This is a genomic window from Citrobacter sp. Cpo074, assembly GCF_030332745.1.
GTDB lineage: Bacteria > Pseudomonadota > Gammaproteobacteria > Enterobacterales > Enterobacteriaceae > Citrobacter > Citrobacter portucalensis.
The window spans coordinates 1-48,407 of the sequence record NZ_JAOWHG010000024.1 but is presented as its reverse complement, the minus strand read 5'-3'; the positions used below and the strand labels follow the sequence as shown (position 1 = coordinate 48,407).

Below are 48,407 nucleotides of genomic sequence, written 5' to 3'. Positions count from 1 at the left end.
GCCGGGCCGGTGACAATGGCACTCTGTGGGCCGTCAACGGCGGGTTTGGGCAGGGGGGAAGCTCGCCAAGTCCGGTCAGCCGGGATGACGTCCAGGCTGTTACTGAGCTTGGTGCCTTCACCCTGGTGGCCATGCTGCGCCTGTGGCTGCTTTCCTTTCAGCACACTGCCGGTGACCTGCCACTCCCGGTTCAGCGTTAATGAAGGGTGGCCGGTGAGGGTGAAACGTTTTCCGGGCCACAGTTTCGGGGAGTTACTCTCGCAGGCAGCGGTTTCAGCATCCTGCCGGTGGCCTTCTGCCTGGTAGCGGGCAAAGTCCTGACCGTGCTGCTCGTCCTTGAAGCGTCCCGGCCAGTCGAAGATTTCATACTGGGTGCGCTGACCGTTCAGGTTCGGGGCGTGATGGCTGAAGTAAGCCGGCCAGCCAGGAGCTTTGAAGGTGTAATCCTGGTTTTCCACCGAGGAAGGGCGTACCTGCGCCCGGTAACGAAACTCGCTGATGCATTCCGTGGCGACTTCGCGGGTATTCGGGTTAAAGGACATCTCACCCAGCGTGGAGACCCCGGCCACGTCATCACAGAGCACCAGTTTCTGGTCGGGGCTGGTCGGGTGGAACCAGTCAAAGAAGAAAATGCCCTCTTCAGCCCACAGTCGGATGAGAAAGCCGAGGTCGGTTTCACCGTACTGAACGCAGAACTCCCGCGCCGGGTGGGATTCATAAAAGGAGGGCACCCAGTCGGTGACGCCGTTTTCAGTCAGCAGGGTGGTGGAAATGGCCAGGATATCCTGCTGCTGAAAGATACGGAAGTTCTGTCGCAGGCCACAGCGCCAGAGCGGAGGCGAAATAGTCAGGCTGTAGTTCATCTGCCAGCCGTTGTTTTCCCCGGTTTCCATCCCGGTGATGATGCCATGGAGATAGCGCTGTGGGGTGTTACCCTGCCAGATGGTCAGCGTGGCGTTTTTCTCGAGGAAACTGACGGCGGTGAGGCCGGACCAGTCGCTGGCAATATCGACAGTGAGCAAAAAGGGCGTGGAGATATTCTGGTAGAGGGTAAAGCTGACGACAGCGGTTGCCGTCGGCGTTAATCCGTCAACATCCAGCGTAAAACGCAGGCCCTGCTGTGACATGATTTTCTCCGTGACGTATTGATACGTTTGCAGAAAACCATACGTCCCGAATAATGCAGGGAAAAGCATTTTGGATAAAATAAGCACAAATTCAGAAAACGTTCAGATTACATGCTATTGCAGAGTAAAAAAATTATCAAATTATATACATATGCCAAATTATTACAGATGTAAAAAGCCACCTAAAAGGGGGCTTAAATACTACCCTTCCAGCCCCAGCTGTATTTGTCTTTCTTCTTCCTCTTTAGCTACCTTGTCCTGGTACCGCACATATCGTCGGATTATTTCTTCGTTTGCCCCTACTGAATCCACAAAATATCCTCTTTGTCAAAAGTGATTACCCCAAAGCTTGTGCTTCCTGAGATAAGGAAACTTCGCGAACAGCCTGATGGCCGTTCGCCCCTTCACAAATCCCATTAACTCGGAAACACTTAAACTCGGTGGGGTTCTGACAACCAGATGTATATGATCTATTTGCACGTTTAGTTCTACTACCGTGCATTTCTTCATACTGCAGTAGATGTAAATACTACGGTAAAGCTCTTTACCAAGGTTGCCCTTGAGGATTTTGTATCTGTACTTCGGGGTCCATACGAGATGATACTGACAGCGATAGAAGACGTGGGAAGCGGATTCATATCTGCTCATGCTATTTACTCCTTGATTTGCTGGTAACAAACCGGGGCAGTATTTAGCATGGGCATTCTACGGGCAAAGCCCCAGATGAACGATCACCACCTCCATAGGAGGTGGTTTAGAATTGATAAAAAAAGGTGCGCCAGGAGACGCACCAGTTGTTGCAAAATCAACAATGTGGGGAGATGTTTACCCCTTGCCTTTTACACTGCTGATAAAGGTGGATCGGGCAGATTTGGATCCCAGACGTTCCGCTTCATCAAGCAGCTTCAGCGCTTTATCAACATCGCCTTTCGCCACGGCATCCTTAATCGCCTGATTAAAATAGCTTTCCGTGTCGTTCAGCATTGGCTCGCTTTTCTTCACGGGTTGTGGTGCCGGAGCAGCAACGGCTGCCGCCGGAGCAGCAACGGCCACTGCAGGCGCGGCGGTATTACCAACCGTAACAGGGCCAGGACCGGAAGAACCAAACAGCGGCCCGACCAGTACGCTGGATGTACTGTTGGTTTTCACTTGCAGTTTCACCAGGCCATCGGTGGTATGGCGGGCAATCGGGTCAGGAATATCCGGCACGGAATTACCCACCCCCTTGGCATAGGCTTTTGCCGGGTCGAGCAGGGTCGTGGTCTGCTGGAGATCTTTATCTGTGGTAAAGACCAGAACATACAGTTTTTGCTGGCCCAGCGCTGGCGTCAGACGCATTACGCCTTCCAGACGATCGGCACTCATCACGCCGGGCTCCTGGTAGGTGAAATAGCTGCTGGGGAAGAACGCAGATGGCGTCATGTTTTGGTCAAGAATTAAGACGTTTGGCGCAAATACGCTGGTTTGTTTGTTGACTTCACTGGACAGCGTCAGGGTCAGTTCGCCAATATTCGCCGGTACGCTATAGGCTGCGACCGGGCCAGTAATACCAGCAACATCTAAACGCTGACCTGCATTGGCAAGCTGTGTGGACTGAGTTTTAGATTGATCAACCGGCGTCCAGGTTAACTGTTGCAGCGCAGCAGTGGGGATTGTTGGGGCCGCGGTGGTGTTCTGCGGAACAATATTTACATCGGCCAGGCTGATGCCAGGCGCGCTGGCAAATAACCCTGCAGATAAACAAAGGGCAACGAGACTTTTCTTCATTTTCATTGTTATCACCTCAGATAGCATGGGTTCAGCGGTGGCCAGGCAATAGCGCGCTAAACCGTAATCAAGAGGGGCTTGCGCCCCTCTTTCGGTCTTTACGTCAGGTTAGTGCTGGATTACCACCAGATTTCCATCTGGGCACCGAAGGTCCATTCATCGCTGTCGCCACGGCCAAAGGAGCCGCCGTTAAAGCCGTCTTTAACTGCTTTACCGAAGTTCGCGTTATTAGATGGGTTACCGTTGTAGTCGTAGCCCCACTTCTCATCCCACTTAGCATAGGTTGCGAAGACGCGGATAGCCGGACGAGACCAGATGCTGTCGCCAGCCTGCCACTGTTGTGCCAGAGTAATTTTATACTGGTTGTTGGTATCGCCAGTTTCCTGGGATTTGACGTTGTCGTAGCCCACTTCCAACAAGGTGCTCATGATTGGCGTCCATTTGAACATTGGACGAACGCCCACGGTCCACCACTTAGTGCCGTTGTTGTTATCCCAGTCGATATCCTGGTACATACCGACGTACATCAGGTCCCAACGATCGCCCAGAGAGATCGCGCCGTGGTCGAGGATACGCAGCAGGCTGCCGTTGTTGTTAATGTCGTAAGCAAAGTTGGAGTTGCTATCAATGCCCACGCCAGAGCCCTGGGACAAACCTTTACCCTGAGAGGTCATGGAGTCGGTAGCGTACTGAACCACAAACTTGTTGTAGCCTTTCAGCATGCTTTGGGTGTGTTCAGCGGTGAACATCCAGCCATCTTTAGATGCGCCGTCAACCAGGCGATAATCATCGCGCGGGTTTGCACGACCGTAGTCAACGCCCAGTTCCAGCGTACCGCCTGGGTTAATTTCCATCTGCGCTAAACGAACGTCAAACACGTCGTTCGCGGTACGGGTGGTGTAATCATAAATGCTGTTGCTGGCGAAGGAGGAAGAACCGCCCGCTTCAGAAGAACGGGTTGCAGCCAGAGACAGTTTACCGAAGCCTACATCGATGTTTTCCAGACCCGCACCAGGACCTGAAATATCCCAGTAGTAGAAGTCGATCATGTGGACGTCATGACGCTGATAGAAACGTTTACCGGCCCAGATAGTGGAGCCTGGCAGCCATTCAATCAGGTTTTTACCCTGCACGTTGGCTTCACGGAAGGCCGGGTCAGTCCCTTCCCAGTCATTTTGCTGTGCAACGGAGTAGGCGACGTTGGTGTCGAAGTAGAAGCTCTTATCACCTTCTTTCCACACTTCCTGGCCTAATTTAATTTCAGCGTAGGTTTCACATTCGTTACCGAGACGGTATTTACTTTGTGCACCTGTTGCCTGGAAACATTGTTGTTCGCCGCCGCTACCTGTCCAGCCAATGCCGGAACGAGCATAACCATGGAAATCCACAGCCATTGCCTGAACAGACATAATGCCTGCTGCTACAGCAACCGCCAGAGGGAGTTTGCGCAGAGTAATCATCGTTCTATCTCCTGAGATCATTGCTTTTCTTTAAACGCTGCCACCTTCTAAAACTGCGAATGGTTTTGCGTTTCGTTTTTTTATGGGGACCTTAAACGCCCGGCTCTTGGTGCAACCGACGACATGCAGTGCCATCCTCACGGAACAGATGGCAACGCTCTGGCGGCAGGCCGATAGCGAATGTGGCACCCTCTTCTACCAACACCACGTCGTTCTGGCGGTAAACCAGGTTTTGACGGATGGCGGGGATCTGGATATGAATTTGTGTTTCGTGACCAAGCTGCTCGACCACCTGCACTTCACCTTCGAGGGTGACATCGGCGATATCGCTGGGCAGCAGATGTTCCGGGCGGATACCTAAAGACATGTTGGCGCCAACCTGTACCGCATGGCTGTCTACCGGGAGCCAGACTTGCTGGCGGTTTGGTAATTCAACCTGCACCTGATCAATCGCCGTTGCGGTAACTTTCACCGGCAGGAAGTTCATTTTTGGCGAACCAATGAAGCCCGCCACAAAGCGGTCAGCCGGGTAGTGATACAGTTCCAGAGGCTTACCAACCTGCGCTACGCGACCGGCATCCAGCACCACAATTTTGTCGGCCAGCGTCATCGCTTCGACCTGATCGTGGGTGACGTAAATCATCGTGCGGCCAAGACGTTTATGCAGGCGGGAGATTTCAATACGCATCTGCACGCGCAGAGCGGCATCGAGGTTCGACAGTGGTTCGTCCAGCAGGAATACGCGCGGTTCGGCGACCAGCGTACGGCCAATCGCCACACGCTGACGTTGTCCACCGGAAAGCGCTTTCGGTTTACGCTCCAGCAGGTGTGCCAGTTGCAGAACTTCCGCAACCTGATTCACACGCTGGTTCATCACCTCTTTTTTCGCTCCGGCCAGTTTGAGGCCGAACGACATGTTCTCCGCGACAGACAAATGGGGATACAACGCGTAGGACTGAAAGACCATGCCCACTCCGCGTTCGGCGGGCGGAATGTCGTTCATCCGGGTCTCCCCGATAAACAGGTCACCACTGGTGATGGTTTCAAGTCCGGCGATCATACGCAGCAAGGTCGACTTACCGCAGCCTGACGGTCCGACAAACACCACGAATTCCCCTTCGTGAATGTCGAGATTGATATCTTTCGATACCACCACGTCACCCCAGGCTTTCGTTACATTTCGTAGCTGTACGCTCGCCATGCCCTTCTCCCTTCGTTACAACCTGTCATCGACAGCAACATTCATGATGGGCTGACTATGCGCGATCCCTTGACTGCGTGAATCCTCCACCCCCCGGCTTTTTTATGGGGGAGGAGGCGGGAGGATGAGAGAGCAGCGTCTGAGACCCGAGCCACCAGCCTCAGAGGAATTTCGTGATGCAGCCTGCAAAAATCGGTGGGTTTTTATGTGCGCCAGTACGCAATACTCACATTTATGTAACACAGATCACATAAAGAGCGGGTGGGGCGTAGGGGTAAGGAGGATGGAAAGAGGTTGTCGTATAAAGAAACTAGTAACCGTTAAGCCACCTCTGCAAAATCACCAAACAGGATGGGAACTATGAAAATCAAAACTGGCGCACGCATCCTCGCATTGTCTGCATTAACGACGATGATGTTTTCCGCCTCGGCTCTCGCCAAGATTGAAGAAGGTAAGCTGGTTATCTGGATTAACGGCGACAAAGGCTATAACGGCCTCGCTGAAGTGGGCAAAAAATTCGAGAAAGACACCGGGATCAAAGTCACTATTGAGCACCCTGACAAACTGGAAGAGAAATTCCCGCAGGTTGCCGCGACCGGCGACGGCCCGGACATCATCTTCTGGGCACATGACCGTTTTGGCGGCTACGCTCAGTCTGGCCTGCTGGCTGAAATCACGCCTGACAAAGCGTTCCAGGACAAGCTCTATCCGTTCACCTGGGATGCCGTACGCTATAACGGCAAACTGATTGCCTACCCGATCGCGGTTGAAGCGCTGTCGCTGATTTACAACAAAGACCTCGTTCCAAATCCACCGAAAACCTGGGAAGAAATTCCTGCACTGGATAAAGAGCTGAAGGCGAAAGGTAAATCCGCGCTGATGTTCAACCTGCAAGAACCGTACTTCACCTGGCCGCTGATTGCCGCCGACGGCGGTTACGCGTTCAAGTTTGAGAACGGTAAGTACGATGTGAAAGATGTTGGCGTGGATAACGCTGGCGCGAAAGCGGGTCTGACCTTCCTGGTTGATCTGATCAAGAACAAACACATGAACGCGGATACCGATTACTCCATCGCCGAAGCGGCCTTTAACAAAGGCGATACCGCGATGACCATCAACGGTCCGTGGGCGTGGTCCAACATCGATAAGAGCAAAATCAACTACGGCGTCACGCTGCTGCCAACCTTCAAAGGCAAAGCGTCTAAACCGTTTGTTGGCGTTCTGAGCGCCGGTATCAACGCCGCAAGCCCGAACAAAGAACTGGCGAAAGAGTTCCTCGAAAACTACCTGCTGACCGATCAGGGTCTGGATGAAGTGAACAAGGACAAACCGCTGGGTGCCGTTGCGCTGAAATCCTTCCAGGATCAGTTAGCGAAAGACCCACGTATCGCCGCCACCATGGATAACGCCCAGAAAGGCGAAATCATGCCGAACATCCCACAGATGTCCGCATTCTGGTATGCCGTTCGTACCGCAGTGATCAACGCAGCCAGCGGCCGTCAGACCGTCGATGCCGCACTGAAAGACGCGCAGGGTCGTATCACCAAGTAATGCAGTTGTGAACGTGCCGGATGGCGGCATAAATGCCTTATCCGACCTACATACCCTGTAGGCCTGATAAGCGCAGCGCCATCAGGCACGCTGACCAACAGGTTTTCATTGTTGTTGAGGATTGAACCCCATGGATGTCATTAAAAAGAAACACTGGTGGCAAAGCGACACGCTGAAATGGTCAGTGATGGGTCTGCTTGGGCTGCTGGTCGGTTACCTTGTTGTTTTGATGTACGCTCAGGGGGAGTACCTGTTTGCCATCATGACGCTGATTTTAAGCTCTGCTGGCCTGTATATTTTCGCTAACCGTAAAGCCTATGCCTGGCGCTATGTTTACCCGGGCGTTGCCGGTATGGGGCTGTTTGTCCTGTTTCCACTGATTTGTACGATCGCCATTGCCTTTACCAACTACAGCAGTACCAACCAGCTGACATTTGAACGTGCTCAGGAAGTCCTGATGGATCGTTCTTATCAGGCGGGTAAAACCTACAATTTTGGCCTGTATCCGGCGGGTGATGAGTGGCAACTGGCCCTCACCGACGGTGAAACCGGCAAGAATTACCTTTCTGACGCCTTTAAATTTGGCGGCGAGCAGAAACTGCAACTGAAAGAAGCCGAGGCGCTGCCGGCAGGCGAACGTGCAACGCTGCGTATCATCACGCAGAATCGCCAGGCGCTTACCCAATTGACCGCCATCCTGCCGGATGAAAGCAAAGTTACCATGAGTTCGCTGCGCCAGTTTTCCGGCACGCAGCCACTCTATACGCTCGCTGAAGACGGTACGCTCACCAACAGCCAGAGCGGCGTAAAATACCGCGCCAACAACGATATTGGTTATTATCAGGCGATTAACGCTGACGGTAGCTGGGGTAGCGAAAAACTCAGCCCGGGCTACACCGTTGCCATCGGCTGGGATAACTTCACCCGCGTATTTACCGACGAGGGCATCCAGAAACCGTTCTTCGCCATCTTCGTCTGGACGGTGGTCTTCTCGGTACTGACCGTTATTTTGACCGTTGCCGTGGGCATGGTGCTGGCCTGTCTCGTACAGTGGGAGTCTCTCAAAGGCAAAGCGATTTACCGCGTCCTGCTGATTCTTCCGTATGCCGTACCGTCGTTTATCTCGATTCTGATTTTCAAGGGCTTATTCAACCAGAGCTTTGGTGAAATCAACATGATGCTGAGCGCGCTGTTTGGCATCAAACCGGCCTGGTTCAGCGACCCAACCACCGCGCGTTCGATGATTATTATCGTCAACACCTGGCTCGGTTATCCATACATGATGATCCTGTGCATGGGTCTGCTGAAAGCGATTCCTGACGACCTGTATGAAGCCTCGGCGATGGATGGCGCAGGTCCGTTCCAGAACTTCTTTAAGATAACGCTACCGCTGTTGATTAAGCCGCTGACGCCGCTGATGATCGCCAGCTTCGCCTTTAACTTTAACAACTTCGTGCTGATTCAGCTGTTGACCAACGGTGGTCCGGACCGTCTTGGTACCACCACACCAGCCGGTTATACCGACCTGCTCGTAAGCTACACCTACCGTATCGCCTTTGAAGGCGGCGGTGGTCAGGACTTCGGTCTGGCGGCGGCGATTGCCACGCTGATCTTCCTGCTGGTTGGTGCGCTGGCGATTGTGAACCTGAAAGCCACACGTATGAAGTTTGATTAAGGGAGATAACGACAATGGCTATGGTCCAACCGAAATCACAAAAGTTACGTTTATTCGCAACGCACTTAGGGCTGCTGATTTTTATCGCGGCGATCATGTTCCCGCTGCTGATGGTTATCGCTATCTCGCTGCGCGAAGGTAACTTTGCCACCGGCAGCCTGATCCCGGAAAACATCTCCTGGGAACACTGGAAACTGGCGCTGGGCTTTAGCGTTGAACACGCGGATGGCCGCGTGACGCCACCGCCGTTCCCGGTACTGTTATGGCTGTGGAACTCGGTGAAAGTGGCCAGCATTACCGCGATCGGTATCGTGACGCTTTCCACTACCTGTGCTTACGCCTTTGCTCGTATGCGTTTCCCGGGCAAAGCAACCCTGCTGAAAGGGATGCTGATTTTCCAGATGTTCCCGGCGGTGCTGTCTCTGGTCGCGTTGTATGCTTTGTTTGATCGCCTGGGCCAGTACATTCCGTTTATCGGCCTGAACACGCACGGCGGCGTGATCTTCGCCTATCTTGGCGGTATCGCGCTGCACGTGTGGACGATTAAGGGCTATTTCGAAACTATCGACGGCTCACTGGAAGAAGCGGCCGCGCTGGATGGCGCTACACCGTGGCAGGCATTCCGCCTGGTGCTACTGCCGCTTTCCGTTCCGATTCTGGCGGTCGTGTTTATTCTGTCTTTCATTGCCGCTATAACCGAAGTACCGGTCGCGTCACTGCTGCTGCGTGATGTGAACAGCTATACCCTTGCGGTAGGTATGCAGCAGTACCTCAACCCACAGAACTATTTGTGGGGCGACTTTGCCGCCGCGGCTGTACTTTCAGCCATTCCGATCACTCTGGTGTTCTTGCTGGCACAGCGCTGGCTAGTCAACGGTCTGACCGCGGGTGGTGTGAAAGGTTAAGTTTTACCGAAGTACCTGCCCGGCAACGGGCAATGCCACTGCAACCCTCAACTTATGTTATCCCAACCTGTGACTGTTATTCGGCGCTCTACGGAGCGCCCTTTTTTTATGTTATTTTGCATCACTGTTACGATTATTTCCTTTCGTGCTCTCCATCACTGCAATTCTATTTCCTGTCTGAATATAGATAAATCAAACAGAATTAAGATCACAGAAAAGACAAAACGTAATTGCAATGTAAAAAATGATAATTGTCTTCCCTGCCTGTTAAATTCAACATCACGGCACTGATCAAAAGAGCTGTATCCTCTAAGGCAGGTCTGAATGAACTCTCAATATAATTCCAGTTATATTTTTTCGATTACATTAGTGGCAACGTTAGGAGGGCTATTATTCGGCTACGACACTGCGGTCATATCCGGAACGGTAGAATCCCTGAATACCGTGTTTGTCGCACCACAACATTTAAGTGAATCCGCCGCCAACTCGCTGTTGGGCTTTTGCGTCGCCAGTGCGTTGATAGGCTGCATCATCGGCGGTGCACTGGGCGGCTATTGCAGTAACCGGTTTGGCCGCCGGGACTCGCTGAAAATAGCGGCTCTGCTGTTCTTTATTTCCGGTATTGGTTCTGCCTGGCCGGAATTAGGCTTTACGACGATTAATCCTGATAATTCCGTACCTGTTTATTTGGCCGGATACGTTCCCGAATTTGTTATTTATCGTATCATTGGTGGTATTGGCGTAGGTTTAGCCTCAATGCTCTCACCAATGTATATTGCTGAACTGGCACCCGCACATATTCGTGGAAAACTGGTGTCATTTAACCAATTCGCCATTATTTTTGGTCAACTATTGGTGTATTGCGTTAACTATTTTATCGCCCGTTCTGGCGACGCTAACTGGTTGAATACCGATGGCTGGCGCTATATGTTTGCGTCCGAAAGTATTCCCGCACTACTGTTTTTACTGCTGCTGTACACCGTACCAGAAAGCCCGCGCTGGCTGATGGCGCGTGGCAGACACGAGCAGGCGGAAAGTATTCTGCGCAAAATTATGGGCAGCACCCTCGCTACCCAGGCCATGCAGGAGATCAATCAGTCTCTGGAACATGGTCGTAAAACCGGTGGTCGCCTGCTGATGTTTGGCGCAGGCGTTATCGTCATCGGCGTAATGCTGTCTATCTTCCAGCAATTCGTCGGTATTAACGTCGTGCTCTACTACGCCCCAGAGGTGTTTAAAACGCTGGGAGCCAGCACAGATGTGGCGCTGTTACAGACCATCATTGTTGGCGTGATCAACCTGAGCTTTACCGTGCTGGCGATCATGACGGTGGATAAATTTGGTCGCAAACCGCTGCAGATTATTGGCGCTCTGGGCATGGCCATTGGTATGTTCAGCCTCGGTACCGCGTTTTATACCCAGGCTTCCGGGCTGGTTGCACTGCTGTCGATGCTGTTTTACGTCGCCGCATTCGCCATGTCCTGGGGACCGGTTTGCTGGGTGCTGCTGGCAGAAATCTTCCCCAATGCGATTCGCGGCAAAGCGCTCGCCATTGCGGTGGCCGCACAATGGCTGGCGAACTATTTCGTCTCCTGGACCTTCCCGATGATGGACAAAAATTCGTGGCTGGTTTCCCATTTCCACAACGGTTTCTCCTACTGGATTTACGGTTGTATGGGTATTCTGGCGGCGCTGTTTATGTGGAAGTTTGTACCGGAAACCAAAGGCAAAACGCTGGAAGAACTTGAAGAACTGTGGGAACCCGCCGCAGAGAAAACCCAGCCTGCCTCTGCGCAGTAATCCTGACCTGCAACACGCCGCAGCCCGATTGCGGCGTGTTGTCTTTTACTCTCGCTTCAGCCGTTTTGAATTACACAGCCACAAGGTGATCACCAGCAGCAGGATCGCCGCAGAATAGATCAGCACATCCATCGGTGCTTTATGATCGACAATGATCAACCGCACAATCGCGGTGATCCCGATATAAACAAAATAGCGCAACGGAAAGTGAAACCCCGACTGAAAGTACTTCACAATCAGCGCGATAAATTCAAAATAGAGGAAGTAAACCACCAGCCCTTCCACCAGCTCATACTTGCTGGTTTGTTCCGGCGCGAACAGCACATCCGCCAGATGCAGCGTTTCTTTCCCGAGGAATACAACCAGGATCAGGCCCAGACTCAGCAGTCCCAGATTCAACACGGTCTGTAAGATGGTGGAGATAAACTCCACTCGCGGACGAGATAGCGACGTCATAACAGCACCTCTTACTCAGTGGCGAGGTTCATGTATAACGCAAAAATGTGACAGAGATCTACATTTTTTGTTTATGTTTTGTGCAAGAAAGGTCAGCGGGGAATGATGAATGTCACGACACATTTCACAGGATGAAGTATGCAGCTAAGACAATCCGCTGTCCGCAACGTTACCTGCGGTGAGAACGTGGTAATTTATGAACCCGCAAATCTCTATAATTGCACATTGGGTGACAACGTTTTTGTCGGGCCATTTGTTGAAATCCAGGGTAATACGCAAATTGGCGCAGACAGCAAAATTCAGTCGCACACCTTCATCTGCGAATATGTCACCCTGGGCGCCCGCTGTTTTATCGGTCATGGCGTGATGTTCGCCAACGATATGTTTCGCGAAGGAAAACCCAACGCCGACCGCAACAGTTGGGGAAGAATTTCGATTGGCAACGATGTCTCAATCGGCAGTGGAGCGACCATTCTGGCGGTCACCATCTGCGATGGCGCGGTCATCGGTGCGGGGAGCGTGGTGACCAAATCGATCACCGAGAAAGGCGTGTATGCAGGAAACCCGGCAAAATTATTGCGTCGCCTGTAACTTGCCTGCTGACGGCGCAAATGCCTTATCCGGCCTGCAGTACAGGCAGTTTGTAGGCCGGATAAGCGTAGCGCCATCCGGCTGGCAAACGGCTCGATTACCGGAAGTTCTCACTTCTGTCGCTGGTCATGTCGTACAGACCAAACTTACGTCCAAGCTGCTGGCCGCCATCACGCGTTAACGGCGTCCAGCCAATCGCCGCACGGCTGCGGGTCGGGCCTGACGAGAACAGATCCAGCGGCACGGATACGTACACCCCTTTGGTAAAATCACCCTCTCCGTACTCATCCGGCGAGGCGTCGGTGATGGTCGCATAGCCGCCTACCACAACGCCACTGTCAAAGCGCTTCGCCACTTCCAGCGTTCCGCCCTTATCTCCCGCCAGATACTGACCCACGCTGGCTTTCACCAGTACATCCTGAGCGAATGACGGATTCCAGTACGCCGTCAAATGCCCGGTCTTCACGCTGTAGTCGGTGAATTTCATCATGTCCTGCGCGCTACGCCAGTCACGCTGTTTCACGTAGTTGGCATCAACACCAAACGCCCAGTTGCTGTCCAGCGGACGATACAGCACTTCTGCCCCCGCTCCGCCGTACATGGTTTCCAGATAGCCACCGTAAACCTGTCCGTAGAACCCGTTTCCGAGTGACTGGAAGTAGTTGGCCTGCAGGTTATTCACGTAGACATCGTTTTGCACATACTCGCGCACATGGGTACGCACTCGTGGCAAATGCGAATCCTGCGGCGGGTTGGTGTAGTTAAATTTGTCATAGTTATTGGCGAGGTTGGCGAACAAACTCCCGGTGGTCAGCAGGTGATCGGTAATCCACCAATCTGCCGTTCCCATCACGCCCAACTGATACATATAGAAGTTTTCCGGGCCGCCCACCGACTGGTTAAGCACCGGATCGATGTGGAAATCGAAGCGTGACTTATCGATATACCAGCCCTGCTCGGTCGTTTTCGGCACCACGGGCTCAACGCGTTTTTGCGCCAGCTGGGTTTCATGGCCCAACGGTTCGCCTTCCAGATGACGCTTGAGGCTGGAAATCTCCGTTTCGGTCGTCACCTGCGGCAAGTTAAGACGATTTTCCGTAATACGGATCGTGCGGATCCCATCGGGAAGATCGTTCATCACGATCCGGTTGGCACGTTCGATCCCTTCGCGCGAATCACGGTATTTCACCTGTTCACCGGTCACATACAGCGTATCGCCCTGCACCTGAATTTTAGGATCGGCCAGTCCGGCGTTATATTTCAGCAGCGTTAGCTGATTCGCCACCACCGAATGTTGCAGGATGGCATCCTGCGGCTGTGGCTGATATTTCGGGCGGGCATTGTCGTTATAGTTTGGCCGCAGATCGTTGAAGTTAGTCCGCAGCGTGACCCCAAACATAAAGGTGTTCCCGCGCTCATAGCTGAGGTTAACGTCGGCCCAATCGGTGACGCGATAAATAGCGCCGACGTTAAACTTGCTCTTCTGATCCAGCTTGCCCGCAAAATCCTGCTGGTAATTGTTTCCCTCATACTCCAGTTTCAGACGCAACGGCTGCCAGGGTGTCTGATACTCGACGCCGCCAAACAGCGATGCCGGGCCGTGGAACATCTGGCTGCCGTCAATAGAACCGGCCTGCTTGTAGCTGTTATCGCGATAGCAGAATTTATCGCTGTATGAGCAAAACGGATTGCTGACGTTACCGCTGGTCCCGAGATATCCCCAGCCCAGGCCAAGCGAGAAATCAAACGGCCCCCAGGCTTTATTCGCCACAATATACTCCGCATCGAACAAGCCAGTTCCGCCAATATCTCGCGCGCCAACCGCCACCTGCGGCATCCAGTAGCTCTCTTCCCATAGCCGTAGTTTGAGATCAAAAGCTTTATCCTTGTAAGTCTGATCGCCAGAAAACGACTCCACGCTACTGTATTTTTTGGTACGCACATCGGTATAACGCAGCGTGGTTTCCAGCCACGGGAAGAGCTGCACCGACGCAGAGTAGTAGCGGTACTGATCGTTATCGCGGTAATTGAGGCTCATTTCGCCCTCGCGCGCCATGCGTGCGGTTGGGGTTTGCAGCAGCCCCACGCCGCCAAAATCGGACTGCGAAGGTCCAATGGGCGCGGGCCAGGTTTCACCGTGGCAGGCAACGCTTACGCCCAGCGCCAGTAAGCTGAGCAGGTAAGTTTTTCTCATTATTCGGGTATCCGCTGGGTCAGGGTGCGAAGAATGTCGGCATTAATTTCATCCGGGGTGCTGCTCCAGACAGCATCAGAGAGTCCGACATAAATGATGCTGCCGGGCATCGGCTCAACGTGACGTTTGTTCCAGTAAGCGACCGGTACTTTTTGCGTGCGCCCGTCAGGATAGATAACCCAGGCGAAGCTACGATCCGCGCCGCTGAGCCGACTTTGCCCATCGAGATAACTGGCAACATCGCGCCCGGGCATAAACGGTTGTTTACCCGGATGGCTTAGCAGGCCAAACAGCGTGATATGCGTTGGCTGCGCTCCGACCCACAGCGTGTAATTGCCCTGCAACGGCGGGTTCCCTCGCTCGCTGACGCGCACCACATCCGGGTCAAGATTAATCATCTGCCTGCCAGTCACCTTCAGCGCCTGAATCTGCTGGCGTAATGTGTTGATAGCGGCAGCATCGTCACCGCTTTCTTCTGCGCCCAGCGTCGCCAGGCGAGCCAGTAATGCCTGCTGCTGACGTTCCGCCTCCGTCGTTGCCCGCTCTTCGCTGATAACCGCGCCTGGCCACCAGCTATTGCTCAACCGCGGCTGTCCAACCAGGTCGAGCAGATGTTCGGCCCCGGTCAGCGTTTTTGGCTCTTCGCTGGCGGAGGTAAAGACCTTAACGCTGCCCGCAGCAAAAACAGACGCTGCGCTCAGGTTCAACAGCAGCGCCATAACGACTCGTTTGATCATGATTTTGCCGCCTTAATCAGCGTGGTTTTCACCGGGAAGTAATGCGCGCCAAGATACTGTTCCGACTGGCGAATCTGCCCTTCACTGTCGATCCAGTAGCGGTTATGCCAGCGCGTTTGATCGGTAGTTATCTCTTCATCGAGGATCCGTACCGGGGTGTCATCGCTGCCGACCTTGATGGTGTCTGCGCCATCCCATTTGAAAACCGATCGCGCGGTGGCATAGCGTACCTGCTGATGTTCAGTCCAGCCCATTGTGCGGGTCCACGTTGCGCCATCGACTATCTGATTGGGTTTGATGAGTGGGTCTTCCGCCAGATTATTCACCTCAATTAGGTTGTCCCCGCCGAGATGCGTTTTCACAATGCGCCCATGCTGCGTGACGAGAATAGCCCGATCCTGAGTCACCCATTTCTGCTGTCCGTTTTCCGCAAATGCGAGTACCACAAACAATTGGGGACCGCCGTTTAGCTGCATATACTGGCTGGCGTAGGGCATATTTTGGATTTCATCGTCCGTCATCTGTACGCCGGGAGTACCAAACACGCTATCCCACAGCGAATGCCCCAACCCTTCGGTGGTGGCTGAGCACGCCTGCAGTAACAGGCAAACCATTATGAGCGCTGGTCGCTTCACGACGTTTCTCCGCATTATTGCCGGGTGGCGCAACGCTTATCCGGCCTACAAATCCCACATACTTTTGGCAATTCAAAATAACCACACCGAAGTGTGGTTAGAATTAAACGTACCTTTATTACTGGGTACTGGTGGTTGTGGTGGTTGTGGTTCCGGTATTAGAACCATCGCCGCCACCGGTCGCCGCCAGGGCGACCCCCACTGCAGAACTTACGGTGCTCACGCTGGTTGCGGAGGAACTTCCTGCCGAAACCGACGCGGCAGCCGACCCTGCTGCCTCACCCACCTGAACGGGGGCGGCATAGACAGAAGTCGCCGCAAGCGCAGATATAGCCCACAGGCCATACAGAACTTTTTTCATCACAAATTCCCTTCATTGTATGAATGGAGATTTACCCAAAAGAATTTCGGGCGAGATCGAGTATACACAAGCCAAAGTGTGCAAATTACGCCAAGCGGGAATTTAGGATAATTAGATAACGAAATGTAAAATGATTGGAAAATATAACAAAGACAAATAAATCAATAAATTAAAATATAAAAATTAAAATGCAATATCCGGTAAATCCGAAAACATCAGAAATTGAATAACATTAATAAAATTATTTTAGGATTAAGCTCAATTAAGGTATGAAGTTAAAACGTAGATATCCTGGAGCATTCTTATAAAAAAGCCGATATTAATATCGGCTTTTTATTTCATTAATGCCGGATGCGGCTAAACGCCTTATCCGGCCTACAAGTGTGTGCTATCAGGCACGCCAGGACTTATAACGGTTAATCAAACCGTTGGTAGAACTGTCGTGGCTGCTCACTTCGGAACCATCTTTCAGCTCTGGCAGAATGCGGTTCGCCAGCTGTTTGCCCAGCTCAACGCCCCACTGGTCAAAGGTGAAGATGTTCAGGATAGCGCCCTGAGTGAAGATTTTGTGTTCGTACAGTGCAATCAGCGCACCCAGGCTGAACGGCGTGATTTCGCGCAGCAGGATGGAGTTCGTTGGGCGGTTACCTTCGAACACTTTGAACGGCACAACGTGGTCTAGCGTTGCCGGATCTTTACCCTGGTCGCGGTATTCCTGCTCAACCACTTCACGAGATTTACCGAATGCCAGCGCTTCGGTTTGCGCGAAGAAGTTAGACAGCAGTTTCGGATGGTGATCCGACAGCGGGTTGTGGGTGATGGCCGGCGCGATGAAATCGCATGGAACCATTTTGGTGCCCTGGTGGATCAGCTGGTAGAACGCATGCTGGCCGTTAGTACCCGGCTCACCCCAGATGATTGGGCCAGTCTGGTAATCCACCGCATTGCCGTTACGGTCAACGTATTTACCGTTGGATTCCATGTTGCCCTGCTGGAAGTAAGCCGCGAAACGGTGCATATACTGGTCATACGGCAGAATCGCTTCGGTTTCGGCACCGAAGAAGTTGTTGTACCAGATACCGATCAGCGCCAGCAGCACCGGCAGGTTTTTCTCAGCCGGAGTGGTGGAGAAGTGTTTGTCCATCGCATGCGCGCCGGAGAGCAGCTCAACAAAGTTGTCGAAGCCTACGGACAGGATGATGGACAGACCGATTGCAGACCACAGGGAGTAACGACCGCCAACCCAGTCCCAGAACTCGAACATATTGGCAGTATCAATACCAAACTCGCCAACCGCTTTACCGTTAGTGGAGAGCGCTGCGAAGTGTTTGGCAACGTGCTTGTTGTCGCCTGCGGTCGCCAGGAACCAGTCTCGCGCGCTGTGGGCGTTGGTCATGGTTTCCTGGGTGGTGAAGGTTTTGGAAGCGACCAGGAACAGCGTGGTTTCCGGGTTCACTTTCTTCAGCACTTCAGCAATGTGCGTACCATCGACGTTAGACACAAAGTGCATGTTCAGGTGATTTTTGTAAGGACGCAGCGCTTCAGTCACCATGAACGGGCCGAGGTCAGAACCGCCGATACCGATGTTTACTACATCAGTGATGGCTTTACCGGTATAGCCTTTCCAGCTTCCGGAGATGATCGCTTCAGAGAAGGATTTCATCTTCTCCAGCACAGCATTCACTTCCGGCATGACATCTTTGCCGTCAACGATGATAGGCGTATTGCTACGGTTGCGTAGCGCCACGTGCAGCACGGCACGGTCTTCAGTGCGGTTGATTTTCTCACCGGAGAACATGGACTTGATGGCACCCGCCAAATCGGTTTCTTTCGCCAGATCCTGCAGTTTAGCCAGCGTCTCTTCAGTGATGCGGTTTTTGGAGAAATCCACCAGCATCAAATCGTCAAACGTCGCGGAAAACTTAGTGAAACGATCGCTATCTTTCGCGAAAAGATCCGCGATAGTAACGTCTTTCATTTCTTCAAAGTGTTTTTGTAGTGCCTGCCAGGCTGAGGTCTGCGTTGGATTGATGTTTTTCATTAGCAATACTCTTCTGATTTTGAGAATTGTGACTGAGATCGATTGTAACGCCAGTCACAGAAAAGTGTGATTGTTTTAATGCCATTGCCAGGGCATCCGCCAAACGTGGCTAAAAAGTATAGCGGTTATCAGCGTTGTTATTAGTACCGTTACTCAACGCAGTTGCAGCATGAAAAATCCGCATAATCCCAGCGTTGACAGTGCAAGCTACACATTTTATTTATAAATACGGTATTTGCATTTGCGCCTGCACCGGTTTCTGTTCTGCCTTATGTGCCATGGTCGCTCTATTCATTCCCTGACACGAGGTAGTTATGACTGATGTAGTTGTCTCCAAATTTGGCGGTACCAGCGTGGCGGATTTTGATGCCATGAATCGCAGCGCTGATGTAGTACTTTCTGATGCTAACGTCCGTGTAGTGGTACTTTCCGCTTCTGCGGGAATCACCAACCTGCTGGTCGCACTGGCTGAAGGGCTGGAGCCAACCGCGCGCTTCGAAAAACTCGATGCCATTCGTCAAATTCAGTTCAATATTCTGGAACGCCTGCGTTATCCAAACGTGATCCGTGAAGAGATCGACCGTCTGCTGGAAAACATCACCACGCTGGCTGAAGCGGCGTCACTGGCGACTTCAACCGCGCTGACCGACGAACTGGTCAGCCACGGCGAACTGATGTCTACCCTGCTGTTCGTCGAGATCCTGCGTGAACGCAACGTGCAGGCGCAGTGGTTTGACGTACGTAAAGTGATGCGCACCAACGATCGTTTTGGCCGCGCAGAACCTGACGTCGCGGCGCTGGCCGAACTGGCAACGCTCCAGTTGGCCCCGCGTCTGAGCGAAGGTCTGGTGATTACTCAGGGCTTTATCGGCAGTGAAGGTAAAGGCCGCACCACCACGTTGGGGCGCGGCGGGAGCGATTATACGGCTGCCCTGCTGGCCGAAGCGCTGCACGCCACGCGCGTCGATATCTGGACCGATGTTCCTGGCATTTACACGACAGACCCGCGCGTTGTTCCGGCGGCGCAGCGTATTGATGAAATCGCCTTTGAAGAGGCCGCAGAAATGGCGACCTTTGGCGCGAAAGTGCTACACCCGGCAACGTTGTTACCTGCCGTACGTAGCGATATCCCGGTGTTTGTTGGCTCCAGTAAGGATCCAAAAGCAGGCGGTACGCTGGTATGCAATAAAACAGCGAATCCACCGCTGTTCCGGGCGCTGGCACTGCGTCGTAAGCAAACGCTGCTGACGCTGCATAGCCTGAATATGCTGCACTCTCGCGGCTTTTTGGCGGAAGTGTTCGGCATCCTCGCACGCCATAACATTTCGGTCGATTTAATTACCACATCCGAAGTCAGCGTGGCGCTGACGCTGGATACCACCGGTTCGACCTCCACCGGCGATACACTGTTAACACAGTCTCTGCTGATGGAACTGTCTGCCCTGTGTCGGGTTGAAGTGGAAGAAGGCCTGGCGCTGGTGGCACTGATTGGCAACGACCTGTCCAAAGCCTGTGGCGTGGGTAAAGAGGTGTTCGGCGTACTGGAGCCATTCAACATCCGCATGATTTGCTACGGCGCGTCCAGCCATAACCTGTGCTTCCTGGTGCCCGGTACTGAAGCCGAACAGGTGGTACAGAAGCTGCACCATAATTTGTTTGAATAAAATTTCATCACGCAATAAACAATAACTATAGCCGGGCTCGAACCCGGCTTTTTTATAACAACACATTTCAATCGCAAGGAATATAACATGCTCGCTACTCTCACGCGGCTGTTCCCGTTATGGGCACTGCTGCTCTCTGTTGTTGCGTATTACACGCCCACCACCTTTACGCCTGTCGGGCCATTCGTGCCGTCGTTACTGATGCTGATCATGTTCGGTATGGGCGTTCACCTGAAGGTAGACGACTTTAAACGCGTACTCTCACGTCCTGCACCAGTCGCGGCGGGTATTTTCCTGCACTATCTGGTGATGCCGCTCGCCGCATGGATTTTAGCGCTGGCATTTAATATGCCGCCGGAATTGTCCGCAGGGATGGTGCTGGTCGGTAGCGTCGCCAGCGGAACAGCATCAAACGTAATGATCTATCTGGCAAAAGGCGATGTGGCGCTCTCTGTGACTATTTCATCGGTTTCAACGTTGGTCGGCGTTGTCGCCACACCGCTGCTGACACGGCTGTATGTCGACGCGCATATCCAGGTGGATGTGATGGGTATGCTGCTGAGTATCCTGCAGATCGTGGTCATTCCAATTGCGTTGGGGTTGGTCATTCACCACCTGTTCCCACGCGTCGTAAAAGTCGTGGAACCGTATCTGCCCGCATTTTCAATGGTGTGCATTCTGGCAATCATCAGCGCCGTCGTGGCGGGTTCTGCCTCGCACATTGCATCCGTCGGCTTTGTGGTGATTATCGCCGTAATCCTACATAACACCATTGGCCTGCTCAGCGGCTACTGGGGCGGAAAATTGTTTGGTTTCGACGAGTCAACCTGCCGTACGTTGGCAATCGAAGTGGGCATGCAGAATTCAGGACTTGCCGCTGCGCTGGGCAAGATCTACTTTGGCCCGCTTGCCGCCCTGCCTGGCGCGTTATTCTCCGTCTGGCACAACCTTTCCGGTTCGCTGTTGGCAGGCTACTGGTCCGGTAAGTCGATTGAAGAGAAACCACACTCAGTAAAACAACACTAATCTTCATAAATGGAGGAGGCATCCTCCATTTCTCCCTACCCGCATTTGAACCCCATCACAAAACAACAAACATCAACATAAAACAAAATAATTATTTAATTGTTATTTTTCAATAAAATACACAAACAAACCTGTTTTTAATTCAAATTTAATCATTTTTCTAATGTTGATTTAGTTTGTTTTAATTGGGAATATGATTTCACTACAACACAGATAAACCCTTACCCTATCTTCGAGGCCGCTATGAAAAAAATTGCGATTATTGGAAGCAGTGGAGGCAACCTCTACAACCTGGGTGGTGCTGAACCAGAAAAGCTACTCCAGGAAATTTACCAGCAGTGCGAAGCCGCAGGAGTGGAAGTTGCCGCTGTGCAGTTCATTGCGGCAGAAGCCTCAATGGACGTTGCCAAAGCTCACACGCCAGCGTCGGTATTTGCACTAACCACAGAAAACCAACAAAAACCACAAAGGATATTTCAGGGCAAACTTTCAGATGTGAACGACTCGGTAGTTGAGAGCGATTGCAGGATTGCTGAAATGATCCGTAACGGTGAGATCGACGGGATCATCGTGATGAGCGCCGATCCGGTGAAGGCCAACCAGGCTGTCTTTGCCGCAGCTGTTGAAATGAAAACACCGATTGTTGGCACCGGCGGAACCTCAATGGCGCTAGTGGCGGCAAAAGGGGCAAATGTCGTCGCAACCTCGGGCACGACGGGTACCACCAGCCGAACCCGCGCAGTCTCCTTCATCGCATCACTGTGTAAGCACTGGGGCGTTAAATACAAACCACAGTTGGGCAGTGCCTCTCCTTCACAGGGCGGTTCTGGAAAAAGTCTGCTTAAGCGCTTCAATATTCGCAGCATAATGATCCCTGCGCTGCCGGGCTTTATTGCCATGGCAATCGTGCTCGCACTCAGTCACATTCCGGGCCTGGAAAAACTCAACGATATCTTTGAAATTCTACTGAAGGGCCTACCGGTTTTAGTGGCGGTTCTCGCAGCAAAACAGATTTCGGAACTGGATGAAGTCTCAATTGTTGCCGGGGTGGTCGCCGGAGTACTTTCCGTCGAAGGCGGTCTGATTGGAGGGATCATCGGTGGTTTGATGGCCGGGATTTTCGTTCGTTGGCTGTTCGAATTATGCCTGAATTGGCGCTTTCCGATGACCACCGTCAACATTGTAGCGGGTGGGATCTCAGGCCTGGCCGCTGGGTTAATCATGCACTATCTGCTGAGTCCGCTGGCGCTGTCAGCAGGTAATTACATCAAACTGGCTATCGAAAGCACGCTGGCCTTCAGCCCTATTCTTGCCGGCCTGCTGGCTGGGTTGGTTATCTGGCCAGCTATTCTGGGGGGAGTCTATCACGCAGTCATTCTGCCGCTGGTGCTCCTGGAAATGGAAAAATCCGGAGTCAGCTTCCTCGGCGCTGTCGATATGGTAGGCCTGGTGATGGTTGCTGCAGGAATCAACCTGGCTAACGTCATCGCACCACGAGAAAAAAGCGAAGCAGCCGTCGCGACGCCCGGCCTGCTTATCAACCTCGGCTTTGGGACCTTCGTTGAATCGGCCTATCCGTTCATGTTTGCCAACAAAATTGTCTTTGGTTCAGCGATCGTTTGGGCCGGTCTGGGCGGCATGATGCTGGGTTTCTTTAACGTCAAAGGCGTGGCTTATGTCCCTGCATTTGCCTCTCCGTTCTTATCCAGCAATGCGCTGCAAATGGCGATTGTGATGGTTACCGTCATGGGCCTGACCTGTATTTCCACCATTATTGCCAACCGTTTTAAGGCTGTCGCGCAGAAAGAATCTACCGCGTCAGCCCATTAATTAATGCACCAACACCAGAGGTACACCATGTTTAAAGGCGATATGAATAAAAAACGCGCTAAAGCGTTACAGAAAGTGAAAGATGCCATCACGCTGCACGGCGGGCAAACCATCCTCAGCACAGGGATAACCGGCGACGATGCGCGTCTGGCAAAAGCAGTATGTGAGGCGGGCGTTAAGCTGCTCGAACCGAACCATCCCGCACTGGCGCTGGCGCGTGGGCATAAGGGGGTAAGCAACATGCACGCGGCAGAACAAATCCGCCACGAAATCACCAACAGCCAGATGGCCGAAGCAGTACATGGCGTACGTAATGTGGTTCCTGACGATATCTTCATTACCGTCGGTATCGCAGGTGGCTTTACCGAAACGTTACCGGTCCCGCTCACGGAAACAGAGATACTGGAGATTGCTCGTGCTGGTGCCGATGGCTTACACACTCATAAATCCGACTGGGACGATCTACAGGACATCGTTAATCTCGCCCATCAGTATGGCCTGACCGTTGATGCTTATATTGGTCACCCGGATGACCTGCATACCTTCGGTATTCCTGCACGCACTCCGGAAGAGGTCGCCAGCGTAGCAAAACGGATGCAGGAAATTGGCGTCGACATGATTGGTTTAATGACCGGTATGAGCTACGAAGGCGTAGCCGCAGGTGATATTCCGCAAGCCATTAAAGATCGCCTGTGGGCACTGGTCGGCGCGGTAAGCGTGCCGACGCTGGCGGAAGGCGGAATTAACCTCGCCAATGCCAAAGCGTTTAAGGATACCGGGGTCAATATTCTGGTCGTCGGTACGGCAATCGACAATATGGTCTGCAACGCCGCCAAAGAGGCTGTCACACCGTTTATTGCGCATTGATATTAAGGGAAAAGAAGCATGTTACTGGTCACCGATCTGGATGGAACACTACTGACTTCGCAAAAGACAATCAGTCCACGCACGCGTCAGGCACTCGTAGAATTCCACCAGCGCGGTGGCCTGTTGGCCGCCTGTTCCGCCAGACCGGTCTCCTCTATGATGCGCCTGCTACAGCAGCAGCAGGTCAATGCGCTGTTTGGCTGGTGCGCAGGCTTTAACGGAGGTCAGATCCTCGAGATGGCGCAGCAGCGCAATATTCATACTGCAGCGCTCTCCTGTATGAATCTTCGGGATATTGACCGACATATTGCACTTTCCCTCTGCCCTCATCACTTTTTTAGCGCCGATGCTATTTATCATCGTTGCGACCTACAGGTAGCGCCATGGACAACTTATGAAGCCCGTTTATTTGAATTACCACTTATTCCTGCAGCACCCGGTAATATTTTAAACCGACAAGATATTTATAAAATCACACTCGTTACTGAGCAGTTAAAAATAAATGCGTTGTGTGCAGACGTGAATAATAAATTGCCTTATGGTTATACAGCGACTATCACTGGGGAGAATTACATTGATATCCAACGTAGCGAAATAAATAAAGGTTATGCTATTAGCATGTTAATGCACCAGCTAAATATAACAGCCGATAAAGTTGCGGCGATTGGCGACCAGCAAAACGATATCAGTATGTTTTCCGCCGCCGGCATTGGTATTGCAATGGGGAATGCGCCTGAGGTAGTAAAACGACAAGCCAGCTATGTGACGGCCTCTAATGATGATGAGGGTATTGTCTGTGCGCTGGAGTGGTTGCGTTGCTCTGCACATCCAGTTACCATGCGCCAAAGCACGACGTTGGCGGAAAATAATGAACCCGATTAAAAGAAGAAAACATATCCTCGATGAATTAAATAAATTCGGTGAAGTGACGGTTATCAAATTATCGGAAACGCTAAAAGTCACATCAGAGACCATTCGCCGCGATCTCTCCATCCTGGAGTCTGAAGGGCAAATTACCAAGATTCACGGCGGAGCCGTCAAAAAGCAGGTTGTTCAGGAAGATGAATTTGGCGCGCGGATTGATATACACCGCGAAGAAAAAATGGCAATTGGTAAACTTGCCGCCGGGATGGTCAGCGAGCACGACACTCTATTCATTGACTCCTGTACAACAAATCTTATTCTGGCCGAACAATTACCTCCTCTGGCCTACTCCGTTATTACTAACTCAGCCTTAATTGCCGATAAAATAAAAGAACATAATCTTAAAGCGCGCGTTTATGTATTAGGTGGTGAATATGACTACCATTTCCGTGCCAATCTCGGCGTCTCCGTTTGTCAGCAAATAAACACTATTCACGCAGATATCTGCTTCATCGGCGCGGGTGGTATTTCACCTCAACATGGTGTGCTGGTGAAAAGCTTCGATGAAGCCTATGTTGCCAAATCAATGATTGCTATGAGTAAAAAGTCGGTAATTCTTGCCGACCATACAAAATTTGGCCAGGACGGAGTGATGTGTATCGCCACATTAAAAGAGATCGATAACATCATCACAGACAAACGATTCGGAACAACGGGCTATACACAGCAGGACTTCGCCGGAAAATTACGTATTGCTGAATAATACAATACATGACGCTATCAGCAGGTTCTGGATTACCGTACACTGAGGATATCGGCTAACAGAGGGCACCCTTATGGCACTCCCCCGCATTACCCAAAAAGAGATGACCGAGCGCGAACAGCGTGAACTGAAAACGCTGCTCGACCGCGCGCGCATTGCACATGGTCGTCTGCTGACCAACGCAGAGACCAACAGCATCAAGAAAGAGTACATCGATAAACTGATGGCCTTGCGCGAAGCAGAAGCTAAAAAAGCCCGCCAGTTGAAGAAAAAGCAGGCCTATAAACCGGATGCGGAAGCATCGTTTTCCTGGTCAGCAAATACGCCGACGCGCGGCAGACGTTAACGTCCCTTCTTCTTACGTCCCGGCGAAGTAAAACGCTTACCGTTTGCCGCCGGGCGCGATTTCTCTTTCTCCGCTGATTTTTCGATTTTCACCACCGGACGCTTAATGCCTGCGGTTTTTGGCTTCGCTTTCGCCTTCGGTTTGGCTTCTGAGGACGAGTTCTCAATCAGCTTGAACAGATCGATCAGTTCGTCATCTGTCAGGTCGCGCCATTCACCAAGCGGCAGGCCAGACAAACCAACGTTCATGATACGCGTACGCTCAAGCTTGGTAACTTCATAGCCAAAGTGTTCGCACATACGACGGATCTGACGGTTAAGCCCCTGAATCAGCGTAATACGAAACACAAACGGCGCTTCTTTCTTCACCTTACATTTTTTGGTGACGGTACCGAGAATGGGCACACCGGCCCCCATCCCACGGATAAAGTCATCAGTGACCGGCTTATCGACCGTCACCAGATACTCTTTTTCGTGATCGTTACCGGCACGCAGGATTTTATTCACCAGGTCGCCGTGGTTGGTCAGAAAGATAAGTCCCTGGGAATCTTTGTCCAGACGACCAATTGGAAACACGCGCTTGCTGTGATTCACGAAATCAACAATGTTGTCGCGCTCGCTGTCTTCGGTGGTGCTGACAATCCCTACCGGCTTGTTCAGCGCGATAAAGACCAGATCTTCCGCTTCACGCGGCTCAATCAACCGACCATTCACTTTTACGACGTCGCCAGGCATCACCTGATCGCCGATGGTGGCGCGTTTACCATTCAGGAAGACATTCCCTTGTTCGATAAAGCGATCCGCCTCGCGACGCGAGCAGATTCCGCTTTCACTGATGTATTTATTTAATCGGATGGATGAGTCGGGCAGCATAGTTTCTCCTTTGACAGCGAAATATACCCTACCTTGCGGACGATAAAAAATAATCGTGTTCGACTACCCACGCGCTATTTGTGATCCGTCACACCTTTTGACACAAAAGTGTCAGCGATCCATCCCTGCAATTTTGTTGAGTGAAAACAAGCAGAATCAATATATTAGAGAGGTATGCACATCTGTGCCGACAACGCGCCATCACCACATCAAATGTGCAACACAATCGGTCATTTCAGGGCGCTGAAATAAGTGAAAATAGCTTTGAGATGGAGAACAGATGGGGTTATATCAGATCAAGAAGGCAATTTCGTGATTTGCACAAATGTGCAGGAGTCCAAAAATGGCGACGGAAAACAGCGATGATATCCGCCTGATCGTGAAAATAGCGCAGTTGTATTACGAACAGGATATGACACAAGCGCAAATCGCCCGCGAGCTGGGTATTTATCGCACCACGATCAGCCGGTTACTAAAACGTGGACGCGAGCAGGGTATCGTCACCATCGCCATTAATTACGACTACAACGAAAATCTGTGGCTGGAACAGCAGCTAAAACAGAAATTTGGCCTGAAAGAGGCGGTCGTAGTCTCCTGCGATAGCGAGCAGGAAGATGAACAACTTAATATGATGGGCGTACATGGCGCACAGTTGCTGGAACGCTTACTGGAACCTGGGGACATTATCGGGTTCTCATGGGGCCGCGCGGTACGGGGACTGGTGGAAGGATTATCTCCTGCCAGCCAGTCGCGCCAGCTGATCTGTGTGCCGATTATCGGCGGACCATCCGGCAAGCTTGAAAGCCGCTACCACGTCAATACGCTGACCTACGGCGCTGCGGCAAAGCTCAAAGGGGAATCACACCTGGCAGATTTCCCGGCACTGCTGGAAAACCCGCTGATCCGTAACGGGATCATGCAGTCACGACATTTTAAATCGATTTCTGCGTACTGGGATAATCTGGACATCGCGCTGGTCGGGATTGGATCTCCGGCGATACGTGATGGCGCCAACTGGCACGCCTTTTACGGCAGTGAAGAGAGTGATGACCTGCATGCCCGCCAGGTCGCCGGAGACATTTGCTCGCGCTTTTACGATATCAACGGTGTAACCGTAGAGACCAATATGAGTGAAAAGACGCTCTCCATCGAAACCAATAAATTAAAACAGGCGCGTTACTCCATTGGCATTGCAATGGGTGAAGAAAAATACAGTGGGATATTAGGCGCATTACGTGGGAATTATATTAACTGTTTAGTCACCAACAGTCATACCGCTGAATTATTGTTGAAGTAAATAAATTCTAATTGGTCCTGCCATAATTAATTTTATGTGGGATCCCCTTATCTGAATCGGGAGTTTATTATGCAAACGTGGTTAAACTTGCAGGGCAAAGTCATTATTGTTACCGGTGGTGCATCCGGAATTGGTCTGGCGATTGTCGAAGAGTTATTAGCGCAAGGCGCTAATGTACAAATGGCAGATATTCATGGTGGAGAAGGTAAATACGATAGCCATGACGGGTATCATTTCTGGCCAACGGATATTTCCAGTGCCAAAGAGGTTAATCATACTGTCGCTGAAATTATCCAACGCTACGGACGTATTGATGGGCTGGTAAATAATGCTGGCGTTAATTTTCCGCGTCTGCTGGTCGATGAAAAAGCACCCGCCGGGCAATACGAACTCAACGAAGCTGCTTTCGAAAAAATGGTTAATATCAACCAGAAAGGTGTGTTCTTAATGTCGCAGGCAGCGGCACGCCAAATGGTAAAACAGCGTAACGGCGTGATTGTGAATGTCTCTTCCGAAAGCGGACTGGAAGGCTCAGAAGGTCAAAGCTGTTACGCCGCGACCAAAGCCGCATTGAATAGTTTTACCCGTTCCTGGTCGAAAGAGTTGGGCAAACACGGCATCCGCGTGGTTGGTATTGCACCTGGCATTCTGGAAAAAACCGGACTGCGGACCCCCGAGTATGAAGAAGCGCTGGCCTGGACCCGCAACATCACCGTCGAACAGCTGCGCGAGGGCTACACCAAGAACGCGATCCCGATTGGTCGATCAGGGCGCTTAAGCGAAGTCGCTGATTTTGTTTGTTATCTTTTATCTGAGCGCGCCAGTTACATCACCGGAGTAACCACTAACATTGCGGGCGGAAAAACGCGCGGCTAAGGAGGTTTTATGGTCAATGCAATCTTCTGTGCTCACGGCAAACTGGCCTGCGCCATGCTGGAATCGGTACAGATGGTCTACGGTGATGCCAACGTTGAAGCCGTGGCATTTGTCCCCGGAGAGAACGCCAGCGACATTGTGGAAAAGCTAAAAAAGTTAGTAAGTATTCACACTGGCGATGAATGGCTGATTGCCGTCGATTTACAGTGTGGCAGTCCCTGGAATGCTGCCGCGACGCTGGCGATGCACAATCCGGCGATACGGGTCATTAGCGGGTTATCACTGCCGTTGGCGCTGGAGCTGGTAGACAACCAAAGCAATATGAATGTGGATGAACTGTGCGAACACCTGACGACCATTGCTCAACAAACCTGTGTCGTCTGGAAGCATCTGGAAACGGCCGAAGAGGATTTCTGATGAACATTACCCTTGCTCGTATTGATGACCGTCTGATCCACGGTCAGGTCACCACCGTCTGGTCGAAGGTGGCGAATGCTCAACGGATTATTATCTGTAATGACGACGTTTATAACGATGAAGTACGTCGCACATTATTACGTCAGGCCGCCCCACCGGGAATGAAAGTGAACGTCGTTAATATCGAAAAGGCGGTCGCGGTGTACCATAATCCGCAATACCAGAACGAAACCGTTTTTTATCTATTTACCCGCCCACAGGATGCCTTAGCAATGGTCAAGCAAGGCGTGAAAATCGCTACGTTAAATATTGGTGGCATGGCCTGGCGGCCTGGTAAAAAACAATTAACCAAAGCCGTTTCTTTAGATAACGACGATATTCATGCGTTTCGTGAGTTAGATAAACTGGGTGTTACGTTGGATTTACGCGTTGTCGCATCCGATCCATCTATTAATATTCTCGAAAAAATAGAAGAACAATCGTTCGCTGAATAAATAAAAATGCCTGTGTACTTATGCTTTAACAGGCAGGGATGATCACATTCACAAGGTGACATATTATGGAAATAAGTACCCTACAAATTATCGCCATATTCCTATTTTCCTGTATTGCCGGAATAGGCAGCGTGCTGGATGAGTTCCAGACCCACCGTCCGCTAATTGCTTGTACCGTTATCGGCCTGATCCTCGGTGATTTAAAAACCGGGATTATGCTCGGCGGCACGCTGGAGTTAATCGCCCTTGGCTGGATGAACGTCGGCGCAGCGCAGTCTCCCGATTCGGCGCTCGCCAGTATTATCTCCGCCATTCTGGTTATCGTCGGTCAGCAAAGCATTGCTACCGGTATCGCCATCGCCCTGCCGGTGGCGGCGGCAGGTCAGGTGCTGACGGTATTCGCCCGTACCATCACCGTGGTGTTCCAGCACGCGGCGGATAAAGCAGCCGAAGACGCCCGCTTTCGCACCATCGACATGCTGCACGTTTCCGCTCTCGGCGTACAGGCGCTGCGCGTTGCCATCCCTGCATTAATCGTCTCGCTGTTTGTCAGCGCCGATATGGTCAGCAATATGCTCAACGCCATTCCGGAATTCGTCACCCGCGGATTGCAGATTGCCGGTGGCTTTATCGTGGTGGTCGGCTACGCCATGGTGCTGCGCATGATGGGCGTGAAGTACCTGATGCCCTTCTTCTTCCTCGGGTTTATCGCTGGGGGTTATCTCGATTTGAGCCTGCTGGCTTTCGGTGGGGTTGGTGTGATTATCGCGCTGGTCTACATCCAGTTGAACCCACAGTGGCGTAAAGCCGAACCGCAGGTGCAACCCGCCTCTTCTCAAGCTCTCGATCAGCTTGATGACTAATGGAGCCAGCCATGGAACAGAAAAAACTGACCAAATCCGACCTGTTTAGCATGTTTGTTCGCTCCAACCTGCAACAGGCGTCATTTAACTTTGAACGCATTCATGGGCTGGGCTTTTGCTACGACATGATCCCTGCCATCAAGCGCCTGTATCCGCTGAAAGAGGACCAGGTTGCGGCACTCAAACGCCACCTGGTGTTTTTCAACACCACGCCTGCCGTTTGCGGCCCGGTGATTGGCGTGACCGCCGCGATGGAAGAAGCTCGTGCCAATGGTGCGGAAATTGACGACGGTGCCATCAACGGCATCAAAGTTGGGCTGATGGGCCCGCTGGCCGGTGTTGGCGACCCGTTGGTCTGGGGAACATTGCGCCCGATTACCGCCGCGCTCGGCGCATCGCTGGCGCTGTCCGGAAACATTCTCGGCCCACTATTGTTCTTCTTTATTTTCAATGCAGTACGTCTTGCCATGAAGTGGTACGGCTTACAGCTTGGCTTTCGTAAAGGGGTCAATATCGTCAGCGACATGGGCGGCAACCTGCTGCAGAAACTGACCGAAGGCGCATCGATTCTCGGCCTGTTTGTCATGGGGGTGTTGGTCACTAAATGGACCAGCATCAACGTGCCGCTGGTGGTATCGCAAACGCCTGGCGCAGACGGCACCACCGTCACCATGACCGTGCAGAACATTCTCGACCAACTCTGCCCCGGCCTGCTGGCGCTGGGTCTGACGCTGCTGATGGTGCGTCTGCTCAACAAGAAAATTAACCCGGTATGGCTGATCTTCGCCCTGTTTGCGCTGGGAATTATCGGTAACGCGCTGGGCTTCCTGTCCTGATTTTTTCGCCCCGGCGATGCCGGGGCTACTTCAACAAATAGTCCTCGAAAGAGGAAGAGGTGGTAACAATGCAAACAACAACAGCTTTACGCCTTTATGGTAAACGCGATCTGCGCCTGGAAACCTTCGATCTTCCTGAAATGCAGGACGATGAAATTCTGGCCTCAGTCGTAACCGACAGCCTGTGCCTTTCTTCCTGGAAAGAGGCTAACCAGGGCGAGAACCACAAAAAGGTGCCGGACGATGTGGCTACCAACCCGATCATCATCGGTCACGAGTTTTGCGGCGATATCATTGCCGTAGGCAAAAAATGGCAGCATAAGTTTCAGCCCGGCCAGCGCTATGTCATTCAGGCTAACCTGCAACTGCCGGATCGCCCGGACTGCCCCGGCTACTCCTTCCCGTGGGTAGGTGGTGAAGCCACGCACGTCATCATTCCTGATGAAGTCATGGAGCAGGACTGCCTGTTAGCCTACGAAGGTGAAACCTATTTTGAAGGCTCGTTGGTTGAGCCGCTGTCCTGCGTGATTGGCGCATTCAACGCCAACTATCACCTACAGGAAGGCACTTATAACCACAATATGGGCATTCGTCCGCAGGGGCGTACACTGATACTCGGTGGCACCGGGCCGATGGGACTACTGGCGATCGACTACGCGCTGCATGGTCCGGTTAACCCGGCGCTGCTGGTGGTAACCGACACCAATCACGACAAGTTGAACTACGCCCGCAAGCACTATCCATCAGAACCACAAACGTTGATCCATTATCTCCACGCCCAGGATGCAGGTTATGACACCTTGATGGCGCTGAGCGGCGGGCACGGGTTTGATGACATCTTTGTGTTTGTGCCCAACGAACAGTTGGTTACGCTGGCCTCTTCTTTGCTGGCTGCCGATGGTTGCATGAACTTCTTTGCCGGTCCGCAGGATAAGCAGTTTAGCGCGCCGATTAACTTCTACGACGTGCACTATGCCTTCACCCATTATGTTGGGACATCTGGCGGCAATACCGACGACATGCGCACGGCGGTAAAACTGATCGAAGAGAAGAAAGTTCAGGCGGCAAAAGTGGTGACGCACATTCTGGGATTGAATGCGGCAGGTGAAACAACGCTGGAACTGCCGCAGGTCGGTGGAGGTAAAAAACTGGTTTACACCGGAAAAGCATTGCCGTTAACTGCGCTCACCCAGATTGACGATCCGGCCTTGCACGCTATCCTGGAGCGTCATCAGGGGATCTGGTCGCAGGAAGCCGAACAGTACATATTGTCTCACGCCGAGGAAATTTAACATGATTAACCGCGACACCCAGTTGTGCATGTCGCTTGCCGGTCGCCCCGGCAACTTTGGCACACGCTTTCATAACTATCTGTATGAAAAGTTAGGGTTAAATTTTATCTACAAAGCCTTTACTACGCAGGATATTGAGGCCGCAGTGAAAGGCGTTCGCGCACTCGGGATTCGCGGCTGTGCGGTCTCTATGCCGTTTAAAGAGAGCTGCATGCCGTTTCTGGATGCCATCGATCCTTCCGCAAAAGTCATTGATTCCGTCAACACCATCGTCAATGACAACGGTACGCTGACAGGATTTAACACCGACTACATTGCGGTAAAAAGCCTGATTGCCAGCCACCAGCTTGATAACCACGCGCGCGTCATGATCCGCGGCAGCGGTGGAATGGGTAAAGCGGTTATCGCCGCATTTCGCGATGCCGGTTTTCGCGATGTGATCGTCGCCGCCCGTAACCGGGAGAGCGGCCCGGCGCTGGCAAAACAGTACGGTTTCCAGTGGCAGCCGCAGCCGGAAGGAATTACCTGCGATATTCTGGTCAACGTAACGCCCGTCGGCATGGCTGGCGGTAAAGAGAGCGATGAGCTGGCCTACAGCGAAGCGATGGTCGCTGCCGCCAGCGTGGTGTTTGACGTCGTCGCCCTGCCGCCGGAAACACCGGTAATCAAACTGGCACAGCAATTAGGTAAAAAGACCATCAGCGGTGCAGAGGTGATTGCCTTACAGGCCGTGGAGCAGTTCGCCATGTACACCGGCGTACGCCCGGATGACGCGCTAATCGCCGAAGCGGCAGAATTTGCGCGGGCGGGGTAAGAGAGCAGGAACAGAGCGCCAGGGATGGGCGCTCTAATAACCATTAATCAAAATGTCCTTTGAAAATCACTGAACGAACCGTTTTCTGCCCCCCATAGCAGTGCGCATGATATGCCTAAGGTTAGCGTAATAAGTGAGCATTCCCTATTCCCCAACCATTCACTGGATTATCAGGAGGTCTTCCGCCATGAATAAACTGACTCAGTACGATCCCACGACTGCGCTGGTTGATGATGAAGGTACTCGGCATTGAATTGACACTTAAAAAATAGCCTCAGCTTCTATCTCCCCCTTCCAACATCGTGAGCCATATCAGTAAGGCGTTTGGCTGATAGTGGTAGCATTAGCGCGGTTTGTAATTTTCTGATTACATGGAGAAATGATGGAACTGCTTTTATTGAGTAACTCGACGCTGCCGGGCAAAGGCTGGATGGAACATGCGCTGCCGCTGATTGCTGAACAACTGAATGGTCGCCGTACGGCGGTGTTTATTCCGTTCGCTGGCGTGACGCAAACCTGGGATGAGTACACGGCGAAAACGGCTGCCATCTTTGCACCAATGGGCGTCAACGTTACGGGTATTCATACCGTTGCCGACCCGATTGCCGCTATTGAAAACGCAGAGCTGGTGATTGTCGGCGGGGGTAATACCTTCCAGTTACTGAAAGAAAGCCGCGAGCGCGGTCTGTTGGCGCCGATTGTGGATGTCGTCAAACGCGGTGCGCTGTACATCGGCTGGAGCGCAGGTTCCAACCTTGCCTGCCAGACCATCCGCACTACCAACGACATGCCGATTGTCGATCCAAAAGGTTTTGATGCCCTGGGTCTGTTCCCGCTGCAGATTAACCCACATTTCACCAACGCGCTGCCGGAAGGCCACAAAGGCGAAACGCGTGAACAGCGTATTCGCGAGCTGCTGGTTGTGGCGCCAGAGCTGACGGTGATTGGCCTGCCGGAAGGGAACTGGATTAAGGTAAGTAACGGTCAATCCGTGCTCGGCGGCCCGAACACCACGTATATCTTTAAAGCGGGTGAAGAAGCGGTTGCCGTTGAAGCGGGCCACTGCTTTTAGTTGATTTGTTGTCTGATGCCGGATGGCGGCTTCGCTTTATCCGGCCTATAACTGTATGCCTGATAAGCGCAGCGCCATCAGGCAGTTCAGCGCACATTGCCGGATGCGGCGTAAACGCCTTATCCGGCCTACCGGACTGCGCCACCGGGCAACATTTCACCTGTCCTCGTTAGTACTCACGCTCATCGTCTTCATCCGGCTGTTCCAGCACGCTATAGGCTACAGAGCAAAACAGCGAGTTCAGACGCTGCATATCGCCCAACAGCGCCAGGTGCAAGGAGCTGGTTTCGATGCTCTGCACATTCTGCTGATGCAGACGGTCAACGTGCGCATGCGAATAACGACGATTGAGAATACGGAAGCGGTGCTTGCTGCGGCGCAGACGACGGGCACTGGTCACATCTCCTGAGAAGAACACCGACATCGCCAGCTGCAGATTGCTGAGCAACTGATCGTAGAGCGCATCCAGTTCTTTCAGCCCTTCGACAGAGAATGCCCGGCGAGCGGCCAGCGACTTATCGGCTATCTCGCTGCCCATACGTTCGACAATATCGGAAGCCTGCTCAAGGTTGAGCGACATTTCGATAATCTCCGCCCAACGGCGCGATTCCTCTTCCGCCAGCTCATCCTTTGGCATCCGCGCCAGATAGAGCTTAATTGCCGTGTACAGCACGTTAATATCATCCGCCATCCTGCGCAGCTCTTTCTCTTCACGCGGTTCGCCGTGCATTACTTTCTTCAGCCCGTCCATCATCAGCTCCATCGCGTCACCGATACGCAGGGCTTCACGGGCGGCATTGGCCAGAGCGAGCGTCGGCGTATCCAGCGCGCTGACGTCCAGATGCTTGGGTTTCAGATGTGCATCCAGCTCCGGCTCATCGCGGATGATGCGCTTACAAAAACGCGCCATCGGTTCGGCGAACGGCACCATCGCCACGCAGCGCACCAGGTTGTAGAAGACGTGGAAGTAGATAACCAGTTCAGATTTCGGCAGCGGCAGTTCATCCATCAGATTGGCCAGCGGATGAACAAACGGCAGGATAATCAGGCTGCCCACCAGCTTAAACAGCAGGCTACCGAGCGCCACACGACGTGCTGCGGCGTTAGCGGCGCTGTTATTCAACATCGCCAGCAGACCGGACCCGAGGTTAGCACCAATCACCAGACACAACGCCACCGGGAACGAGATAATACCTGCCGCGGTCAGCGTGGCCGTCAGCAGCACCGCCGCCAGGCTGGAGTAACTGATAATCGCAAACATGGCGCCAATCAGCGCATCGAGCATAATATCGCCGGTGAGCGAGGCAAAAATAACCTGTACACCATTAGCCTGGGTGATCGGCGTTACCGCCTGCACAATCAGCTCCAGCGCCAGCAAAATCAACCCCAGCCCAATACCGACCCGCCCCAGTTGCCCCACGCGGGACTGCTTACGGCCGAGAAAGAAGATCACGCCGATAAAAATCAGCAGTGGTGACAGCCAGGAGAGATCGAAGGTCAGGATACGCGCCATCAGCGCGGTCCCCACGTCGGCGCCGAGCACTATGACCAGCGCAGGGGTAAGCGCCACGAGATCTTGTGCAACAAACGAGGTCACCAGCATGGTGGTGGCGTTGCTGCTTTGCACCAGCGCCGTTACGCCGATACCCGCACAAAAGGCGAGCGGCTTCTTTTCAACACTACGGCTGAGCACGGTACGCAAACGGGCGCCGAAGACGCGCATCACGCCGGTACGCACAATATGCGTACCCCAAACCAGCATAGATACAGCAGAAAGCAGGTGTAACAGAGTTAACACGGAATCAGGTTCTCCTTATTTTTATGGTTTTTTGAGGGTCATTTGCCTGATGGCGCTGCGCTTATCAGGCCTACAAATCATCCCTATGTAGGCCGGATAAGGCGTTTACGCCGCCATCCGGCAACGGCCCCCTTTCAGTATAAGGGTTTAAACGTAATAAAGAGACAGGGCACTCATTGAGCGCCCTGTTTGTTGTAAAGAAAGATGACAGTTTTGTGAATCAGTCGGCGTCATAGCCGAGGTTCGGCGCTAACCAGCGCTCCACTTCCGCCACGCTCATCCCTTTACGGAAGGCATAATCTTCAACCTGATCGCGCTGGATTTGCGCCACGGCGTAGTACTTGCTGTCCGGATGACTGAAATACCAGCCGGAAACCGACGCGCCTGGCCACATGGCGAAGGATTCGGTGAGCTTCATCCCGGTGTGCGCTTCCACATCCAGCAGTTCCCAGATGGTGGCTTTTTCGGTGTGTTCCGGGCACGCCGGATAGCCTGGTGCCGGGCGAATCCCCTGGTAGTTTTCGCGGATCAGTTCCTCGTTACTGAGGTTCTCATTCGCCGCATAGCCCCAGTAGACTTTACGCACGCGCTCATGCAGATATTCTGCGAACGCTTCCGCCAGACGGTCAGCGATCGCTTTCACCATGATCTTATTGTAGTCGTCATGCTGGGCTTCAAAGGCGTCCGCCAGCGCATCTTCCTCAAGACCACCAGTAACCGCGAAAGCACCGATGTAATCCGCTTTGCCGCTCAGTTTCGGCGCAACAAAGTCAGACAGGCAGTAGTTGGCGAAACCGACTTTTTCCGTCTGCTGGCGCAGATGATGGCTCACGTTGATGACGTGCGTACGCGTCTCGTCACGGTAAATCTCGATGTCGTCACCCACGCGGTTGGCCGGGAATAACCCCACTACGCCGCGCGGATTCAGGGTCTTCTCGGTGCTGAGTTTATCCAGCATGTCGTTAGCGTCTTTGAACAGGCGCTTCGCCTCTTCTCCTACTACCTCATCTTCGAGAATGCGCGGGTATTTCCCGGCCAGCGACCAGGTCATAAAGAACGGCGTCCAGTCGATGTAATTGCGCAGAGTTTCGATGCTGGCTTCCACTTCCTGCACGCCCAGACGGTGCGCCACCGGCGGGGTGTAGTTTTCCCAGTCAAAGGCCAGATCGTTGTCGCGGGCAGCCTGTAACGTTACTGGCGGGGTACGCGGTTTCTTACGCGCATGCTGGATACGCACGGTTTCGTACTCTTTACGCGTACGGGCGACAAAGTCATCGCGCTGGGTGTCAGAGAGCAGCGCAGCCACCACGCCAACGGTACGCGAGGCATTCTGCACGTACACCGTCGGGCCACTGTAGTTCTGCTCAATTTTCACCGCCGTGTGTGCTTTTGAGGTGGTCGCGCCGCCAATCAGCAGCGGAATAGTGAATCCCTGACGCTCCATCTCTTTCGCCACGTTGACCATTTCGTCCAGCGACGGGGTAATCAGCCCGGAAAGGCCTATCAAGTCGGCATTCACTTCACGCGCCGTTCTGAGGATTTTCTCCGCGGGCACCATCACGCCAAGATCGACGATTTCGTAGTTGTTACATTGCAGCACCACGCCGACAATGTTTTTGCCGATATCGTGCACATCGCCCTTCACGGTCGCGATGACCATTTTGCCGTTGCTGGAGCCTTTCTCTTTGCTGGCCTCAATGTACGGTTCGAGGTACGCCACCGCCTGCTTCATCACGCGGGCGGATTTCACCACCTGCGGCAGGAACATTTTGCCCTCGCCGAACAGATCGCCAACGACGTTCATGCCGTCCATCAGCGGTCCTTCAATAACTTCGATCGGACGCGCAGCCTGCTGGCGCGCTTCCTCGGTATCCAGCTCAATAAACTCGGTAATGCCTTTCACCAGCGAGTATTCGAGGCGCTTTTTCACGTCCCAGGTGCGCCACTCCGCCATCTGGGCATTCGCCGTGTCGTCGGTTTTACTGCCGCGATATTTCTCTGCCAGCTCCAGCAGTCGTTCGGTGCCATCGTCACGACGGTTGAGGATCACATCTTCAACAGCATCGCGCAGCTCGGCGGGCAAGTCGTCGTAAATAGCCAGCTGTCCGGCGTTGACGATCCCCATGTCCATGCCGTTGCGAATGGCGTAGTAGAGGAATACCGCGTGAATGGCTTCACGTACCGGGTCGTTGCCCCGGAACGAGAATGAAACGTTAGAAACGCCGCCGGAGATCAGTGCGTGCGGCAGCTCGCGTTTGATGTCTTCACACGCGCCGATAAAGTCCTGCGCGTAATTGTTGTGCTCATCAATACCGGTCGCGACAGCAAAGATGTTTGGGTCGAAGATGATGTCTTCCGGCGGGAAGCCCACCTCTTCGGTAAGAATTTTGTACGCCCGACGGCAGATTTCGATTTTACGTGCGCGGGTGTCGGCCTGCCCTTGCTCGTCAAAGGCCATCACCACCACCGCGGCACCGTAGCGACGCAGCAGCTTCGCGTGATGGATAAAGGTCTCAACCCCCTCTTTCATCGAGATGGAGTTAACGATGCCTTTACCCTGAATGCACTTCAGCCCTTTCTCGATAACGTCCCATTTCGAGGAGTCGATCATAATCGGCACGCGGGCGATATCCGGCTCACCGGCGATCAGGTTGAGAAAACGCACCATTGCCGCTTCGGCGTCGAGCATCCCCTCATCCATGTTGATATCGATGATCTGCGCTCCGCTTTCCACCTGCTGACGGGCGACGTCCAGCGCTTCGCTGTATTTCTCTTCTTTGATCAGGCGTTTAAACTTCGCCGAACCGGTGACGTTGGTACGCTCGCCAACGTTCACAAACAGGCTGTCGTCGCCGATGTTCAGCGGCTCAAGGCCGGAAAGGCGGCAGGCAACCGGGATTTCCGGCAAGCGGCGCGGCGGTAAGCCATCCACTGCGCGGCTCATGGCGGCGATATGTTCCGGCGTGGTGCCGCAGCAGCCGCCGACGATATTCAGGAAACCGGCCTCAGCCCACTCGCGAATCTGCGCCGCCATGGTGTCGGCGTCGAGATCGTATTCACCAAAGGCGTTCGGCAGACCGGCGTTCGGGTGCGCGGTGACGTAGCATTCAGCAATGCGCGACAGTTCCTGCACGTACTGGCGCAGCTCGTCCGGGCCTAACGCGCAGTTCAGACCGAAGGTCAGCGCATCGGCGTGGCGCAGGGAGTTGTAGAATGCTTCGGTAGTCTGGCCGGAGAGCGTACGCCCGGAAGCATCGGTGATGGTGCCGGAGAGCATAATCGGCAGCTCAACGCCCAGCGCTTCGAATTCGGTTTTAACCGCGAAAATAGCGGCTTTGGCGTTCAGAGTATCGAAGACGGTTTCAATCAGGATCAGGTCACTGCCGCCTTCCACCAGCGCTTTGGTGGATTCACGGTAGGCGGCCACCAGCTGATCAAAGGTAATGTTGCGGTAAGCCGGGTCGTTAACATCAGGCGAGATAGACGCCGTACGGTTCGTTGGGCCGAGCACGCCCGCGACGTAGCGCGGTTTTTCCGGCGTGCGCGCCGTCCATTCGTCAGCCGCGGCACGCGCCAGTTTGGCTGCCGCAAAGTTGATTTCCGCCGACAGGGATTCCATCTGGTAATCCGCCATGGCGATAGTCGTCGAGTTAAAGGTGTTGGTTTCGATGATATCCGCGCCCGCCTCAAAGTAGGCATTATGGATGGCGGCGATGACCTCCGGTTTGCTGAGCACCAACAAGTCGTTGTTACCTTTCAGATCGCACGGCCAGTCGGCAAAGCGTTCGCCGCGGAAATCCTCTTCGCTCAGACGATATCCCTGGATCATGGTGCCCATACCGCCGTCCAGCACCAGAATACGTTCATTTAACTGCTGACGTAATTGTTCTACTTTGCTGCTCACACTCGCTCCCGACAACGCTCAACCAGACCGAAAAAAACTCAACAGGTCATACTGGCACAAACCTGAGAGGCGGAAAAGAGAACAACGGCCAACATGAGACATGTTCAGCTTCACTCATCCGATCAGTACAGGAATTCTTGCATTATAATTGAATAAAACGAAAATGATTTCCACGATACAGAAAAGGAGTCTGCCATGGTAGCCACTGTCCCCGCGAAACGCGGTAGAAAACCCGCCGCCGCTACTGCGCCTGCAACCGGGCAGGTTCAGTCTCTGACCCGCGGTCTGAAGCTGCTGGAGTGGATTGCGGAATCCAACGGCAGCGTGGCGTTGACCGAGCTGGCGCAGCAGGCTGGCCTGCCAAACTCCACGACTCACCGTTTGCTTACCACCATGCAGCAGCAGGGTTTTGTCCGTCAGGTCGGTGACTTAGGACACTGGGCCGTCGGTGCACATGCGTTTATCGTCGGCAGCAGCTTTTTACAAAGCCGTAATTTGCTGGCGATTGTCCACCCGATCCTGCGCAAGCTGATGGAAGACTCCGGTGAGACGGTAAACCTCGCCGTGCTGGATCAAAGCGACCATCAGGCCATTATTATCGACCAGGTGCAGTGCACCCAGCTGATGCGCATGTCCGCGCCTATCGGCGGCAAGCTGCCGATGCACGCCTCCGGTGCGGGTAAGGCGTTTTTATCCCAACTGAGCGAAGAACAAGTGACTGGCCTGCTGCACCGTAAAGGCCTGCATGCTTATACACACGCCACGCTGGTTTCGCCAGTGCATCTGAAAGAGGATTTGGCCCAGACGCGCAAGCGCGGCTATTCCTTTGATGATGAGGAACATGCGCTGGGTCTGCGCTGCGTGGCGTCGTGCATTTATGACGAGCACCGCGAGCCGTTCGCTGCGATTTCCATCTCCGGACCCATTTCGCGTATTACCGACGATCGCGTGACCGAGTTTGGCGCCATGGCGATCAAAGCGGCGAAAGAAGTGACGCTGGCATACGGCGGATTTCGCTAAGATGGGGTTGCCGGGTGGCGGCCACGCCTTACCCGGCCTGCTATCCAAGGTTAGGGCAGATTTGTAGGCCTGATAAGCGTAGCGCATCAGGCACGGCGCACATTGCCGGATGGCGGCGCAAGTGCTTTATCCGGCCTACGGTCGGTTTCATAACGCACGCTGAACCGCTGCCGACGCCGGTAGGCGTAAACATCTTCCACGTGACCGTTTTTGATGCGCGTCTGTAGGCCGCGCCAGTAGTCAGCGCTGAACAGGTCAGCGTGCATCTCTTCAAATAGCGGTCCTATACGCGGGTCGGCACATAGCCAGTGACGAAATTCTTCCGGGAAGACATCTCCCGGCGATACGCTGTACCACGGCTCAGCGCTCATCTCATCTTCCGGGTAGCGTGGCGGCGGGATATGGCGGAAATTCACCTCCGTCATGTAGCAGATTTCATCGTAATCGTAGAACACCACACGCCCGTGACGGGTCACGCCGAAGTTCTTAAACAGCATATCGCCGGGGAAAATATTGGCGGCGGCCAGCTGACGAATGGCGTTGCCGTACTCTTCAATGGCATCGCGCAGTTGCTGACCTTCGACCTGCTCCAGCCAGATATTCAGCGGCACCATCCGTCGTTCGATATACAGATGGCGAATGACAATCTGATCGCCGAGATCGGTAATTTTTTCCGGGGCTTCCTGCAATAACAGCGCCATCAGCGCCGGATCGATTTGCCGTTTCTCCAGCACAAAATTCTCGAATTCCTGGGTGTCAGCCATCCGTCCAACACGATCGTGTTCTTTAACCAGTTGATAGCAGGCGCGGACGTGGGCGGCAGACATCTCTTTTTGCGGGGCAAATTTGTCTTTGATGATTTTAAACACCCGGTCAAAACCCGGCAGCGTAAACACCAACATCACCATGCCGCGGATCCCTGGTGCTTCAATAAATTGCTCATCGCAATGGGCAAGATAGAGCAGATATTCGCGGTAACTTTCGGTCTTCGCGTGTTTCTGACAGCCAATCGCCATGTACAGTTCGGCGGTGGTTTTACCGGGCAGGATCTCGCGCAGCCACTCCACCAGCGCCGCGGGCAAAGGGGCGTAAACCATAAAATAGGAGCGGGCGAAGCCAAACACAATGCTCGCCTCCGCCGTCGTGGTCAGACAGGTATCGACAAACAATTCGCCTTCATCAGTCCGGTGGATTGGCAGTAAAAACGGTAGCGTCCCCGAAGGAGTAATCAGCTTACCGACCAGCCAGGCGGCCTTGTTGCGATAAAACAGTTCGTTCGCCACCTGTAAATGGCAGCCCGACAACACATCCGCTCCCAGGGTTTCGGTCAGGTGTTCGATGATGTAGTGGATATCACGATGTTTGTTCTGCCACGGCAGACGCAGGGGCAGATCGCTAAGGACGCGCGTCAGCAGCCACTCCCAGCCGGTATCCGGAAAAAAGTCTTTCGCCAGGGGACGTGGGATCGTGCGAAAACGGCGCTCTGGCTGAGAACTGAAAATAAACAGCCGCTCGGGAGTCAGCGAGCGGTGGTCAAATAACCGACAGTAAACGGAGTTAAAGAAACTCTCCGCAATCTCGAAGCGCGGGTAATCCGGCAGTAGCCGGGTGTAATGCTCTTTCACGCGAAGTAAAAAATCCGCGTCGGTACTTTTGCCGTCAGTAATGCAGCGCAACTGCTCCACCACCAGACCCACGTGATGATCGTAAAGGTGAATACGGCTTTTCATCGCCTGCTGAACCGCATGCCAGTCGGCATGTTCAAAACGCTGCTGCGCGCCGGAGGTGACTTCCAGAAAACGCCCGTACTGGGCGTCGAAACCTTGCAAGATAGTCTGAGCAATCAGTAATTCCAGGCCACGCGTCATCAATGTCTCCCATCCGGCACAACGTCATGCCGGATGGCGCGTTCGCTTATCCGGCCTACATCCCTTCGTAGGCCCGGTAAGCGCAGCGCCACCGGGCATTAATCAAAACTGCGATTCTTCGGTCGAGCCGGTCAGCGCGGTCACCGAGGAAGCTCCGCCCTGAATGATGGTGGTGACTTTGTCGAAGTAACCTGTGCCCACTTCCTGCTGATGGGAGACGAAGGTGTAACCGTCTTTAGCTGCCGCAAATTCTGGCTGCTGAACCTTCTCAACATAATGGCGCATGCCTTCACCCTGCGCATAGGAGTGCGCGAGGTCGAACATGTTGAACCACATGCTGTGGATACCCGCCAGGGTAATGAACTGGTATTTGTAACCCATATCAGACAGCTGCTGCTGGAAGCTGGCGATAGTTTTGTCATCCAGGTTTTTCTGCCAGTTAAACGACGGCGAACAGTTGTAAGCCAGCAGTTTGCCAGGGTATTTCGCATGGATCGCATCGGCAAAGCGCTTCGCCAGCTCAAGGTCCGGCGTGGAGGTTTCACACCACACCAGATCCGCATACGGTGCGTAGGCCAGACCACGGCTGATCGCCTGCTCAATACCCGCATGCGTACGGTAGAACCCTTCGCTGGTACGTTCGCCAGTGATGAACTCGCTGTCGTATGGGTCGCAATCAGACGTAATCAGATCGGCTGCATCGGCATCGGTACGTGCAATCACCAGCGTCGGCACACCCATGACGTCGGCTGCCAGACGGGCGGCCACCAGTTTCTGGATAGCTTCCTGAGTCGGAACCAGCACTTTGCCGCCCATGTGACCACATTTTTTCACCGATGCGAGCTGATCTTCGAAGTGAACGGCCGCTGCACCAGCCTCAATCATCGATTTCATTAGTTCAAACGCGTTCAGTACGCCGCCAAACCCTGCTTCCGCATCGGCAACGATCGGCAGGAAGTAATCGACATAGCGAGGATCGTTCGGCTCAATACCGGTTGACCATTGGATCTGATCGGCGCGACGGAATGTGTTGTTGATCCGATCAACCACCGCCGGGACGGAGTTCGCCGGATACAGCGATTGGTCCGGGTACATGCTGGATGCCAGGTTGGCATCTGCCGCCACCTGCCAGCCTGAAAGGTAGACCGCTTCAATACCGGCTTTCGCCTGCTGCAGCGCCTGACCGCCGGTCAGCGCGCCGAGGCTGTTGATATAACCTTTCTTCGATTCGCCGTGCAGCAGACGCCACATTTTCGCCGCGCCAAGCTGCGCCAGCGTGCATTCCGGGTTGACCGAGCCACGTAATTTCACCACTTCCTCCGCGCTATATGGACGGGTGATGCCTTCCCAGCGCGGTTGAGTCCATTCTTTCTGTAATTCTTCGATTTGTTGAGTACGGGTTTTCATGTGCAGATGCTCCATATTGTTATGTGGTGGATTACGCCAGCAGGCGGTAGCCTGGCAGGGTCAAGAAATCGATCAGTTCATCAGAGGTAGTGATTTGCTCCATCAGGCGCGCGGCATCGTCAAAACGCCCGCTGCTGTAGCGGTGTTCGCCCAGCTCGTCCTGAATCACCAGCATCTCTTCGGCCAGCATCTGACGGAACAGCGGTTTGGTAACCGGCTTGCCGTTGCTGAGCGTCTTCTCGTGGTGGATCCACTGCCAGATGGAGGTACGGGAGATTTCGGCGGTGGCCGCGTCTTCCATCAGACCGTAAATCGGTACGCAGCCGTTACCGGAGATCCACGCTTCGATGTACTGCACCGCGACACGGATATTGGCGCGCATGCCTTCTTCAGTACGCTCACCTTCACAAGGTGCCAGCAGTTGCTCTGCGGTAATCGGGGCATCTTCTTCACGGGTCACGAACAGCTGATTTTTGTTTTCACCGAGTACGTCGTTGAACACCGCCATGGCGGTATCTGCCAGTCCCGGATGGGCAATCCATGTGCCGTCATGACCGTTATTTGCTTCCAGTGCTTTGTCCGCTTTTACCTTGGTCAAAACCTGGTTGTTACGTTCCGCATCTTTGCTGGGAATGAATGCAGCCATGCCGCCCATCGCGAATGCGCCACGTTTATGACAGGTTTTAATCAGCAGACGCGAATAGGCGCTGAGGAATGGCTTATCCATCGTCACCACCTGGCGGTCCGGCAGCACGCGATCCGGGTGGTTCTTCAGTGTTTTGATATAGCTAAAAATGTAGTCCCAGCGACCGCAGTTCAGACCCACAATGTGGTCACGCAGGGCGTGCAGAATTTCGTCCATCTGGAAGACGGCAGGCAGCGTTTCAATCAGCAGGGTCGCTTTAATGGTGCCGCGCGGCAGGTTAAAGCGGTCCTCAGCATAGCTGAACACTTCGCTCCACCATGCCGCTTCTTGCCAGGCCTGCGTTTTTGGCAGATAGAAATAAGGACCGCTGCCTTTCGCCAGCAACGTTTTGTAGTTGTGGAGGAAATAGAGGGCAAAGTCGAACAGGCTGCCCGGGATAGATTCGCCACGCCAGGTGACGTGTTTTTCCGGCAGATGCAGACCACGAACGCGACATACCAACAGAGCCGGATTAGGCTTGAGCTGATAAATTTTACCCGCTTCGTTGGTGTAGCTAATGGTGCCATTGACCGCATCGCGCAGGTTGATCTGCCCGTCGATAACTTTGCTCCACTCAGGAGCCAGTGAATCTTCGAAGTCAGCCATAAAGACTTTGACGTTCGCGTTCAGCGCGTTGATGACCATCTTGCGCTCAACGGGTCCGGTGATCTCTACGCGGCGATCCAGTAAATCATCAGGAATTCCGCGAATTTTCCAGCCACCTTCACGAATGGAAGCTGTTTCCGAAATAAAATTAGGCAACTTACCGTTATCAATATCCTGCTGCTGCTGGATACGTGCAGCCAGAAGTTTATTCCGCTTTGGCGTAAATCTTGTCACCAGTTCAGTCAGAAACTCCACTGCTTCAGCGGTCAGAATTTGCTGTTCCTGTTCGCCACGCGGCCTGGTGAAGACCAGTTCATCGGTTGTCGTTGCCTGTTGATTCATTGCGTAGTTCCTCGTCATTGATCCAAACACATCCCCAATGCGAACGAAGGATCGTTGTGCGCTTTTCGTTCAGCACAACTAAGACTACTCATTTAAATTTCAAAATCAAAAACAATTTCCATTTTTAATTTAATTATCAATTAACCTATTGATAACAATATAAATAAAATTTAATTACACGATGAGGTGCGTTTCGGAAATAAAAAAGGCACCCGAAGGTGCCTGATTCAATATGCTGAAACGCTTAAGGATCGTCTGCTACAGAAGATTAATCCAGCGTTGGATTCATGTGACGCAGATCATATGGCGTGATCTGGTAGACGTAATAGTTGAGCCAGTTGGTAAACAACAGATTACCGTGGCTACGCCAGGTTGCCCGCGGTTTGTTTTGCGGGTCATCTTTCGGGAAATAGTTATAGGGTACTTCCGGCGATAAGCCCGCTTCAACATCACGAAAATATTCGCTGCCGAGTGTATGGTCGTCATACTCAGGGTGACCCGTCACGAAGGCGATACGTTTGTCTTTGCTGGCAAACAGGTAGGCATCTCCCTCTTCGGTTTCAGCAAAGATCTCGAGATCGGTGTAGTCGCGGATAAGCGCTGCAGGGAAATCAGCATAGCGGGAATGCGGGGCCAGGAACGCATCATCGAATCCACGCGTCAGTAGCGCATGAGGGTGCAGAATATGGTGCTCATAGACGCCTGAGAGTTTGTCCGTGCGGGTTTGCTTGGGAATTCCGTACAGGATATTCAACGCGGCCTGCACCGCCCAACAGACAAATAGCGTCGAGGTAACGTGATCTTTGGCCCATTCAAGCACTTGTTTAATCTGCGGCCAGTAAGCCACATCATTAAATTCAACCAGGCCCAACGGCGCGCCGGTCACGATCAATCCGTCAAAGTTCTGATCGCAGATATCCTCGAAATTACAGTAGAAGTTATTCAGATGCTCCGTTGGGGTGTTGCGTGACTCGCGGGCATCGATGCGCAATAGCTGAACATCTACCTGCAGCGGTGAGTTAGACAGTAAGCGCAGGAACTGGTTTTCCGTTTCAATCTTCTTGGGCATCAGGTTGAGGATGAGCACCTTCAGTGGACGAATTTCCTGACCGGAAGCGCGGGATGTCGTCATCACGAAGACGTTTTCCTCACGCAAAAAATTGACGGCGGGTAGCTCGTCCTGCACGCGAATTGGCATAACCTGATAACCTCACAACATACGTTTAAACGTTTAGACATCCAGATAGCTGAAGATACCCAGGAATCATGCGAATGTCGAGCTTGCATCCTCAAGTTGAGAAAGTTTCACGGCTCCTTGCTGTAGAATAGTGCAGTAAAGAAAAAAGGAGAATGCTATGAACCTTACCATTCGTCGTTCGCGTCCGGACGAAGGAGATAAGTTAGTTTCTATTTGGTGTCGCTCAGTAGATGCCACGCACCATTTCCTCTCTGCGGATTATCGGATTGAGCTGGAGGAGCTGGTACGTTCATTTTTACCAGAAGCCCCTCTGTGGGTTGCAGTGACAGAACAGGATGAGCCCGTCGCTTTTATGCTCCTGACCGACCAGCATATTGATGCTTTGTTTGTCGATCCGGATGTGCGTGGTAGTGGTGTTGGTAAGCTGCTGATTGAACATGCTTTATCAATGAGTTCAACGCTAACAACCAACGTTAACGAGCAGAATGAACAGGCGGTTGGATTCTATAAGAAGATGGGATTTAGCGTGACGGGACGTACAGAGGTGGACGATCTCGGACGACCGTACCCGTTACTCAAGCTCGTACGCGGGTAGCAGGACTAGCTTTTGTAGGCCGGATAAGGCGATACGCCGCATCCGGCAGTATGCAGACGTGTTGCCTGATGCGCTGCGCTTATCAGGCCTACTGAAACGCATTCACTGACGGGCTTTTGTAGGCCGGATAAGGCGGTACGCCGCATCCGGCGGTTTTCACCCCGCACAGACGCAAAAAAGCCCATCCGGCAGGATGGGCTTCTTCACTTTAATTAATGCCTGGCAGTTCCCTACTCTCGCATGGGGAGACCCCACACTACCATCGGCGCTACGGCGTTTCACTTCTGAGT

At 53.0% G+C, this 48,407-nt stretch carries 40 protein-coding genes, 1 rRNA gene and 1 pseudogene; 23 read left to right on the top strand and 19 right to left on the bottom strand.

From position 1 onward, the window contains the following. The 5 genes and pseudogenes from tssI to malK form a co-directional block, all read right to left on the bottom strand. The coding region (tssI, locus tag OGX83_RS02525; RefSeq protein WP_286587284.1) for a type VI secretion system tip protein TssI/VgrG at window positions 1–1,127 on the bottom strand (1,127 nt) is incomplete at its 3' end. 201 nt (window positions 1,128–1,328) lie between these two features. Then, window positions 1,329–1,775 (bottom strand): annotated as a pseudogene (gene tnpA, locus OGX83_RS02520) (IS200/IS605 family transposase). 177 nt (window positions 1,776–1,952) lie between these two features. Further along, complete coding sequence (gene malM, locus OGX83_RS02515) at window positions 1,953–2,900, bottom strand: maltose operon protein MalM (protein ID WP_286587283.1); 948 nt, start codon at window positions 2,898–2,900, stop codon at window positions 1,953–1,955. A gap of 113 nt (window positions 2,901–3,013) precedes the next feature. Continuing rightward, on the bottom strand, window positions 3,014–4,354 hold the full coding sequence (locus tag OGX83_RS02510; protein ID WP_133085647.1) for a maltoporin: 1,341 nt from the start codon (window positions 4,352–4,354) through the stop codon (window positions 3,014–3,016). 91 nt (window positions 4,355–4,445) lie between these two features. After that, a complete protein-coding gene (malK, locus tag OGX83_RS02505) occupies window positions 4,446–5,555 on the bottom strand; it encodes a maltose/maltodextrin ABC transporter ATP-binding protein MalK (RefSeq protein WP_008786916.1) in 1,110 nt (369 codons plus the stop codon). Window positions 5,556–5,915: 360 nt separating this feature from the next. On the opposite strand from malK, the gene malE reads away from it, so the two are divergent. From malE to xylE, 4 genes are all read left to right on the top strand, one after another. Then, window positions 5,916–7,106 carry a maltose/maltodextrin ABC transporter substrate-binding protein MalE gene (gene malE / locus OGX83_RS02500; RefSeq protein WP_003031680.1) on the top strand — a complete coding sequence of 397 codons (1,191 nt, stop codon included), beginning with the start codon at window positions 5,916–5,918 and terminating at the stop codon, window positions 7,104–7,106. Window positions 7,107–7,236: 130 nt separating this feature from the next. Further along, window positions 7,237–8,781: a maltose ABC transporter permease MalF gene (malF, locus tag OGX83_RS02495; RefSeq protein ID WP_003826577.1), complete on the top strand. Its 1,545-nt coding sequence runs from the start codon at window positions 7,237–7,239 to the stop codon at window positions 8,779–8,781. A 14-nt stretch (window positions 8,782–8,795) separates the two neighbouring features. Next, window positions 8,796–9,686, top strand: coding sequence for a maltose ABC transporter permease MalG (gene malG / locus OGX83_RS02490; protein WP_003826575.1), 891 nt, complete (start codon window positions 8,796–8,798; stop codon window positions 9,684–9,686). Between the two features lie 324 nt (window positions 9,687–10,010). After that, window positions 10,011–11,486, top strand: a complete 1,476-nt coding sequence (gene xylE, locus OGX83_RS02485; RefSeq protein WP_286587281.1) for a D-xylose transporter XylE — start codon at window positions 10,011–10,013, stop codon at window positions 11,484–11,486. A 45-nt stretch (window positions 11,487–11,531) separates the two neighbouring features. Here the strand turns inward: xylE and psiE are convergent, their stop codons facing one another. Beyond that, window positions 11,532–11,942: a phosphate-starvation-inducible protein PsiE gene (gene psiE, locus OGX83_RS02480; protein WP_003031674.1), complete on the bottom strand. Its 411-nt coding sequence runs from the start codon at window positions 11,940–11,942 to the stop codon at window positions 11,532–11,534. Window positions 11,943–12,080: 138 nt separating this feature from the next. On the opposite strand from psiE, the gene OGX83_RS02475 reads away from it, so the two are divergent. Beyond that, entirely contained in the window at window positions 12,081–12,533 is a 453-nt protein-coding gene (locus OGX83_RS02475; RefSeq protein ID WP_008786912.1) for an acyltransferase, read from the top strand. Window positions 12,534–12,630: 97 nt separating this feature from the next. On the opposite strand, the gene OGX83_RS02470 is transcribed toward OGX83_RS02475, so the two are convergent. The 5 genes from OGX83_RS02470 to pgi all read right to left on the bottom strand — a co-directional run bounded on the left by OGX83_RS02470 (window position 12,631) and on the right by pgi (window position 18,501). After that, window positions 12,631–14,727 (bottom strand): YjbH domain-containing protein, encoded by a 2,097-nt coding sequence (locus OGX83_RS02470; protein ID WP_286587280.1) that lies wholly within the window; start codon window positions 14,725–14,727, stop codon window positions 12,631–12,633. Further along, entirely contained in the window at window positions 14,727–15,464 is a 738-nt protein-coding gene (locus OGX83_RS02465; protein ID WP_048236357.1) for a capsule biosynthesis GfcC family protein, read from the bottom strand. Before OGX83_RS02465 ends, OGX83_RS02470 begins: the two co-directional genes overlap by 1 nt. After that, window positions 15,461–16,099, bottom strand: a complete 639-nt coding sequence (locus tag OGX83_RS02460) for a YjbF family lipoprotein (RefSeq protein WP_020996091.1) — start codon at window positions 16,097–16,099, stop codon at window positions 15,461–15,463. Before OGX83_RS02460 ends, OGX83_RS02465 begins: the two co-directional genes overlap by 4 nt. A gap of 118 nt (window positions 16,100–16,217) precedes the next feature. Beyond that, window positions 16,218–16,460 carry an exopolysaccharide production protein YjbE gene (gene yjbE, locus OGX83_RS02455; RefSeq protein ID WP_003826562.1) on the bottom strand — a complete coding sequence of 81 codons (243 nt, stop codon included), beginning with the start codon at window positions 16,458–16,460 and terminating at the stop codon, window positions 16,218–16,220. Window positions 16,461–16,851: 391 nt separating this feature from the next. Next, window positions 16,852–18,501 (bottom strand): glucose-6-phosphate isomerase, encoded by a 1,650-nt coding sequence (gene pgi, locus OGX83_RS02450; RefSeq protein WP_003826559.1) that lies wholly within the window; start codon window positions 18,499–18,501, stop codon window positions 16,852–16,854. Window positions 18,502–18,815: 314 nt separating this feature from the next. Here pgi and lysC point away from each other — a divergent pair, with 314 nt between their 5' ends. The 7 genes from lysC (at window position 18,816) to OGX83_RS02415 (ending at window position 25,861) form a co-directional block, all read left to right on the top strand. Continuing rightward, complete coding sequence (gene lysC, locus OGX83_RS02445) at window positions 18,816–20,165, top strand: lysine-sensitive aspartokinase 3 (RefSeq protein WP_032942084.1); 1,350 nt, start codon at window positions 18,816–18,818, stop codon at window positions 20,163–20,165. Window positions 20,166–20,252: 87 nt separating this feature from the next. Then, window positions 20,253–21,191: a ketopantoate/pantoate/pantothenate transporter PanS gene (gene panS, locus OGX83_RS02440; protein WP_032942083.1), complete on the top strand. Its 939-nt coding sequence runs from the start codon at window positions 20,253–20,255 to the stop codon at window positions 21,189–21,191. Between the two features lie 243 nt (window positions 21,192–21,434). Further along, window positions 21,435–23,021 carry a hypothetical protein gene (locus tag OGX83_RS02435; protein WP_057068619.1) on the top strand — a complete coding sequence of 529 codons (1,587 nt, stop codon included), beginning with the start codon at window positions 21,435–21,437 and terminating at the stop codon, window positions 23,019–23,021. Window positions 23,022–23,048: 27 nt separating this feature from the next. Continuing rightward, the gene (locus tag OGX83_RS02430) at window positions 23,049–23,888 is read left to right on the top strand and encodes a beta/alpha barrel domain-containing protein (protein ID WP_032942081.1); all 840 of its coding nucleotides are present in this window, start codon (window positions 23,049–23,051) and stop codon (window positions 23,886–23,888) included. Between the two features lie 18 nt (window positions 23,889–23,906). Continuing rightward, window positions 23,907–24,770 (top strand): Cof-type HAD-IIB family hydrolase, encoded by an 864-nt coding sequence (locus OGX83_RS02425; RefSeq protein ID WP_071445339.1) that lies wholly within the window; start codon window positions 23,907–23,909, stop codon window positions 24,768–24,770. Beyond that, window positions 24,757–25,515 (top strand): DeoR/GlpR family DNA-binding transcription regulator, encoded by a 759-nt coding sequence (locus OGX83_RS02420; RefSeq protein ID WP_153753896.1) that lies wholly within the window; start codon window positions 24,757–24,759, stop codon window positions 25,513–25,515. Before OGX83_RS02425 ends, OGX83_RS02420 begins: the two co-directional genes overlap by 14 nt. A gap of 73 nt (window positions 25,516–25,588) precedes the next feature. After that, window positions 25,589–25,861 (top strand): YjbD family protein, encoded by a 273-nt coding sequence (locus tag OGX83_RS02415; RefSeq protein WP_003826541.1) that lies wholly within the window; start codon window positions 25,589–25,591, stop codon window positions 25,859–25,861. Here OGX83_RS02415 and rluF read toward each other — a convergent pair. Further along, window positions 25,858–26,733 carry a 23S rRNA pseudouridine(2604) synthase RluF gene (gene rluF, locus OGX83_RS02410; protein ID WP_008786901.1) on the bottom strand — a complete coding sequence of 292 codons (876 nt, stop codon included), beginning with the start codon at window positions 26,731–26,733 and terminating at the stop codon, window positions 25,858–25,860. The two genes, OGX83_RS02415 and rluF, sit on opposite strands and share 4 nt — an antisense overlap. A gap of 343 nt (window positions 26,734–27,076) precedes the next feature. Between rluF and OGX83_RS02405 the strand changes: the two genes are divergently transcribed. The 9 genes from OGX83_RS02405 to pepE all read left to right on the top strand — a co-directional run bounded on the left by OGX83_RS02405 (window position 27,077) and on the right by pepE (window position 34,694). Beyond that, window positions 27,077–28,030 carry a sugar-binding transcriptional regulator gene (locus OGX83_RS02405; RefSeq protein WP_032942077.1) on the top strand — a complete coding sequence of 318 codons (954 nt, stop codon included), beginning with the start codon at window positions 27,077–27,079 and terminating at the stop codon, window positions 28,028–28,030. A gap of 69 nt (window positions 28,031–28,099) precedes the next feature. After that, entirely contained in the window at window positions 28,100–28,906 is an 807-nt protein-coding gene (locus OGX83_RS02400) for an SDR family oxidoreductase (protein ID WP_008786899.1), read from the top strand. Between the two features lie 9 nt (window positions 28,907–28,915). Then, a complete protein-coding gene (locus OGX83_RS02395) occupies window positions 28,916–29,323 on the top strand; it encodes a mannose/fructose/sorbose PTS transporter subunit IIA (RefSeq protein ID WP_063941214.1) in 408 nt (135 codons plus the stop codon). Then, window positions 29,323–29,817, top strand: coding sequence for a PTS sugar transporter subunit IIB (locus OGX83_RS02390; RefSeq protein ID WP_048236368.1), 495 nt, complete (start codon window positions 29,323–29,325; stop codon window positions 29,815–29,817). The genes OGX83_RS02395 and OGX83_RS02390 overlap by 1 nt, the downstream gene beginning before the upstream one ends. Before the next feature lie 65 nt (window positions 29,818–29,882). Then, the gene (locus tag OGX83_RS02385) at window positions 29,883–30,680 is read left to right on the top strand and encodes a PTS mannose/fructose/sorbose transporter subunit IIC (RefSeq protein WP_032942073.1); all 798 of its coding nucleotides are present in this window, start codon (window positions 29,883–29,885) and stop codon (window positions 30,678–30,680) included. Window positions 30,681–30,691: 11 nt separating this feature from the next. Next, window positions 30,692–31,516: a PTS system mannose/fructose/sorbose family transporter subunit IID gene (locus tag OGX83_RS02380; RefSeq protein ID WP_003031641.1), complete on the top strand. Its 825-nt coding sequence runs from the start codon at window positions 30,692–30,694 to the stop codon at window positions 31,514–31,516. A 68-nt stretch (window positions 31,517–31,584) separates the two neighbouring features. Beyond that, a complete protein-coding gene (gene sorE / locus OGX83_RS02375; RefSeq protein WP_235125871.1) occupies window positions 31,585–32,808 on the top strand; it encodes an L-sorbose 1-phosphate reductase in 1,224 nt (407 codons plus the stop codon). A gap of 1 nt (window position 32,809) precedes the next feature. Beyond that, on the top strand, window positions 32,810–33,622 hold the full coding sequence (locus OGX83_RS02370; RefSeq protein ID WP_153753899.1) for a shikimate 5-dehydrogenase: 813 nt from the start codon (window positions 32,810–32,812) through the stop codon (window positions 33,620–33,622). Window positions 33,623–34,004: 382 nt separating this feature from the next. After that, on the top strand, window positions 34,005–34,694 hold the full coding sequence (pepE, locus tag OGX83_RS02365) for a dipeptidase PepE (protein ID WP_032942056.1): 690 nt from the start codon (window positions 34,005–34,007) through the stop codon (window positions 34,692–34,694). A gap of 169 nt (window positions 34,695–34,863) precedes the next feature. Here pepE and OGX83_RS02360 read toward each other — a convergent pair whose 3' ends face one another. Together OGX83_RS02360 and metH are read right to left on the bottom strand one after the other, a co-directional pair. Continuing rightward, window positions 34,864–36,492 (bottom strand): Na/Pi cotransporter family protein, encoded by a 1,629-nt coding sequence (locus OGX83_RS02360; RefSeq protein ID WP_286587279.1) that lies wholly within the window; start codon window positions 36,490–36,492, stop codon window positions 34,864–34,866. Between the two features lie 220 nt (window positions 36,493–36,712). Further along, window positions 36,713–40,396: a methionine synthase gene (metH, locus tag OGX83_RS02355; protein WP_057068603.1), complete on the bottom strand. Its 3,684-nt coding sequence runs from the start codon at window positions 40,394–40,396 to the stop codon at window positions 36,713–36,715. A 195-nt stretch (window positions 40,397–40,591) separates the two neighbouring features. On the opposite strand from metH, the gene iclR reads away from it, so the two are divergent. Continuing rightward, window positions 40,592–41,416: a glyoxylate bypass operon transcriptional repressor IclR gene (gene iclR, locus OGX83_RS02350; protein WP_071445347.1), complete on the top strand. Its 825-nt coding sequence runs from the start codon at window positions 40,592–40,594 to the stop codon at window positions 41,414–41,416. A gap of 86 nt (window positions 41,417–41,502) precedes the next feature. Here the strand turns inward: iclR and aceK are convergent, their stop codons facing one another. The 4 genes from aceK to metA form a co-directional block, all read right to left on the bottom strand. Further along, window positions 41,503–43,284, bottom strand: a complete 1,782-nt coding sequence (gene aceK, locus OGX83_RS02345; RefSeq protein WP_003826508.1) for a bifunctional isocitrate dehydrogenase kinase/phosphatase — start codon at window positions 43,282–43,284, stop codon at window positions 41,503–41,505. A 102-nt stretch (window positions 43,285–43,386) separates the two neighbouring features. Then, window positions 43,387–44,691, bottom strand: a complete 1,305-nt coding sequence (aceA, locus tag OGX83_RS02340) for an isocitrate lyase (protein ID WP_003826506.1) — start codon at window positions 44,689–44,691, stop codon at window positions 43,387–43,389. A 31-nt stretch (window positions 44,692–44,722) separates the two neighbouring features. Continuing rightward, on the bottom strand, window positions 44,723–46,324 hold the full coding sequence (gene aceB, locus OGX83_RS02335; protein ID WP_286587278.1) for a malate synthase A: 1,602 nt from the start codon (window positions 46,322–46,324) through the stop codon (window positions 44,723–44,725). 268 nt (window positions 46,325–46,592) lie between these two features. Beyond that, a complete protein-coding gene (gene metA, locus OGX83_RS02330; RefSeq protein ID WP_003826503.1) occupies window positions 46,593–47,522 on the bottom strand; it encodes a homoserine O-acetyltransferase MetA in 930 nt (309 codons plus the stop codon). A 157-nt stretch (window positions 47,523–47,679) separates the two neighbouring features. Here metA and OGX83_RS02325 point away from each other — a divergent pair, with 157 nt between their 5' ends. Next, a complete protein-coding gene (locus OGX83_RS02325; RefSeq protein WP_286587277.1) occupies window positions 47,680–48,117 on the top strand; it encodes an acetyltransferase in 438 nt (145 codons plus the stop codon). A 217-nt stretch (window positions 48,118–48,334) separates the two neighbouring features. Here OGX83_RS02325 and rrf read toward each other — a convergent pair. Continuing rightward, window positions 48,335–48,407, bottom strand: a 5S ribosomal RNA gene (rrf, locus tag OGX83_RS22830); the annotation flags it as partial.

What these genes read in the sequence shown, in the direction of transcription:
- malM (WP_286587283.1), bottom strand. Translation starts at nt 2,900, where the DNA reads ATGAAAATGAAGAAAAGTCTCGTTGCCCTTTGTTTATCTGCAGGGTTA.
- OGX83_RS02510 (WP_133085647.1), bottom strand. Translation starts at nt 4,354, where the DNA reads ATGATTACTCTGCGCAAACTCCCTCTGGCGGTTGCTGTAGCAGCAGGC.
- malK (WP_008786916.1), bottom strand. Translation starts at nt 5,555, where the DNA reads ATGGCGAGCGTACAGCTACGAAATGTAACGAAAGCCTGGGGTGACGTG.
- malE (WP_003031680.1), top strand. Translation starts at nt 5,916, where the DNA reads ATGAAAATCAAAACTGGCGCACGCATCCTCGCATTGTCTGCATTAACG.
- malF (WP_003826577.1), top strand. Translation starts at nt 7,237, where the DNA reads ATGGATGTCATTAAAAAGAAACACTGGTGGCAAAGCGACACGCTGAAA.
- malG (WP_003826575.1), top strand. Translation starts at nt 8,796, where the DNA reads ATGGCTATGGTCCAACCGAAATCACAAAAGTTACGTTTATTCGCAACG.
- xylE (WP_286587281.1), top strand. Translation starts at nt 10,011, where the DNA reads ATGAACTCTCAATATAATTCCAGTTATATTTTTTCGATTACATTAGTG.
- psiE (WP_003031674.1), bottom strand. Translation starts at nt 11,942, where the DNA reads ATGACGTCGCTATCTCGTCCGCGAGTGGAGTTTATCTCCACCATCTTA.
- OGX83_RS02475 (WP_008786912.1), top strand. Translation starts at nt 12,081, where the DNA reads ATGCAGCTAAGACAATCCGCTGTCCGCAACGTTACCTGCGGTGAGAAC.
- OGX83_RS02470 (WP_286587280.1), bottom strand. Translation starts at nt 14,727, where the DNA reads ATGAGAAAAACTTACCTGCTCAGCTTACTGGCGCTGGGCGTAAGCGTT.
- OGX83_RS02465 (WP_048236357.1), bottom strand. Translation starts at nt 15,464, where the DNA reads ATGATCAAACGAGTCGTTATGGCGCTGCTGTTGAACCTGAGCGCAGCG.
- yjbE (WP_003826562.1), bottom strand. Translation starts at nt 16,460, where the DNA reads ATGAAAAAAGTTCTGTATGGCCTGTGGGCTATATCTGCGCTTGCGGCG.
- pgi (WP_003826559.1), bottom strand. Translation starts at nt 18,501, where the DNA reads ATGAAAAACATCAATCCAACGCAGACCTCAGCCTGGCAGGCACTACAA.
- lysC (WP_032942084.1), top strand. Translation starts at nt 18,816, where the DNA reads ATGACTGATGTAGTTGTCTCCAAATTTGGCGGTACCAGCGTGGCGGAT.
- panS (WP_032942083.1), top strand. Translation starts at nt 20,253, where the DNA reads ATGCTCGCTACTCTCACGCGGCTGTTCCCGTTATGGGCACTGCTGCTC.
- OGX83_RS02435 (WP_057068619.1), top strand. Translation starts at nt 21,435, where the DNA reads ATGAAAAAAATTGCGATTATTGGAAGCAGTGGAGGCAACCTCTACAAC.
- OGX83_RS02430 (WP_032942081.1), top strand. Translation starts at nt 23,049, where the DNA reads ATGTTTAAAGGCGATATGAATAAAAAACGCGCTAAAGCGTTACAGAAA.
- OGX83_RS02425 (WP_071445339.1), top strand. Translation starts at nt 23,907, where the DNA reads ATGTTACTGGTCACCGATCTGGATGGAACACTACTGACTTCGCAAAAG.
- OGX83_RS02420 (WP_153753896.1), top strand. Translation starts at nt 24,757, where the DNA reads ATGAACCCGATTAAAAGAAGAAAACATATCCTCGATGAATTAAATAAA.
- OGX83_RS02415 (WP_003826541.1), top strand. Translation starts at nt 25,589, where the DNA reads ATGGCACTCCCCCGCATTACCCAAAAAGAGATGACCGAGCGCGAACAG.
- rluF (WP_008786901.1), bottom strand. Translation starts at nt 26,733, where the DNA reads ATGCTGCCCGACTCATCCATCCGATTAAATAAATACATCAGTGAAAGC.
- OGX83_RS02405 (WP_032942077.1), top strand. Translation starts at nt 27,077, where the DNA reads ATGGCGACGGAAAACAGCGATGATATCCGCCTGATCGTGAAAATAGCG.
- OGX83_RS02400 (WP_008786899.1), top strand. Translation starts at nt 28,100, where the DNA reads ATGCAAACGTGGTTAAACTTGCAGGGCAAAGTCATTATTGTTACCGGT.
- OGX83_RS02395 (WP_063941214.1), top strand. Translation starts at nt 28,916, where the DNA reads ATGGTCAATGCAATCTTCTGTGCTCACGGCAAACTGGCCTGCGCCATG.
- OGX83_RS02390 (WP_048236368.1), top strand. Translation starts at nt 29,323, where the DNA reads ATGAACATTACCCTTGCTCGTATTGATGACCGTCTGATCCACGGTCAG.
- OGX83_RS02385 (WP_032942073.1), top strand. Translation starts at nt 29,883, where the DNA reads ATGGAAATAAGTACCCTACAAATTATCGCCATATTCCTATTTTCCTGT.
- OGX83_RS02380 (WP_003031641.1), top strand. Translation starts at nt 30,692, where the DNA reads ATGGAACAGAAAAAACTGACCAAATCCGACCTGTTTAGCATGTTTGTT.
- sorE (WP_235125871.1), top strand. Translation starts at nt 31,585, where the DNA reads ATGCAAACAACAACAGCTTTACGCCTTTATGGTAAACGCGATCTGCGC.
- OGX83_RS02370 (WP_153753899.1), top strand. Translation starts at nt 32,810, where the DNA reads ATGATTAACCGCGACACCCAGTTGTGCATGTCGCTTGCCGGTCGCCCC.
- pepE (WP_032942056.1), top strand. Translation starts at nt 34,005, where the DNA reads ATGGAACTGCTTTTATTGAGTAACTCGACGCTGCCGGGCAAAGGCTGG.
- iclR (WP_071445347.1), top strand. Translation starts at nt 40,592, where the DNA reads ATGGTAGCCACTGTCCCCGCGAAACGCGGTAGAAAACCCGCCGCCGCT.
- aceK (WP_003826508.1), bottom strand. Translation starts at nt 43,284, where the DNA reads ATGACGCGTGGCCTGGAATTACTGATTGCTCAGACTATCTTGCAAGGT.
- aceA (WP_003826506.1), bottom strand. Translation starts at nt 44,691, where the DNA reads ATGAAAACCCGTACTCAACAAATCGAAGAATTACAGAAAGAATGGACT.
- aceB (WP_286587278.1), bottom strand. Translation starts at nt 46,324, where the DNA reads ATGAATCAACAGGCAACGACAACCGATGAACTGGTCTTCACCAGGCCG.
- metA (WP_003826503.1), bottom strand. Translation starts at nt 47,522, where the DNA reads ATGCCAATTCGCGTGCAGGACGAGCTACCCGCCGTCAATTTTTTGCGT.
- OGX83_RS02325 (WP_286587277.1), top strand. Translation starts at nt 47,680, where the DNA reads ATGAACCTTACCATTCGTCGTTCGCGTCCGGACGAAGGAGATAAGTTA.